Here is a 56140-nt window from a genome sequence, read left to right on the forward strand (position 1 = left end):
TTGACCAGGACGAAGACCATCCGGCCCGGGTAGCGCCTGGTGACCCGGGTGAAGGAGTTGGTCCAGGCGAGGGAGCCGGAGTACGCGTTCGTCACGTTGATCTTGATCTGGCTGATCACGACCAGGGCCACCGCCAGCGGGAGGACGATCCAGGACGGCATCATCGCGTCGAACGCGTGCTTGAACTGCTGGATCGGCTCGGGGGCCGCGGTCGGACCGACCTCGGCGATGATGTAGACCGCGAGGAACACACCGATGGCCTGCTTCAGCGCGCCCAGCACCACCCAGCCCGGGCCTGCCATCACCACGGCCGTCCACCAACTCCGCTTGTTCGCCTCGGTCTTGGGCGGCATGAAGCGCAGATAGTCGATCTGCTCGCCGATCTGCGCGATCAGCGACAGGCACACGCCCGCCCCCAGCAGCACGGAGGCGGTGTTGACCCCGCCGTCCCCGTCGGTGCCCGCGTACGCGAGGAAGCGGTCGACGGACCCCGGGTCGGTGGCGACCAGATAGACCAGCGGGCCGACCATCAGCAGCAGCCAGACCGGGGTGGTCCACACCTGGAGCTTGCTCAGCGCCGTCATGCCGTAGATCACCAGCGGGATCACCATCAGCGTGGACACCAGATAGCCCAGCCACAGCGGCAGTCCGAGGCCCAGCTTCAGGCCCTGCGCCATGATCGAGCCTTCGAGGGCGAAGAAGATGAAGGTGAAGCTGGCGAAGATGACGCTGGTGAGGACCGAGCCGAAGTAGCCGAAGCCGGAGCCGCGCGTGATCAGGTCCAGGTCGATGTTGTAGCGGGCCCCGTAGTAGGCGAGCGGGAAGCCGGTCACGAAGATGACTACGGCGGCGACGCCGATCGCGAGGAGCGCGTTGCCGGTGCCGTGGGCCAGGCCGATGCCGGCGCCGATGGAGAAGTCGGCCATGTAGGCGATGCCGCCGAGCGCGGTCGTCGCCACCACCATCGGAGTCCAGCGCCGGTAGCTGCGCGGCGCGAAACGGAGGGTGTAGTCCTCCAGGGTCTCCTTGACGGCCTGGTCTGAACCCGGCGCCGCCTGCCGCGCCGGTTCCGGATCGGTGACTTCTGCCAGTCGTGGCTCGGTACTCATGCCACGCCTCCTCGCTGCGGGTTGGGGACGACAGGCAGGCACGGTAGGCAGCGGGCGTTACCCCTAAATACTTCCCGCGTGAAGGGAATGTTTCGGAGCCATCTCACGCACCGACAGCGGCTACGGCACTCCGAGTTCGAAGAGCACATACCCCGCGTACGACCCGGACGCCAGCGCGGCCGTGCCGAGGACTACGACCAGGGACGGCCATCCCAGCCGGCTCATCGCGAGGGCGAGGGGCACCAGCAGAGGGAAGAGGGGCAGCAGATAGCGCGAGACGTTGCCGAAGATCTGCTGGGTGGTCATCACCATGAGGTACGACAGCACGGTGTACACGACGAGCACGGCCGGCGGGCGCAGCCGCAGCAGCAGCACCGTCAGCGCCGGCACCGCGAGCACGACGCAGACGCCGATGACGTCCTCGAAGGCCCTGGCGAAGAGATAGTCGAAGTGCCCGACGGGGAGGGACGTCAGCACCTTGAACGTATGGGCTCCCCAGTCGAACTTGTGGGCCCACGCACCGTCCTGCAGCTTGGAGTAACCGTTGATGTCGCCCATGCGGTAGTTGACCCAGGCGAGATAGCCGAACAGTCCCAGCGGTGCGATCGCCACGGCGGCCAGTGGACGCAGCACACCGTCCGCGCGCCGGCGCAGGGACAGCAGCGCGGCGACGCCGAGGGCGGCGATCAGCGCGGCGGCGGTGGGCCGGCAGAGTCCGGCGGCACAGGTCAGCAGCCCGGCGGTCAGCCAGCGGCGGGACATGACGGCGTGACAGGCCCACGCGGCGAGAGCCGTGTAGAGGGACTCCGAGTAGCCCGACCACTCCGTGCCTGAGCCGGGCCAGACCGCCCACAGCCCGGCCGCGACCAGCCCGGCCCGGTGGCCGCCCAGCCGTCGCGTCACGGCGTAGATGCCGAGCGCCGCGACGAACGAGGCGATCACGGACACCGTCAGGCCGGCGCCGAACAGTCCGAGCCCGGTGCACTCCGAGACCAGGCGCATCAGCGCCGGGTACAGCGGGAAGAACGCAGCCGAGTTGCCCTCGATGGTGATCAGCCCTGTCGCGCCCGGGACCGGTTCCAGGGCGGGGTCGTACCCGTGCTCGGCTATCTGCTGGTACCACCAGCCGTCCCAGCTGGCCAGGACGTCCCAGGGGTGCTCGCCGCCGCCGAAGCGGGGGTTCTTCTTGCGGAAGTCGCCCGCGGAATCCAGCAGGTACATGAAGACGGCGAAGCCGGCCAGCTTCAGCACGCCGTACGTCAGCAGCACGGGACCGTAGCGCACGACGGCCCAGCGCAACCGTCGGCGGAACTCCCTGGATCTTCGGGGGACTTCAGGAGGCTCGTGGCCGGACAGCGGTCGGCTCAGCTCGGTGGTGCTCATGAGGATCCTGTCGTACGGCGGTCGTTGTCGCGGGCGGGGAACACCCAGGCCCGGTAGAGGAGGAAGCGCAGCAGTGTCGCGGCCAGGTTGGCGGCGACGAGGGTCACCAGCTCGACCTCGCGCCCGGCCCCGGGCGCGGTGTGGTGCAGGGCGGCCAGGGAACCGCTGGTCAGGGCCAGTCCGACCAGGAACGCCGCCAGGCCCTTGAGATGGTGGCGCAGCGCGCCGCCGCGCCCCCGCACCCCGAAGGTGAGCCGCCGGTTGGCCGCGGTGTTGGCGACCGCGCTGGCGAGCAGGGCGAGCGCGTTGGCGGCCTGTGCCCCCGTCGCCGGTCTGAGCCCGAGGTAGAGCAGCAGGTAGCAGAGGGTGCTGGCGACACCGACGGCGGCGAAGCGCACCGCCTGCCGGACCAGGCCCGGCGGCAGTTCCCCGGCGAGGTCGCCGTCGCTGCGGTGCAGCGCGCTGAGCGGCAGCCTGCCGCAGGCCAGGGCCCGCCCCAGCCTCGCCATGCCCCGCAGATCGGCCAGCGCCGTGGAGACGATGCGCACCCGGCTGTCGGGGTCGTCCACCCAGTCCACCGGCACCTCGTGGATCCGCAGCCCCGCGCGCTCGGCGATGACCAGCAACTCGGTGTCGAAGAACCACCCCTGGTCCTCCACCAGCGGCAGCAACCGCTCGGCGACATCCCGCCGCACCGCCTTGAACCCGCACTGCGCGTCGGAGAACCCCACGGCGAGCGCCGAGCGCAACAGCCCGTTGTAGCAACGGGAGACGATCTCCCGCTTCGGCCCGCGCACCACCCGCGAACCACGCGCCAGACGGGTGCCGATGGCGATGTCCGAGTGCCCCGAGATCAGCGGCGCGACCAGCGGCAGCAGCGCCGCGAGGTCGGTGGACAGATCCACGTCCAGATACGCCAGCACCGGTGCGGGGGACCGCGACCAGGCGGCGTGCAGCGCACGGCCCCGCCCCTTCTCGGCCAGCCGGATCCAGTCCGTGCCGGGCAGTTCGGCGGCCAGCCGCGCGGCGATCCGCGGGGTCCCGTCGGTGCTCGCGTTGTCGGCGATGGTGATCCGGAACGAGTAAGGGAACGTCTCGCCGAGGTGCGCGTGCAGGCGCCGGACGCACGGCTCCAGATCGTTCTCCTCGTTGTACACGGGCACGACCACGTCGAGGACGGGGTCCGGGTGGTGCGCGGGCAGGGGCGCCCGGCGCGGCAACGCGGCGAGCTCTGAGGTCGGGCGGTCGATCAGGGCCGGCCGCCGTTCGGTTCTCATGGCTGCTTACCGGTCTCTTTCTGGCGCGCGGCAAACGCGGGCGCCGGTTCGGGGCATGACGAAGGCGCCCGTCTCGGTGGTGCGGTGGGGGAGTGCGGGGCGATGACGCCCCTGGCGGGATGCGCCGCTCAGGCGGCTACTCGGAACTGACTGACGCGGAGGGCTCCTGTGTCGTCTCCAGGACGGTCGGCGGGACGGACGTACTGGTCGGGGGAGGGGGCGAGTAGGGGAGTGCCGTGCCGGTGCTGCTCCCGGAGGGCGTGGCGGTCGGGGGCGGGCCGGTCGGGGTGCTGGTGGTCCCGGTCGGTGTGCTGCTGCCGGGTGAGGTCGCGGGCACCGACGTCGCCGACCCGGTCGGGGTCGGGCTCGGATCCGGGGCGCCGGTCGTGGGACCGTCGTCGTGCGTGGGCGTCGGGCTGGTCGCGGGCCGCGGCCGGGGATCGGCGGGCTGGGCCTTGGTGAGCATGCTGGGCAGCAGGGCGAGCCCGACACTGAGCCCGGCCACCGCCACGGCGGAGCCGCCCGCCTTCCACAGCATCCGCGACCGGCGGCGGGCCCGGATGCCCTGGTGCAGCCGCTGCCGCTGCGCGGGCTCGTAGGGAGTGTGCTGCTGGGTTTCGCGCATCAGGCGCGACAGGTCCCGCTCGAAGTCGTCCATCGTTTCTCCCTTCACCCCACGGGCCTGACGGCGTCGGACAGGATCTGGCGGAGCCGTGCAACTCCGCGTGACGCGTGGGACCGTGCGGTGCCCACGGGGCAGCCCAGCGCCTGGGCGACCTGGGCCTCGGGCAGGTCCTCGTAGTAGCGCAGTACCACCGCCGCCCGCTGCTTCGGCGACAGCAGCGCCAACGCGGCCTCCAGCCGCGAGCGTTCCGCCACGGTGGACGACACATCGCCCGGGTCGGCCCGGTCCGGCAGCTGCTCCACCGGGCGCTCACCCCACCAGCGCCGTCGCGCCGAGCGCGCCGCCATCCGCACCAGCACCGTGCGGACGTACGCCTCCGGGGCCTGCTCCGCGACCTTCGGCCAGGCGAACCACAGCTTCACCAGGGCCTCCTGCACCAGGTCCTCGGCCCGTTGCCGGTCGCCCCCCGTGAGCAGCCGCGCGACATGGAGCAGCGCGGACCAACGGGCGGCCACGAACTCGTCGAAGCCGTCCGCCCGAACCTGCTCCATCCTCACCGTCCCGCGTCTCAGTGGCCATCTACACCTCTGAAAAGACGCTGGACCCCGCCCCACGCTGCACCCAGATCCTGTGATCCACCTCACTCCGGCCGGGCTCGGCCGCGGAAACCGGGCCCGGGCATGGAAAAAGGGCCCGTGCACAGGCACGAGCCCTTTCGATGTTCGCCGGGGGATGGCGCCGGGGCGCCCGGGGACGGCGATGCCGCGCGGGATCACCCCCCGCCCGGGCCACCGCTGCCGAACGAACCGCTGCTGCCCTTGTTCCACCGGGGGCGCTCCTGCGACGCGCTCCTCCGGTCGCTCACATTGCCGTGGGCCTTCAGCCGGTGCGGCGTCAGCCGGCCCTGGCTTCTCGGCACCTCCTCGGGTTCCCGGCGCTCACTGACCTCGCCGACCGGGCCGCCGTCGGGCAGCCGCGGCTGCTCCTCCGGGCGCGGCGTGGGCGGCTCCCTGCGTTTGATGCGAACGCCGAGGGCGAAGGCCCCCAGCAGCAGGGCCACGACCACCACACCCGCCACGACCAGTCCGATGCCGAGGGCGCCACGGCCCGCGGCCATCTCCATCCATGCGGTACGCATGGCGCGCGAGTACCCCTGGTCCTCACCATGAACCTGGCACCTCGCACGCACCCCTTGGGAACACCGGGTTTGACGGGCGTCGACCGGGGCTACCCGCGCGGTGTGACTCCGACGACATCCCAGCAGGAGCTGTTCCGGTTCTTGGAGGACCGCTTCGCCTGCGCGCAGGCGTGTACAGAGTGCGCGCGGGCGTGCGCGCTGCGCGCGAGCCTTGTGGATCCCGACGGCACCGAGAACCAGGAACTCGTACGACGCAAGGGCATCATGTGCGCGGAGGTCTGCGACGCGACCTGCCGTGTGCTGTCCGAGCAGAACCAGGTGGACGAGGGCAGTATCCGTGCCCAGGTGGAGTGGTGCCGGACCGTGTGCCTGGAGGCCGCCCAGGCCTTCGACCGGCAGCCGGGGGCGGAGGACTCGGCGGCGGTGTGCCGTGCGTGCGCGCGGGCGTGCACGGACTTCCTCGCCACCCTGAACTGACATCGCCATTCCCTATTTCTGAAACACGTTCTACGGTGTGCGCCGACAGGACCGGCCTTGGGGAGCCTGGAGGCGCCGTGCACCTCGAATACACGCCCGAGCAGCAGCGGCTGCGCACCGAACTGCGCGCCTACTTCGCCGCACTGGTCCCGGACCACGCCTACGCCCGGCACGGCGCCCCCGCCGACCAGAAGCGGTTCTACCGCGAGACGATCCGGCGGCTCGGCGCGGACGGCTGGCTCGGCGTGGGCTGGCCCGAGGAGTACGGCGGGCGGGGCCTGACCGCCATGGAGCAGTTCATCTTCTTCGACGAGGCCGCCCAGGCCGGCGTCCCGCTGCCCCTGATGGCGCTGAACACCGTCGGCCCGACGATCATGCGCTACGGCACCGACGAGCAGAAGGCCTACTTCCTGCCGAAGATCCTCTCCGGCGAGATCGACTTCGCCATCGGCTACAGCGAGCCCGGCGCGGGCACCGACCTCGCCTCACTGCGGACCCGTGCGGTACGGGAGGACGGGGGCCCCTCCGGCTCGAGCGAAGCCGAGAGCGGGAGCGAGAGCGGGGGCGAGTACATCGTCAACGGCCAGAAGATCTGGACGACCAACGGCGACACGGCCGACTGGGTGTGGCTGGCGGTCCGCACCGACCCGGACGCCCCGCCGCACAAGGGCATCACCATGCTGCTGGTGCCGACCACCGCCCCCGGCTACTCCTGCACCCTGATCAACACCCTCGCCTCGCACGACACCACGGCCAGCTACTACGAGAACGTCCGCGTCCCCGTCTCCCACCGGGTCGGCGCCGAGAACCAGGGCTGGCGGCTGATCACCAACCAGCTCAACCACGAGCGCGTGACCCTGGCCGCCCACGGCACCATGGCGATCCGCGCCCTGCACGACGTGCGGCGCTGGTCGACGGAGACCAAGCTCGCCGACGGCCGCAGGGTCGCGGACCTGCCCTGGGTACGCCGCCTCCTGGCCCGCACCCACGCCCGGCTGGACGCCCTCAAGCTGCTCAACTGGCAGATGGTCAACTCCGTCCAGGAAGGCACCCTCACCCCGCAGGACGCCTCCGCCGTCAAGGTCTACGGCTCCGAGGCCCGACGCGACGCCTACGCCTGGCTCATGGAGATCGTCGCGGCACCGGGAGCCCTGAAGGAGGGCTCGGCGGGCGCGGTCCTGCACGGCGAACTGGAACGCGGCTACCGCTCGGCGGTCATCTTCACCTTCGGCGGCGGCAACAACGAGATCCAGCGGGAGATCATCTCGTGGATCGGGTTGGGGATGCCGCGGGTGCGGCGCTGAGGGCCTGTGACGAGGATTTTTAGTTGGCACAAAAGAGGGGTAGTTGGCACCAAGATCACCATTAACTTGTCCCCCTGCGTTAGTTGTTCGCGCGGGCCAAGCGAGTGGGCCTGATCTTCCACAACCCGGCCAGCCTGGTCAAGGCCGGTCGGCGATGCCCCGCTCGCGGGCCTTGGTGAGGCTGAGTCCGCTGAGGGCGATGTCGCCGAGCAGGCGTGCGCGGGGCGCGGCTGACACGGCACTCGCACCCGGACGGTGCCGCGCCAGCGTCAGAACTCCGGGGCGCGAGTGCGTATACGTGACCTTTCGGTCTGGTCATGCACGGACGGCCAGGGTGTGCAGCAGTTTGTCCGAGAAGGTCTGCTGCTTCTTGTCGATCAGTGGCCAGAGGTAGCCGACTCCCAGGGGCAGCGCGTCCAGGATCTGTGCGACCTCGTAGACGATGGCTTTGCCGAAGCCGACCGGTTGACCGGTTCGCTCGCCCACCAGCCGGATGTCCATCCGGCGCTTGCCGATCGACTGGCCGGTGGTGCCCATTTCGTATATCACCCAGAGCCAGCCGATCATGCTGACAACCGTGCCGATCCAGGCGCCTGCATCGAGGAAGAGCTCGCCGAGGAAATAGAACAGGAAGCTCGGTACCGCGACGACCAGGGTGTCGATGAGTTTCCCGCAGACTCGTGGGCCCCACGCCGCCAGGGCGCCCGGGATTCCGGGGTCGTCGGCGTCGGTCGGAGAACTGTTTAAACCGGGCTGCCCATCGCGCGATGCTCGGGTGGGATCCATGTGCGCTCCTTGTCGAAAGAGGGTGGAAAGAGAAGTGAGGCCCCCGTTGTGATGCCGGGCGGCCGGCCATGACCGGCCGCCCGGCCGTTCACATGTCCAGCTCCAGGACCCGTGACAGCGCCCGGGACGTGCAGGGCGCGAAGAGGCCATCGGCCTGTTCGTCCGGGCTGAGGACGTCGTCGCGGTGGTCGGGCTCGCCGGCCAGGACCCGTACGACGCACTCTCCACAGATGCCCTGCTGGCAGGAGGACGGGGCGTCGATGCCCTTCTCCAGCAGGACATCGAGCGCACTGCGGTCCTCGGGGACCTGGTACTCGGCGCCCGTGGAGGCCACCCGGACGGTGAACGCGCCCGGCTCCGCGGCGTCCGGATCCGGGGCACTGGCGGCGAACCGTTCCTTGTGGAGCGCGGCGGGCGGCCAGCCCGCCGCCTCGGCCCGGACCAGCACGTGATCCATGAAGCCGCCGGGGCCGCAGACGTAGACCGCCGTGTCCGGCGAGGGTGTTGCCAGACAGCTGTCCACGTCGAGCCGTTGGCCCGGGTCCTCGTCGTCGAAGTGGAGGGCGACCCGGGGGTTGTCCGCCAGCTCGGCGACGAAGGCCGCGTCGGCGCGGCTGCGTACGCAGTAGTGCAACGTGTAGTCGCCACCCTCGGCATCCAGGCTTCTGACCATGGCCAGCAGCGGCGTGATGCCGATGCCGCCGGCGAACAGCAGATGCCGGCGCGCGGCGGTGAGCGGGAACCGGTTGCGCGGTGCGGAGATCCGCAGCCGGTCACCCACCTCCAGTGTGTGCATCGCCCGGGACCCGCCCCGGGAGGCCGGGTCGTTCAGCACGGCCAGCCGGTAGTGACCGGTGCCGGGCGGACCGCACAAGGAGTACTGGCGGATCAGCCCGCACCGGTCCAGCAGCACGTCGATGTGCGCCCCGGCGGTGTACGCGGGGAAGTCCGTGCCGTGGGCCGGGGCGAGATCGAGCACCGCGATGTTGGCTGTGGCCGCCGCCCGGGCGACGACGACCGCGTCCGTCCAGGTCGTCGCCACCCGTCATGCCCCGGGAGCGTGCGCGGCCGGCTTCGGTGCGGACAGCCCGCCCGGGGCCGTGCCTTCCTGGAGAATCGCGTCGGAGTCGGGGGGCACGGTGAACACCCCGGAGTCGATGTGCCGCGGCGGACCGTCGTCTCGGCTCACGCCCAATGGGTCCTTCCCGGCCTCGACGTCGTCGACCATGGTGCGCAGCATCCGGCGCACCATCACCACGCCGCGGTCGGAGGTGGCCAGCGTCTCCTCCGAGTGCAGGGTGATCGGGCCCTGGGAGCCCTGGGCCTCGATGTCGCTCGGGTACTTCCGCAGGTCGTCCTCGGTCATCTCCCAGAACATCTTGCCGTTCTGCTTGATGCCGAAGACCAGCCGCTGCAGGCGGCCGGGGTCGGCGGCGCGGATGGAGAAGAACACGCGGTGGTGGGTGTCGTCGCTGGGCACGATCCAGATCAGCAGGTTGTGCCGGGCATCCGGGGTGACCTGGGTGAAGTCCGGCAGCGCGATGATATTGGGGAGCTGCTGCTCCAGACGCCACTCCAGCTCGGTCGGCTGACCGTCCGGGCCGGTCCCCTCGAACCGCTGGTGGTACTTTGCCCCGAAATCCGTCCTGTGGTAGCTGGTCACTTCCGCGACGAGGGACGGGTCGTAGAAGCTCTCCGGCAGCCCTTCGGGCGTGCCCGTCCCCGTGAGCTGCATGCCGCTGTGCGCGTAGTGCAGCCAGGTGACGTGCACGTTGTCGATCGCGTTCTCCCAGATCTGGACCCAGTTGAAGTCCTGCTCCATGCCCGTCACCTCCGCCCCGGGCACCGGCCAGCCCGCCCAGTACTGCTCTCCCTCTTCGAGAGGTTCCAGGGCGTCGTAGCGCGGCATCACCGACTTACGATCGGGCGGGCCCATGTAGACGAAGACCAGGCCGTAGCGTTCCTCGACCGGATACCAGGGCTGGCGTGCCACCTCACGGCGGCGGCCGCCGCCGGGCTCGCACGCCTGCTCCAGGCAGTGGCCCTGGACGTCGAACTTCCAGCCGTGGTAGCAGCAGCGGATGCCGTCGTCCTCGATGCGGCCGTAGAACAGGCTGCTGCCGCGGTGCGCGCACCGTTCGTAGACCACGCCGGCGCGTCCCCGTCCGTCGCGGAAGACGATCAGGTCCTCGCCCAGTACGCGGATGCGGTGCGGCTGATCGCTGGTGAGCGTTTCGGAGGTGGCTACCGGGTGCCAGTAGCGGCGCATCGCCTCGCCCATCGGGGTTCCGGGGCCGACCTCGGTCAGGCGCGCGTCGTGCGACGGGCGTTTACGGCCGTAGCCGGTACCGGTGTCCACGGTCGTCGTTTCAGTCATGATCTCTGTCTCCTCGCATGGAGATGGCTCTGCGTGTGTGTGGTGAAGGACAGACAGTCCACGAGGTGATCAAAAGGAGGCAGCGACCGGTCGCGTCACAGGCCGACCGCTGCGCGGCTCGCATCCCGGCGTCCCTCAACGGTTGTCCGGACTCTGACGGACGCCCGTCACGGGCTTCGTCAGAGCGGTTGTTCAGGGGGGTGCGTCGAGGCTGTCCGAGAAGGCCCTCGGATTTACTCGCGCAGGCTCCAGCCGCCGCAGACCGACCAGACCTGGCCGCTGACGTAGGCCGCGTCTTCCGAGAGCAGGAAGGCCACAACGGCGGCCAGGTCCTCGGGCTCACCCAGCCGCGGAGCCCGGATGGACCGCAGGGCCCACGCCTTCACGTCCTCGGAATCGCTCTGCTTGAAGGCGTCGGTCATCACCACACCGGGGGCGACACCGTTGCAGCGGATGCCCTCCTTGCCCCAGCGGCCCGCGATGTGCCGGGTCAGCGCACCGACGCCCGCCTTGGAGGCGGCGTACGCGGGACGCGAGGGGTCGCCGCCCCACGCCGCACCGGAGGACGTGTTGACGATGACGCCGCCCCCCTGAGCCAGCAAATGCGGGATGGCCTCCCGGCAGGTGAGGGCATAACCGAGCAGGTTCACGTCGTGGTTGCGCCGCCAGACCGCCGGGTCCATGCCCAGCAGGTCGGTGTCGCGGCCCATGGTGTCCCCGGACAGGTCGGCTCCGACGTTGTAGAGCCCGTCGATTCCGCCGAGTTCGCTGACGGCCTGGCTGACCAGGGCCCGGATCGAGCGTTCGTCGGCCAGGTCGAACTCAACGGCGAGCGCGGCACCCCCGGCATCGGTCACCTGCCTCGCCGTCGCCTGCGCCGCGTCCATGTTGATGTCGCCGACGATTACCGAGGCACCTTCTTCGGCGAGCCGCGTGGCCGAGGCGGCGCCGATACCGGTAGCACCCCCGGCGATGACGATCCTCTTGCCGTGCAGTCCTCTCACGTACTTCTCCCTTACTCGCAGGTGTATGGATGCGGGTTCATGCGCGCATTTGCATGCGGGCATACAAATCCGGGCAGGGGAGGTCCACTTGGGGAGCTCCCCTGCCCGGAAGGTCAGGTAGGCGTCGGATGTCAGACGAGCGTTATACGGTCCAGGCGCCCTGCGCGGCAGCGGCCTTGGCGTAGTCGGAGAAGTCCCGCGGGGGCCGCCCGAGGACCTTGCGGACGTCGTCGGTGAGTGTGCTGAGGCCGCCGGAGCGCACGTGGGCGTACAGATCGACGGACACTTGCACCCACTCCTCGGGCACTCCATGGGCACGCTGTTCGTCCGCGTACGCCTCGGCGCTCAGCGCTACGTAGCGGATGTCACGGCCGGTGGCGGCCGCGATGTCCGCGACCGCTTCGGCGAAGGTCATCAGCCGGGGCCCGGACAGTTCGTACACCTGTCCGTTGTGTCCGTTCTCGGTCAGGGCGGCGACGGCGACGGCGGCGATGTCGTCGGCATCGATGAAGGCCTCCTTGCCTTCTCCGGCCGGCAGGCGGACCTCACCGCTGAGAACGGGATCGCGCAGGAAGTCCTCGCTGAAGTTCTGGAAGAACCAGCGCAGCCGCAGCACCGTCCATTCGAGGCCCGCTCCCCTCACCGCCCGTTCCACGGCCAGCACCTGCTCCTGGTCCAGGCCCTCGCTCGCGGGAACCGAGACAAGCACCGCGCGCCGGACCCCAGCCTTCGCCGCCAGCTGGGCAAAGGCGGCGACGTCCGCGGCGGCCTGCGGGCTGCCGAGGCCGGGCGCGACCAGATACAGCGCGCTCACGCCCCGCAGTGCGGGATCCCAGGTGGTGCGGTCGGTCCAGTCGAAGGACACCTCGCCGGACCGGGAGGCAGCCCGTGTCGCGACACCCCGCTCGTTCAGCAACTGCACCACGCGGCGGCCGGTCTTGCCCGTGCCGCCCGTCACCAGAATCGTCTCGCTGTCCATGCCCTCCAGACAACCAGCAGCCCTCCGCGCCAGCCATGGCGGGCACGCTCGTGTCCATACGCATTCGTCTACGCTGACCCGCATGAATCCCCAGCCCATGGTCGGCGCGGACCCGCTCACGGACCTGCTGAACGGTGTGCGGACCTCGGGAGCGCTCTTCAACCGGTCTTCCCCACACGGCACCTGGGCAGTGCGCTTCGAGGACGGTTCACCGATGGCACTGGCAGTTCCTCTGCGCGGCACCGCCTGGGTGATTCCCGCTACCGGCGATCCGATGCCACTGGGTCCGGGCGACGTCGCGGTGCTGAGCGGCGGCACTCCGTACGTGATAGCCGACGACCCGGCCTCCGAGCCCGACGTAACGGTCCACCCAGACGGGCGTTGCACGACTCCGGAAGGGAAGGAAGCCGGGACGACTCAAGGCATAAGCAACTGGGGCGAGCCCGGGCCGGACTGCACGGTGCTGCTCAACGGCCTGTACACAGTGGAAAGCGGCATGCCGGGGCGGCTCCTCGCGGCGCTGCCGCCACTCGCGGTCGTCGAGGCCGGGCAGGGAGCTTGCCCCGTCAGCGCGGCGGCGTTCGAGGACGTCACCCGCCCGGCACCGGGCCAGCAGGCCGTGCTGGACCGGATGCTCGACTTGATGCTCATCACCGCGCTGCGGTCGTGGTTCACCCGCCCCGGCGTACGGATTCCCGCCTGGTACCGCGCGCACAGCGATCCGGCGGTCGGATCAGCCCTGCGACTGCTGCACGCCGACCTCGCCTACCCGTGGACCGTCGATTCCCTGGCAGCCAGGACGGGAGCATCCCGGGCGGCCCTGGCCCGGCGCTTCACCGAACTGGTCGGACAGCCACCGATGACCTACCTGCGCGAGCAGCGGCTCACCCTGGCGGCCGACCTGCTCCGCGAGCCCGGCATGACAATCGGCGCGGTCGCCGCTCGCGTGGGTTTCTCCACCCCCTTTGCCTTGAGCACCGCGTTCAAGAAGGTGCGGGGCATCAGCCCGAGCCAACACCGCACAGGTACTTCGCCGGCCAAGGACTGACTGCCCAGCCCACTCTGGTGCGTCTGTTCTTCCTCGACCGGCCGGATTCCCGAATCCGGGCCGGAAGTTCGAAACGGACTGCCAAGGCCACGGGTACAGCGCGGCGTGACTCTCACAAACGACCCTTTGCCCGAGCAAGATCAAACAGGGCCGTGCGGAAAGGTTTCCCTGGAAACTGGGGGAGCGGGCCTTTCTGTGGCGGCCGACGGAACCGGCCCCGCACGCTCACCCCCCGCTGTGATCGCAATCCCCGCAGCTACCTGGTTTTCCTCGGCCTCGCAGCCGCCCTGTGCTGCTACAAGCGCCTCCTTTGCCTCACCGCATAGGACACAGTCGAAGGTTCGATTTCCGCAGCGCGGAGTAACCGCTCGGAGCAGGACATTCGCAGTGTGTATGCGGCAGGGTCGTCTTCGAGGCGCTGCCGACCGTCTGGTGATACCTGACGAGCCAATTCGGCGGAGGGGAAGCCTGCTCCTATGGCGATGGGGACAGTGGAGCCGGCCCCGCGGTGCGTGGGCTCCTCAACCCGGTCCGCCCAGCATGATCTTCCACACCCGGGTCGCGACCTGCAGGTTGAGGCGGTCCTCCACGCTCGTGAGGTCATGGCCGCTGATCTCACGGATGCGCTGGAGCCGGTAGCGCAGCGTGCTGCGGTGGATCGCCAGGAATTCGGCGGTCTCGGCGTAGTTGCCACCGCAGTCGAAGTACCGGGACAGGGTCTCCACGAGCGCCGTACGGTGCCGGCCGTCGTAGTCGACGAGGGGTCCGAGCCATTCCCGAACGAACGCCTCCAGCTCCTGGTATTCGTTTCCAGGCCCCAGGATGCGGTAGAGGCCCAGATCGTCGAAGAACGTCGTGCCGTATCGCCTTCGGGACCGGCGGCGTACCTCCAGGGCGCGCAGTGCTTCCTGGTAGCGGCCGGGGATACCGTCCGGGGTGTCGCAGCGGGCGCTCACCCCGATTGTCCCGTCCGGTGTTCCGGTCTCCCGGGCGAGCGTCTCGTACAAGGCGTGGTCGTGGGGGCTGCCCTCGGCGACCAGGACCACGTGGTCGGAACGCCGACTCACCAGCGACGGCATGCCCACGGCCGAAGCCGCCCGGCCCACGGTCCGCGCGAAAGCGTCGTCCGCGGCCCGGTTCCTCCACTGCACGACGACCACGTACTGGATGCGGTGCAGGTCGTGTCCGAACGCCTCGGACCGGGCGTAGGCGCTCGCCTCGTCCGTGCCCCCCAGGAGATCGTCGACCAGTTCGCGGCGCAGTCGCAGCTCGACCTCCGCCAGATGGCGCAGGTGCGACAGTTCCACGGCGAGTGACGTGGCGGCGTGCTCCAGCGCGAACACGGTGTACTCGTCGGCGTCGTCCTTGGGATCGACCAGGGCCAGTACTCCGAGGACCTCACCGCGGGGGCGTACCAGGGAGATCAGCCGGTCGTTGATGCGCACGGGTCCGCCTCTCCGGGCGACCCCCTGGAGCATCTCCTCATGGCGTGTGGGGTCCGGTTCCGGATAGGGGTCGGGCCGGCCGGGACCGGTCCAGGACCGCAGTCGGCCGAAGCGGTCCTCCACCAGCACGGGAAATCCGGTGAGCGCATGCAGTGCGCTGGTGATGGCCTCCTCGCCGCCGCCTGAGGCCGCGACCTCGGCGAGGGCCTCGTGCACGGCCCGCTGATATCCCAGCTCGACCACGAGAGAGACCAGCCGTCGCTGGAAGGCTGTCCGTTCCCGTCGTAGTCGGTGCAACTCCAGGGCGTCTTCCTGCTGGCGGCGGTGCGCGACGGCGACCGACAGGGCTGCGGCGGTGAGGCGTACGAGCGTGGCGAGCAGGAAGTGCTGGGCCTCGGTAGGCCGCGAGCGAGACGTCACCACAAGGTAGCCATGCAGTCCACCGGGTCCCTGCAGGGCCAAGGCCCTGCCCCTGCCCCTGGATCGGCCGGGAATGGTTACGGGGACGTCCCGCCCTGTCAGCTCTCGCACCGTCCGGTCCACGGCTGAGGCATGACCCGGCCCGACCTGCGGGCTGGGGACCATATGGCCGTGCACCCTGAGGTATCCGGCCTCGGCTCTGTACGGGCCGACAGCCGACACGTGGTTCATGGCCAGGCGCAGGATCTCGCTTTCGTCCCGAGTGTCGAACAGGGCGCGAGAGACTGCCGGCCACTTGTGGGATGCCAGGGTGGAAAGGGGCGGGCGAGACCCGCGCCGCGAGATCGTGGGGTGCTGTCCCAGACGGCCCGGCGGAAGGCCGCCTTCCCGGTCGGGACGGCGTCGGTACACGCTCCGGCCCCTGAAACCGGCCATGGGATTACTCCCTTCCCTGAGCCCCCAGAGAGGTGACAGTGCCTCTTCCTCTACGCGTTCCCCGACCAACGTACCCGAGATGTCCGGAGTGTCCCGCTCGTGCTCGCGGGGGGACGGGCTCCGTTGTTCTTTGACCTGCCGGGTGCAGGCGCTGAGCTGCTCGGTTCGCGAGTCTGGGGGCGTGCCGGGGCCGCCGTGCACACGGGCAGGAAGGACTGGGCGATGAGCGAGCAGCCTCGTAGGCCCGTCGCCACGTACGAGACGTACCAGGAAGCCGAACGCGCCGTCGACCACCTCTCGGACCAGGGGTTTCCCGTGCAGCGGGTGGCCATCATCGGACAGGACGTCAGGCTCGTCGAGCAGGTCGTCGGCCGTATGGACTACGGCAGGGCCGCCCTGCACGGAGCGGCGAGCGGGGCCCTTCCCGGAGCGCTGATCGGCTGGCTCTTCGGCCTGGTCGACTGGGTGGACCCGCTCGTATCCGCCCTGCTCGTCGCCCTCTACGGCCTGATTTTCGGAGCGATCGTGGGCGCGCTGTTCGGCCTGCTGCTGTACGCCCTGCAGGGCGGCCGACGGGACTTCGCCTCCGTCCGCTCGATGCAGCCCAGCCGGTACGACGTCGTCGTGGACGAAGCGGTCGCCGACGAGGCGGTACGGCTGCTCGGCGGGTTGCGGACCGCCGGTGCCCGTGGACGTCCCGCCCCTACCTGAACGATCAGATCCGCAGTGCCGGCGCTTGCCGCCGCACGGGAGGAGTTCCTCATGGCCAAGGCAGTGGGCATCGACCTGGGCACCACGAACTCGGTGATCGCCGTGTGGGAGGGCGGCGAACCTTCCGTCGTGCCCAACACCGAGGGCAACCGTACGACACCGTCCGTGGTGGCCTTCACCGACACCGGGGAACGGCTGGTGGGCCAGCTGGCCCGGCGCCAGGCGATCCTCAATCCCAAGGGCACCATCTACTCGGCCAAGCGGTTCATCGGCCGGCACTTCGACGAGATCCCGGACGAGGCCAGGGCGGTGGCGTACGACGTCGTCGAGGGCCCGGGCGGCGTCGCCCGCTTCAAGGTGCGCGACAAGCTCCATGCGCCTGAGGAGATCAGCGCGCAGGTCCTGCGCAAGCTCGCCGACGACGCGTCCAAGCAGCTCGGGGAACGGGTCACGGAGGCGGTCATCACCGTGCCCGCCTACTTCAACGACGCCCAGCGCACCGCCACCAAGGACGCCGGGCGGATCGCGGGACTGGAGGTGCTGCGGATCATCAACGAGCCGACCGCGGCCGCCCTCGCGTACGGCATGGACAAGAAGCAGCACGAGACGGTGCTGGTCTTCGACCTCGGTGGCGGCACGTTCGATGTGAGCATCCTCGACGTGGGCGACGGCGTGGTGGAGGTGCGTTCCACGGCGGGCGACAGTCACCTGGGCGGTGACGACTTCGACCGGCGTCTGGTGGATTACCTCGCGGACGACTTCCAGAAGGAGAACGGCGTCGATCTGCGCAAGGATCCGCAGGCCCTGCAACGCCTGTTCGAGGCGGCGGAGAAGGCCAAGACCGAGCTGAGTTCGGTGACGCAGACGCAGGTCAGTCTGCCGTTCATCACCGCCGATGCCTCGGGACCCAAGCACCTCACCGACTCGGTCATGCGGTCCACGTTCGAGCAGATCACCAGCGACCTGGTGGAGCGGTGCCTGGAACCGGTCCAGCAGGCCATGGCCGACGCCAAGGTCGGCGAGAGCGACATCGACGAGGTCATCCTCGTCGGCGGTTCCACCCGCATCCCCGCCGTCCAGGCCCTCGTGCGCCGGCTGACCGGCGGCAAGGAACCCAACATGAGCGTCAATCCCGACGAGGTCGTGGCCCTGGGCGCCGCGATCCAGGCCGGGGTGCTCAAGGGCGAGGTCAAGGACGTCCTGCTGCTCGATGTCACACCCCTGTCGCTGGGTGTCGAGACACGGGGCGGCGTGATGACGAAGATCATCGAGCGGAACACCACCATCCCCGTGCGCCGCACCGAGACCTTCTCCACCGCCGAGGACAACCAGCCCGCCGTCGACATCGTCGTCCTCCAGGGCGAGCGCGAACGGGCCGCCGACAACCGGGTGCTCGGCCGCTTCCAGCTCACCGACATCCGCCCCGCGCCGCGCGGTGAACCGCAGATCGAGGTCACCTTCGACGTCGACGCCAACGGCATTCTCAACGTCAAGGCCCGAGACCAGGACACCGGCAAGGAACAGGGCATCACCATCACCGAGAGCTCCAACCTCGACCGCGGCGAAGTCGAACGCATGGTCCAGGAGGCCGAGCGCAACCAGGGCGAGGACAAGGCCCTGCGCGAGGCCGTCGACGCCCGCAACGAGCTCGACGCCGTCGCATACCAGGTCGAAAAGCGCCTCGCTGAGCTCGGCGACGCGGCACCCGCGCACGAGAAGTCACGCGCCGAGATGCTGGTGTCGGATGCCCGGGCGGCGGTCAAGGAGGAGGCGGGCGTGGAGCGGGTGCGGCCCCTGACCTCCGAACTCCAGCAGGTGCTGTCGGGGCTGGCGGCGCATCAGGTCGGCGCCACCGCGGGCGGTCCCGACCAGGACACCACCGGGGACGGTGCGACCGGTGGCGGCCCGAGTGGCGGTGGCGGTGACGACGACGTCATCGATGCCGAGTTCGACAAGGACTGAGGAACCGCCATGCCGATCCACCCCAGGGAATCCGACCCGGCCGTGCCGGACCCGGCCGACCCGGCTCCGGAGGGCGCCGCACGCCCTCCCCGAGGGGATCTTCCGCGCTCGAGCCCGCCCGCCGGGCCGGGGTCCGACACGGGCGAGGCACCCGGCCCCGACGCGGCCGGCGGCCCCGCACCGTCCGAAGACCAGCACACGGCCGAGCTCAAGGAACTCGAGGACCGCTGGCGGCGCGCGCTCGCCGACCTCGACAATCTCCGCAAGCGCCACACCAGGGAACTGGAGCGGGAGCGGACGGCCGAGCGGTCTCGTACGGCCGCCGCCTTCCTGCCCGTCCTGGACAACCTCGAACTCGCCCTGACCCACGCCGGATCCGACCCCGGCGCGATCGTGGAGGGCGTCCGGGCGGTCCGCGACCAGGGGGTGAACGTCCTCGAACTGCTCGGCTACCCACGGCACGCGGAGACCGGCGTCGCCTTCGAGCCGGCCCGGCACGAGGTGGTCGGCGTCGTCCAGGACCCCGATGCTCCGCCGGGCACGGTCGTCGAGGTGCTGCGCCCGGGCTACGGAGACGGCGAACGGCAGCTCAGGCCCGCCGCCGTGACCGTCGCGAAGCGGGAGTGACCGGTCATGGCAGGGGACTTCTACGAGGTGCTGGGCGTGTCACGGACCGCGAGCCAGGACGAGATCCAGCAGGCATACCGCAAACTCGCCCGCAAGTACCACCCCGACGTCAACAAGGACCCGGGCGCGGAGGAACGCTTCAAGGACCTCAATGAGGCGTACAGCGTCCTGTCGGACCCCAAGACACGGGCCCGTTACGACCGCTTCGGCGAGGACTTCCGGAAGGTCCCCGAGGACTGGGAGGAGCGGGTCGGTGCCGGCGCGGGACCCGGGGGCGGCTTCCGTGGTCGGAGGACCGCGGGCGCGGGCGGCCCCCATGTCCGGTACACCGGCTTCGGCGACGACTTCGGAGCGGAGGGCGTCGACATCGAGGACCTGCTCGGCTCGCTCTTCGGAGCAGGCGGCGCCCCCGGCGGGGTACCGGGGGCCGACCAGGAGGCCGAGCTGCCGCTCACCGTCGAGGAGGCGTACAGGGGCGGCCGCCGCACCGTCACGCTCGCCGGCCCCACCGGGCAGCCGCGGCGGTACGAGGTCGACGTACCGCCCGGCGTCACCGATGGGCAGCGCATCCGTCTGGCGGGCGAGGGCGGCCGGGGCAGTAGTGAAGCCGCCGCGGGCGACCTGTACCTGCGGGTGCGTATCCAGCCCCACCCCCGGTTCCGGCTGGACGGCCGCGACGTCCACGTACAGGTCCCCGTCACCCCCTGGGAGGCGGCCCTTGGTGCGACCGTGCCGGTGCCCACCCCCGGCGGCGGCACGGCCAAGGTCACGGTGCCCGCGGGCTCGTCCAGCGGCCGGCGACTGCGGCTGCGCGGCGAGGGCATGCCGAACCCGCGCGGTGCGAACGGCGACCTGTACGCCGAACTTCGCGTCATGGTGCCGCCCGCCCTCGGCGACCGGGAGCGCGAGCTGTTCGAGGAGCTCGCCGCCACCTCTTCGTACGACCCCAGGAGGACGTGATGAGCGACCGACCCTCAGGGGCGGCGACCGGCGGCCGGACCGCCCGGGCCGACGCGGGCGGGCGTCCCGTACGGACGAGCGCCGGATCCACGGCCGTGCGCTACGCGCTCGTCCCCGTACCCAGGCTGTCCCTGGACACCGTGGCCCGCCGCTCGGGCCTCCACCCCGACCTGGTCCGCCGGTTCGTCGCCCTCGGACTGGTCGACGCCGAGCGCGACGCCTCGGGGCGCCTGGTGTTCGACCCCGCGGCCCCGGCGGTCCTCGCCCGCGTCCAGCGGCTGCGCTCCGGACTCTGCCTCAACTACGCATCCATCGGTCTGGTGCTCGACCTGCTCGACCGCATCAGCCTGCTCGAAGCCGCACTGCGCGACCGCGGCAGGAGGAGTGACTCACCCCCATGGACATGAACCGTCTCACCCAGAAGTCACAGGAAGCCCTCCAGGAGGCGCAGACCGCTGCCGTCCGCATGGACCAGACCGAGGTCGACGGCGAGCACCTGCTGCTCGCGCTCCTCGACCAGGAGGATGGCCTGATCCCCCGGCTGCTGCAACAGGCGGGCAGGGAGCCCGAGGAGCTCAGTGCGGCTGTGCGTGAGGAGCTTTCCCGCCGGCCCAAGGTGACCGGCCCGGGGGCGGCACCGGGCCAGGTGTTCGTCACCCAGCGCCTGTCCCGGCTGCTGGACGCGGCCGAGCGGGAGGCCAAACGCCTCAAGGACGAGTACGTTTCCGTGGAGCACCTCCTGCTGGCCCTGGCCGAGGAGGGCTCGTCCACCGCCGCGGGACGGCTGCTCAAGGAGCACGGCATCACCCGGGACTCGTTCCTGAGCGCGCTGACCCAGATCCGCGGCAACCAGCGCGTGACCTCGGCCAACCCCGAAGTGGCGTACGAGGCCCTGGAGAAGTACGGCCGTGACCTGGTCGCCGAGGCCAGGGGCGGCAAACTCGACCCGGTCATCGGCCGGGACGCCGAGATCCGCCGCGTCACCCAGATCCTCAGCCGCAAGTCCAAGAACAACCCGGTCCTCATCGGCGATCCCGGCGTCGGCAAGACCGCCATCGTCGAGGGCCTCGCGCAGCGCATCGTCCGCGGTGATGTGCCCGAAGGACTGCGCGACAAGACCGTGTTCGCACTCGACATGGGCTCCCTGGTGGCCGGGGCAAAGTACCGGGGCGAGTTCGAGGAACGCCTCAAGGCCGTGCTGTCCGAGGTGAAGGCCGCCCAGGGGCACATCCTGCTCTTCGTCGACGAACTCCACACCGTCGTAGGCGCGGGCGCCGCCGAAGGGGCCATGGACGCGGGCAACATGCTCAAGCCGATGCTCGCCCGCGGCGAACTCCACATGATCGGTGCCACCACCCTCGACGAATACCGCAAGCACATCGAGAAGGACGCCGCCCTCGAACGCCGCTTCCAGCAGGTCGTGGTCGACGAGCCGAGCGTGGAGGACACGATCTCCATCCTGCGCGGACTGCGCGAACGCCTGGAAATCTTCCACGGCGTGAAGATCCAGGACACCGCGCTGGTATCCGCGGCCACCCTCAGCCACCGCTACATCACCGATCGGTTCCTGCCCGACAAGGCCATCGACCTCGTCGACGAAGCCTGCGCCCGGCTGCGTACCGAGATCGACTCGATGCCCGCCGAACTCGACGAGATCACCCGCCGCGTCACCCGCCTGGAGATCGAGGAGGCCGCCCTGTCAAAGGAGACCGATCCCGCCAGCAAAGCCCGCCTGGAGGAGCTGCGCAGGGAACTGGCCGACCTGCGCGGCGAGGCCGACGCCAAACACGCCCAGTGGGAGGCGGAACGCCAGGCGATCCGCCGCGTGCAGGAACTGCGCCAGGAACTGGAGCAGGTCCGCCACGAGGCGGAGGAGGCCGAACGCGCCTACGACCTCAACCGCGCCGCCGAACTCCGCTACGGCCGCCTCCAGGAGCTGGAGCGCCGACTCGCCGCAGAGGAGGAGCAACTGGCCTCCAAACAAGGGCAGAACCGGCTGCTGCGCGAGGTCGTCACCGAGGAGGAGATCGCCGAGATCGTCGCCGCCTGGACCGGTATCCCCGTCGCCCGTCTCCAGGAGGGCGAACGCGAGAAGCTGCTGCGCCTCGACGAGATCTTGCGCGAGCGCGTCATCGGCCAGGACGAGGCCGTCAAGCTCGTCGCCGACGCCATCATCCGCGCCCGCTCCGGCATCCGCGACCCTCGCCGCCCGATCGGCTCGTTCATCTTCCTCGGCCCCACCGGCGTCGGGAAGACCGAGCTGGCCAAGACCCTCGCCCGAGCCCTGTTCGACTCCGAGGAGAACATGGTCCGCCTCGACATGAGCGAGTACCAGGAGCGGCACACCGTCAGCCGGCTCATGGGAGCCCCGCCCGGATACGTCGGCTACGAGGAGGGCGGCCAGCTCACCGAGGCCGTACGCCGCAAGCCGTACTCGGTGGTGCTGTTCGACGAGATCGAGAAGGCGCACACCGACGTCTTCAACACCCTGCTGCAGATCCTCGACGACGGCCGCATCACCGACGCCCAGGGCCGCACCGTCGACTTCCGCAACAGCGTGATCATCATGACGTCCAACATCGGCTCCGAGCACCTCCTCGACGGCGCCACCGCGGAGGGTGAGATCAAGCCGGACGCCCGTGCCCTGGTGATGGGTGAGCTGCGCGGGCACTTCCGCCCGGAGTTCCTCAACCGCGTCGACGACATCGTGCTGTTCAAGCCGCTCGGTGAGCGGCAGATCGAGCGGATCGTGGAGCTGCAGTTCGACGAGCTGCGGCAGCGGGTCGCCGAACGCCGCATCACCGTCGAACTCACTGATGCGGCGAGGGAGTTGATCGCCCACCAGGGCTACGACCCGGTGTACGGCGCCCGGCCGCTGCGGCGTTACATCTCCCACGAGGTCGAGACGCTGGTCGGGCGCGCCCTGCTGCGCGGCGACGTCCAGGACGGCGCGAAGGTCCGCGTCGACGCCGAGCACGGAGAGCTTGTCGTCACCTATGACCAACCCGAGGACGTGAAGGGAGCGACGGCGGCATGAGTACCGTGCAGGCAACCAACGTCACCTGCCCGCACTGTGGGCGCACCAACCGGGTACCGGTGGCCGCCGAGGGCCGCCCCAGGTGCGCCAACTGCAAGCAGCCTCTGCCGTGGATGGCCGACGCGGGCGACGACGACTTCACGGAGGTCGTCGAGAAGGCCACCGTGCCCGTCGTCGTTGACCTGTGGGCCACCTGGTGCGGCCCCTGCCGCATGGTGAGCCCCGCGCTGGAGAAGGTCGCCGCCGATCTCGCGGGAAAGATCAAGCTGGTCAAGGTCGACATCGACAAGAACCCGCGGCTGGCGCAGCGGTTCGAGGTCCAGGCGGTACCGACGCTGTTGGTCCTCGACAGAGGACAGACCATCGCGCGGCAGGCGGGTGCCGCACCTGCCCCTGCCCTGCGGCGGTGGGTGGAGCAGTCGATCGCGGGACGCGAACCGGCCGGGAAAGGATGATCAGCCATGACCGTAGGAACCGACCCCCACCTCGCGCTCGTCCGGCCGGTCCGGCCACTGACCCCCGAAGGGTGTCAAGAGTGTCTGCTGCTCGGCTCCCCGTGGGTCCACCTCAGGCTCTGCCTGACCTGCGGCCGCGTCGGCTGCTGCGATTCCTCGCCGAACCGGCACGCGCGCCGTCACGCCGCCGCCGACGGCCATCCGATCGCGGCGTCACTGGAGCCCGGCGAGGACTGGCGGTGGTGCTTCGCCCACGAGGCGTTCGTGTGATGGCCGGCGACGAGACGCGGCCAAGTCCGGCGCCTGTGCCGGACGACGCGGAGGAGAGCGTCCCCTTCGAGACAGCTGACATCTACGGCGCCTATCCCCGCCTGTCGGATGACCAGATGGCCCGCCTGGTGCAGCATGGCCGGCGGCGCGCGGTCGACGCCGATGACGTGCTGATCCGGGAGGGGGAGCGGTGCGAGACGTTCTACGTCGTCCTCAGTGGCTCGGTCGCCATCGTCGAGGGCTACGGCACGCCCGACGAACGACTGCTGCGTGTGCATGGCTCCCGCCGCTTCATCGGCGAACTCGGGCTCCTCAACGGACAGGTGGCCTTCTACACCGCCCTGGTCAGGGACCCCGGCGAGGTCCTCGCCCTGTCCATGGACCAGCTGCGTGACCTGGTGACCAGGGACTCCGTCCTCGGCGATGTGGTGCTGCGCGCCTGCCTGGGCCGCCGTGCCCTGCTTGTCGGGCAGGGCGCCGGTTTCCGCATCATCGGCTCGCGCTACTCGCCCGACACCCGGCGGCTGCGTGAGTTCGCCGCCCGCAACCGGCTGCCGCACCGCTGGATCGATCTGGAGACCGACGAGGAGGCCGAGGAGCTGCTGCGCCGCTTCGGCGTCGGCCCGGAGGAGACACCGCTCGTCATATGGCGGGACACCACTCTGTTGCGCAACCCCAGCAACGCGGAACTGGCCCGGGTCATGGGCCTGCCCTCGCTGCCTGCTGGTAACCATCACGGGGATCTCCTGATCGTCGGCTCTGGACCCGCTGGTCTCGCTGCCGCGGTGAACGCCGCCTCGGAGGGCCTGGACACGACCGTGGCCGAGGCCATGGCCAGCGGCGGCCAGGCCGCCACGTCGTCCCGCATCGAGAATCTGCTCGGTTTCCCCTCCGGCATCTCCGGCGCCGAACTAGCCGAACGCGCTGTGCTCCAAGCCGACAAGTTCGGCGCCAGGATCAGCGTCCCGGCGGAGGCGGCTCGGCTCGAACCGCAGGACGGGCACTACGCCGTCGGGTTCGCCGACGGCAGCGAGATCACCGCCCGCGCCGTAGTCCTGGCGACCGGCGCTCGCTACCGCCGCCTCCAGGTGCCCGGCATGGAACGCCTGGAGGGAACGAGCGTCCACTACTCGGCGACCGTCTACGAGGCCCAGCAGTGCCGCACCGACCCGGTGGCCGTCGTCGGCGGAGGCAACTCCGCGGGCCAAGCCGTGCTCTTCCTGGCTGGGTACGCACCGCAGGTGTATCTGCTCGTCCGTGGACCCAGCCTCGAGGCACACATGTCCCGCTACCTGATCGATCAGGTAGATCGCCACCCGCGGGTGCGCGTGCTGCTGCACACCGAGATGACCGAGGCACTGGGCGACGAGGTGCTGGAGGCGGTCACCGTGGTCGACCACCGTACGGGCGAGAACCACCACTTGGCGGTGCGGGCCCTGTTCGTCTTCACCGGCGCCGAGCCCCACACCGAGTGGTTGTCCGGCGCGCTCGCCCTCGACGCGCGCGGTTTCGTGCTCACCGGGGCCGAGGCGCAGGCGGGCTCCGTCCCCGAACTGTGGCAGAGCCAGGGCCGCGACTGCCTGACGTTGGAGACCAGCCTGCCCGGCGTCTTCGCCGCCGGCGACGTCCGCAGCGGCTCGGTGAAACGCGTGGCCTCCGCGGTCGGCGAAGGCGCGATGAGCATCCACTTCGTGCACCGCTACCTGGGCCACACGGCCGCGCCCGGCGGCACCGACAGCTCCCCGCACACCCGTCGGAAGGAGTCCGCTTGGCTCGCATGACACCCAGCGGCGACGAGATCACGAGAAGGAGAAGGAGGCGATGGGAATGGCCACGCCCGTCAGGCGCCACCGCGGTGGCGCAGTGCAGGAAAGGCCCGTTGGCTGGGCACGCAATCCGCTGACGGAGTTCGACCAACTGCTCAGCGAGATGAGCGGACTGATCGAATCCACGGTGGGAGGCGCGGCGCCCGCAGTCGCGTGGACGCCTCTGGCGGATGTCACGGAGTCCGACGACGCCTTCCGCATCGAGATCGAACTCCCCGGCGTCAAGAGCAAGGACATCGACGTCGAAGCGAACGGCCAGGAGCTCGTGGTCACCGGAGAGATCAAGGAGAAGGAACGCAAAGGTGTCCTGCGACGGAGCACCCGCCGCACCGGAGCCTTCGAGTACCGGCTGCGGCTGCCCGGAGAGGTCGACACCGAAAAGATCAATGCGCAGATGTCGGACGGGGTGCTCACCATCACCGTCCCCAAGGCCGAGGTCGCAAAGCCCCGGCACGTCGAGATCAGCGAGACGAGTGAAAGCACCGGGAGCAGCGGCTGAGATGCGACCGCGGTTCCGGACACACGTCCGGCACCGCGGCCGGGCCATGAGGCTTGACGCCCGGGGTGACCCATGAAGGATGTCCCTTCTCGCAACCCCTCACGACGACGGAGACGCGGCGAGTTGCTCGCCACCGGCATCCTTCGGCGCCGCAGACGCCAGGCGCGCAGCCGCCGAATTCCGCTCACGGCCGTGCCGATCGCTACGGGACGCACGAGACCGCCTCCGCCCCGCGTCCGGCAGGCCGTGCACGGGACCTGCGGCTCGCCGACCGCACCGCCCGCCGTCAGGAGCGGGAGCGCGCAGGAGCCCGCCGCTACCGCCCGGGCGCCGGACCGGGCAGCACCCTGTACTCGCCGGGGATGGCCGGCACCGCGGGCACGGCAAGCCGTACGTCCGCTATGGCCGAGCAACACCTCGACGACGAGGTCGAACACATCACCGACGCGCTCCAAGAGTCCGGCCCGACGAGCGGCGACCGACCCCGAACAGGCCCTGGGCGGCCGTTCCTGGGGTCCCGGACGCTTCCTCAGTGCCCTGCGTAAGTCCGAGCGGGAGTGTCCAGGGCCAGGAGCCTTGCCAACGGCAGCTATGCGCCGACGGGCGGACGCGGCCGACGCTACAGCGCACCGGGCGACCCCCACGACCAGCGGTAACCCCCATGACCGGCGGTGACCGGCGCAGAAGGAGGCAGCGATGAAATACGACGGATTCCTCGCCCATGTACGCGAGCGAGGCGAATATAAGGACCAGAGCGAAGCCGCGAACGTCACCAATGCCGTGCTGGAGGTGCTGGCCCAACGGATCAGCCCGGGAGAGGTCAAGGACCTCGCATCCCAACTGCCTGGCCCGCTGAAAGAGGTTCTGGACCATGCCACGCCGCAGCAGGCGCAGAGCTTCGGGATCGAAGAGTTCTACCGCCGGATCGCCGAGCGCACGGGTGCCCGGCCGCGTACGGCGCAGTGGGACGGCAGCGCGGTCCTGACCACCGTTGCCGACGCTGTCACCGGCGGAGAACTGAATCAGATCATCAGCCAACTCCCCTCCAGTTACGCGGTCCTGTTCGGCAAGGCCGACCTCGCGGACTGAGCCCGTGAGGCGCCCGAAACGAAAGGCCCACGAAAATGGTCGATACAGGTTTCTCCTCGTTCGACACCATGGTGGACAAGGCCAATCGGCTCCTCAGAGACGTCGAGGAGGCTTTCGAGTGGCCCAAAGAACGGCGTAAGCAGTCGTACGCGGCACTGCGGGCCGTGCTGCACCCGCTTCGGGATCGTCTCCCGGTCGAGACGGCCGTACAGTTCGGAGCTCAACTGCCGACGCTCGTCAGAGGCGTCTACTACGACGGCTGGAGGCCTGCCGACACGCCCGTAAGGATGAGCAACGAGGAGTTCTTCGCACGGGTCCGGAGCGCATTCCCCTACGCGGTCGAAGGCGGCGACGAAAAACTGGTGCGCACCGTATTGAAAACTCTGGAGCGCCATGTGAGCGCCGGCGAATGGCAGCACCTCAAATCCCGGGTGCCGAAGTCGTTTGCCGCGCTCCTGCCGTGACCTCGGTGGAGGAGGTCATGAGTGCGGTCCAAGCGCCGGGCAGGCTGACGGCGGCCGTTTTCCGGCGTCACGGCTGCGCCTTCTGGCTCTTGCCACGGATCAGGGGGCTGCCACTCGAACATCAAGATCGTGGCGTCGTCGCTGAGTTCGTTGTGCTGATGCTCGAGGATGGCATGGATGAGCAGGCGCAGCACTTCTGGGGCGCTCTGCCCTGCTGCGGTCGACCGGATGATGTAGTCGGTGAAGCGCTCCAGGCCGAACTCTTCGCCTGCCTCGTCGCGTGATTCCACGACGCCGTCTGAGTAGAGCAGTATGCGGTCACCGGGTTCGAGGCTGACGTCGTGCACCTGACGGGCGGTCCCGGCGAGACTTGCGGGCAGACCCAAAGGAGGCTCAGGTGACCGCTCCAATGCCTTGTGGAGCAGGCGGTGACGACGGATGAGCAACGGGGGCGGGTGGCCGCAGTTGCACCAGCGCAGTACACCGGTGGGCATGTGCAACTGGGTGAAGACACCCGTGCAGAACTGCTCCGGAAGCCACTTCGCGAGCGCCTCGTCCATGGTGCTCGCGAGGTCGTTCAGGTCTGCCCCGCTGCGCCGGGCGTTACGGCAGCCTGCCATGGCGACGGAGGTGGCAAGTCCGGACGCCAGATCGTGTCCCATGCCGTCGAGAACTGCGGCGTGCAGGACGTCTTTGGTGAACGCATGGTCGAAAGCGTCGCCGCCCAGTTCGTACGCAGGCTCCAGAACCGCCGTCGACACGACGCGCCCGGTGCCGATCGACCGGGGAGGGAGAAAAGCTCTCACCATCTCCGTGGGCAGGTGCATCGACCTGGTACGCATGCGCTGCGCGATGGTGTCGCTGTAGGTGCGTTTGGACGTGATGATCAGTGCGAGGAGCAGCGCCGCTGTTCGGCAGCGCCGTAGCTTGAGCCCGTCCAAGGTGCTCATGTTCAGCTCCACGACGCCCAGCCGCTCCGCTCCGTCCGCCAGGGGCAGCCACACATTCAGCCCTCCGGAGGGGGTTTCTTCCATTCGGAGGGAGTCGGTGCGGTAGGCCCATCCAGCCAGCGAAGTGTCGAGTTCCAGTTGCGGCTCGCCTTCAGCAAACGGCACCAGCAGTCTTTGCTGGATGTCGACCAGATAGATAACGGCCCTGCCCAAGCCCATGGCCTCGGCATACCGGTTCAGGACCAAGGGCAGTTCCGCAGGTGATGCCAGTTGGGCTGCTCTGACCAGTTCCTCCAGGAGCCGCTCACCGGACCCGACGGACACGTTCCTGTCCATGCCTTCGATGATCCCTTCGAGGACGGGCCGTCACGATCTGAGCTCTCCGACTCTCGCGCTGGAGCACGTCGTTGTGGCAGCCGAGGAAGCAGAAACACGCTGACACTGTTCGGCCGTGACTGCACCGCCTGTTCCAGTCGCCGTTCAGAGCAGGAGGTCGAAGACGGCTCGAGCCTCGTCCCAGTGCTGGGTCTGGGGGTTTTTCAGGTCGGGGTGGAGGATCTTGAAGCTCTGAGCGAGGGCCAGGCTGAGTCCGCCGATGATGTCAGGGTAGGCAGCCTCGGTCTCATCATCGGGCGTGCGGTCCAGAGCGGGATGGGTGGCGAGCTGTTCCAGGATCGGCTTGAGTTCTACATCCTGGTCGATCTTCCGGAAGTGGTGAATGCTCTCCTGCAGGCCTTTCGTGATCGGTAGGTCACAGGTCCGGATGATGTCGCGCCCGTTGGCCTTGGCAGTGGCCTGGGCGACGGTCAGCAGATCGTAGAGCTTGGCGTCGACGAAGTCGCTGTAGCGCTTGAGATCGTTCTTGTCGACGTTCAGCCCTGCGGCCGCGCGAAAGAACCTCTCGAATCTGGCGATGGACATCACGGTCATGACGGCAACCTCCGGCTGCGGGAGCCGGCCGGCTCCCGGCCCCTGGGCTTCCCAGCCAGCCTGGCCGACGGGAGCGCGCGAACGCATGCGTATGTCGGGCCCAATTGGCCTCCCTGATTTGCCCTGCCAGGCCCATGCGTCCGACTGCTGGGGCGTTGGCTTGGCGTGCGGACCGACGGTAGGGCCGGAGAGCGCTCGGAAGAGGCCGGTGAGCAGCAGCCCGGACCGGTTGACACGGCCTTTCCCGCCCACCAGCCGTCCCGACGCCGGGGAGGACGTAGCGCTGTGTCTCGCAGGCGTTGTGGAATTCCCGTTAGCAGGGCTTTGCGGACTCCGGCTCCCGGGCGGCCATCGGATCGGGATGGCCGGTGGCGCGGCGTGCGGTGCGTGCCGGGATGATGCCGGAGCGGGCCCTCGCGGTGGCGGACGCGCTTGTGGACCGATGGTGGGAGCAGGCCGTGTGACCGCATGCACTTGCAGGCGGAGGCCGGCGTGTGAACGTGGCGTGGACGTTACCGCGGCGGCGTCCGTGGGCACTCGGGACCGGCGGGGCAGCCGACGAGGAGGGTCCGGTCATGCAGCTGTCGTCTCAGGGCGTTACGGTCGTGGCTCTCCTGGCGGATCCGGACGCGCCGACGGAGATCGCGCAGCGCATGGCCCGGACACTTCCCGGTCGGCTCACCGACAAATCGGGCCACGAACGACGGTTCGACGTCGAGGTGGTCAGTGAGCCCTTCACCTCGGGGACGGAGGACCCGCCCGCCTTGATGCGCAGGATCAAGGACCGCGGGAGTGCGGAGAACTGGGACATCGTCGTGGCCCTCACCGACCTTCCGCTGCACTCCCACGGGCGCAAGCTCGCTGTGCATCTGAATCACGAACACGGCTTGGCGCTTCTCTCTCTTCCTTCGCTGGGGGGCCTGCGGCTGCAGACGAGGGCCCGGCGGGCCGTCGAAGAAGCCGTGCTCGGCATGGCGAGTCCGCAGCCCGATGGCGCTGAAGGAACTTCGCGAAGTCAGCCGCTTCCGGGGCCCTCCGTCAATCGTCTCGCCCCTTTTCATCCGGGCCGGACCGACGAGAAGGAGACCGACGATCTTCGGTACGTCGTCAGCGGGCCGCGCGGTTACCTGCGGGTCCTCGCCGGTATGGTCCGCGCCAACCGGCCGTGGCGGTTGGTGCCGGGCTTGTCGAAAGCCCTGGCGGCCGCACTCGCCACGGGAGCAGTCGCCACCGTGAACTCCACCGTCTGGACCCTGGCCGCGTCCCTCAGCACCCCACGCCTCGTGATCGCCACGGTCGGATCCGTCGCGATCATGATCGGCTGGCTGATCATCGACGCCGAGCTGTGGCATCGAGCAACAGAGAGCTCGCCGGAGGCGAGGCAGAGAGCGCGGCTGTACAACGCCTCGACGGTCGTGACCGTGGGTATCGGCGTGCTCGTCTGCTACGTGGGGTTGATGGTCATCAACTTGGTGTGGGCGCTGTTCATCCTCAACGGCCAAGCTTTCACCGCCGTGACACGAACTCCACTGCACGCTGGGGAGTACTTGACGCTGTCCTGGTTCGTCGCTTCGGTCGCCACCGTGGGTGGCGCTCTGGGATCAGGCTTGGAGAGCGACGATGCGATCCGGGCAGCCGCCTACTCCAAGCGCGAACAGGAACGTCGCCACAGGCTCCAGGACGGCGACAACGACTAGCCGGGGCCCGCGTCGGATACGGCGGTGGTCGGTGGCCGTCCGGAAGGGAAGATTTCGCTGATCGGTGCCCGCGTGCTCGTTTCGCGTCGAGGCCGTCGGGGACCCGGACGGCACGCCGCCGGGACGCCGGCGCTCCGCGTCGCAAGCCGCCGGCGGCGCCGTTGCACCTGATCCGGGTGAACGACCCGCAGAGGCATGCCGGAGCCACGGACCGCGTCCCACCAACCCCCACGCGTTCAACTCCCGGGAGTGAGGCTCTTCGCGCCGTCTCCATCACCGCCATGGTGCGGTCATGCCGCGACATCAAGGGATCGCAATCATGAAAGCAGCGGTATACGAAGGCCCGCGTACGGTCGCGGTGAAGGACATACCGGACGCGAAGATCGAGCACCCCTGCGACATCATCGTCAAGATCACCGCCACCAACATCTGCGGTTCTGACCTGCACATGTACGAGGGCCGCACCTCGTTCGAGTCCGGCCGCACGCTGGGACACGAGAACATGGGCCAGGTGGTGGAAGTCGGCTCGGCCGTCCGCAAGGTCCAGGTCGGCGAGTACGTGGTACTGCCCTTCAACATCGCCTGCGGCTTCTGCAAGCAGTGCGAGCGAGGGCTGACCAACTACTGCCTGACCATGCAGCCGGAACCGGCCCTCGCCGGAGCGGCCTACGGGTTCGCCGACATGGGCCCCTACCAGGGCGGCCAGGCGGAACTGCTGCGCGTGCCCTACGGAGATTTCAACGCCTTGCGCCTGGGCGAGGACGCCGCCGAGCGACAGACCGACTATGTGATGCTCGCCGACATCTTCCCCACCGGCTATCACGCCACCGAGATGGCCAACGTCAAGCCAGGCGACCAGACGATCGTCTTCGGGGCCGGTCCCGTCGGGCTGATGGCGGCCTACTCCGCCGTGCTCAAGGGCGCCGGCCGCGTCTGGGTGGCCGATCACCAGCCCGACCGGCTGCGCAAGGCGGAGGAGATCGGGGCCATCCCGATCAACACCGCCGAGCAGGACCCAGCGGAGGTCGTCAAGGAATCCACCCTCGGTCTGGGCGCCGACAACGGCTGTGAATGCGTCGGCTACCAGGCCCACGACCACGAGGGAGACGAGGACGCCAGCCTCACGCTCAACAGCCTGATCGACTCGGTGAGGTTCACGGGCGACATCGGCGTGGTGGGCGTTTTCCTGCCCCGGGATCCCGGCGGCGAAGAGGCCCAGGGCGAGCTGGAGGCACAGGGCAAGGTGCCGATGGACTTCGGCATGATGTGGTTCAAGGGCCAGCGCATGGGGACCGGCCAGGCGCCGGTGAAGAAGTACAACCGGGCGCTGCGGGACCTGATCGCCGGTGGGAAGGCGAAGCCGAGCTTCGTTGTCTCGCACGAACTCAGCCTGGACGACGCCCCCACCGCCTATGAGCACTTCGACGCCCGTGACGAGGGCTGGACCAAGGTGGTCCTGCATCCGAACGGACACGGGAACGGCAGCAAGCGATGAGAACCCAGGGGCCGCCGCCCGTCTGTCCTCCCGGACCGTTCCGGGTGACGGGTGGCAGTCACCCGGATTCCGGCAGGGGCTGAACCAGCGGAGGTCACCGGAGTTCGCCCGACAGGACGGACTGCGGCTCCGTACGCCGGCCAGCCCGGAGGCGAAAACTGCGCCGGACATGGGTGTGAGGAAACCCTGGGACTGGTGAGGCCGCATGCTGAACCGCCGCGTATTCACCGATGCTCGATTCTCGGGCCCTGCGGGAGGCTGCCTCGCCCGGCAGCCGCAGCTCGACCAGCCCGTCGCGACCCGGCAGGGCGTTCCAACCGGGCTCACACCGTGAAGTGGCTGCGGACTTTCGCAGAGGTCGTGCGATCCGGGCTCACGATCGAGGAGGCGCGGCTGGAGCCCCTGCTCGCGCTGCGTACGGCTGCCGGAGTGGCGATCGTCATCGGGCCGGCGCTGTGGCTGGTCTCGCCTGCGTACGCCGCGTCCGCCGCCCTCGGTGCCTACTCCGCGGGTGCCGCCACCTTCCAGCGCACCTGGCGTCCGCGCAAGGTGATCGCGCTCGGCGCGGGCGCGGGTCTGGCGCTCAGCACCTTCGTGGGCTACCTGGCGGCCGGGCGACTCGTGACGTTCCTCCCGCTGCTGGCCGTATGGGCCTTCGCCGCGGGGATGGCGTGGGCCCTCGGATCGACCGCTGGGATCGTCGCAGCGACGACGGTCGGCAGCATGCTGGTGACCATCACCCTGCCCACCAGCGTCGGGCGAGCCCTGGAACACGCCGGGGTCATCGCGCTCGGAGGCGTGGCGCAGGCCGTACTGATCTTGCTGTTCCCGATTCGCCGCTGGGGGGCGCATCGTGACGCGCTGGCCGAAGCTCTGGCCGCCGTGGCTGACTACGCCCGCCGGCTGCGGCACGACCCGACCGCGCCGTTCGACCCGGAGCCGCTGATGACGGCCCGGGACGCGGCCGCCGTTACGCCATCACAGGCCCGCACCCGGCCCCCCGTCCTCCATGGCCCGCGGGGGCTCGCCGAGCGCATCCTGCCGGTCGTCGCCGCGCTCGCCGACCCGGACGTCGGCGCCCCGGTGGAGGGCCCTGGGCGGGACCGCGCACGGGAGTTGCTCGGCGCGGCCGCCGACGTCTTGGACGCGGTCGCCCGTTCGATCCGCCGCGGCACTCCCGCCGAGGTGCCGCCCGCGAGTGGGGAGGTCCTGCGCGGCGACGAGGAGGGCGAGGTGCTGGAGGGGCCCGCCCGGCAGGCCGCCGAACGGCTGGTGGAATTGCTCGCCGAGGCGTTGGAGATCGCCGGAAGCGGCGGGGCGCGCGACAAGGCGCCTGTGCCGCCCGGGCCCGCGAGCGCCCAGTTCTTGGTGCGCCCGACCATGTTCCGGCTGCTCCCGGTCGTCGTCCGGGCGGTCCGCCGGGAGCTCCGTCGGGACTCGCCCGTGTTCCGGCACGCCGTCCGCCTGGCGGCAGTGGCCACGCTCGGCTATCTGATCGCTTCCCGGCTGCCCCTGGAGCACGGCTACTGGGCGCCCATCGCCTCGGTGATGGTGATGCGGCCGGACTTCCACCGGACGTACGCGCGTGCGGTGGGCCGTCTCGCCGGGACCCTGGCGGGTGTCGCGCTTGCCACCGGGATGGTGCAGGCCCTGGGCCCGGACGCCCCTGTGTTCGGCGCACTGGCGGTGGTCTCGGCGGCCCTGTCGTACACGCTGCTCCGTACCGGCTACGCCTACTCCCAGTGCTTCACTGCCGCGTACGTCGTCTTCCTGCTCGGCATGGGCGGCCAGGCATGGGAGCAGACGGTCCCGGAGCGGGTGGTGCTCACCCTGCTCGGCGGGGCCCTGGCGATGCTGGCGTACGTGGTGTTCCCCGCATGGGAGACCCCTCGGCTGCCGGGCCGGCTGGCGGACTGGCTCGCCGCCAACGGCCGCTATGCGGCCGCAGTGCTCCGCAGCTACGCCGAACCGACCCGGGAGCATCGCGCCGACATGCGCGGGGCCTTGCTGGCGAGCAGGGAGGCACGTGCCGCCTGGCAGGCGGCCTACGACCAGGCAAGGCAGGAACCGGTCGGCCCGAGAGGTATGACGTCGCGCGAGGCGGAAGAGGCGCAGGAGGCGCTCATGGGACTTGACCGGGCGGCGATGCTCATGGAGAGCCATATCCCGCGGGCCGACAGTCGTTTCACCCCCGAGGCGGAGCGGTTCGCCGAGGCCTTGGAGGCAGACACCGCGCGGGCGGCAGTCGATGTGCGTGAGCACAGGAATCCGGACTGGGGGCGCGTGGAGGAGGCGCTCCACGCGTGGGAGGGCGCCGCCGGGGACCGGAGCACGGTGCTACGGCGCGGGGCAGAGCTGCAGAAGCGGGCCCTGGAGGACCTCGCGGCAGCAGTGAGCCGCACACCCCTGGAACGGGACGTCAGCTCAGCTCGCGAGGAGCAACGGGTGCGGGCGGCCGTGGCTGGGGAAGGTGACGACGTGGCCGGAACGTCGGCACCGCCTGGAGGACAGCGGCTGGGACATCGGCGTCTTCCTAACCCAGGCCGACCATGAGGGCAGAGCGCACTCCGTGGCGGGCGCACCGTGCCGGAGGACGCAGGTGCACTGGAGGTGTGTGATGAGAGCTGACCGCTCCCACGAGAGCCGTGATGGTCACGTGCTGGTCCTCGATGCCGGCTCTTCGAGCCTCCACATCGCTCTGTTCGCGGCGGATGGTGAACGGGTGGCGGATCGAGACGCCTCGGAGCCTCCGGGGCCTGCTGCGGCGGCGGAACTGCGGAGCTTCCTCAGCGAGGTGCCCGCTCCTGCGGCGGTTGGTCACCGCATCGTCCACAGCGGTCCGCACCTGACTGGACATACGCTGATCGACACACCCGTACGGGCTCTGCTGGCGGACGTCGCCGATCTCGCGCCGCTGCACGTGACCCCTGCCCTGCATGTGGTCGATGCCGCACGAGAACTCCTGCCCGACGTTCCTCATGTCGCCTGCTTCGACACTGTCTTTCACAAGGATCTGCCGGCACAGGCGCGCACGTACGCCGTGCCGGAGCGATGGCGAGCCGAATACGGGCTGCGCCGGTACGGCTTCCACGGGCTTTCCTACTCGTGGGCACTGCAAAGGACGGCGCAGGCGTTGGGCCGACCCGTCGACAACCTCCAGGGCGTGCTCGTGCACATGGGCGGCGGCTGCTCGGCCTGCGCCGTCCGGAACGGACACAGCGTGGACACCACCATGGGCCTCACTCCGCTGGAAGGCCTGGTGATGAGCCGGCGCAGCGGCAGCCTCGACCCCGGCGCGCTGCTGTGGCTGCAGCGGCGGCACGGTCTGAGCACGGACGAATTGGATGACACACTCCACCGGCATTCCGGTTTGCTCGGCCTCTCCGGTACCTCAGGAGACACCCGGGACCTGGTGCGCGCCCGCGCGGAGGGTGATGCCGCGGCCGCGTTGGCGCTGGCGACGTTCACACTCAGCTGCCGCAGGGGCATCGCCTCGATGGCCGCCTCGCTGGACCGGCTGGACGCGCTGGTCTTCACCGGCGAGATCGGCGAGGACCAACCCGAGGTTCGCGAGGAGATCTGCTCGGCCCTGACTGTTCTCGGTGTACGAGGCGGGCTACTCGTCCCCGAACTGGAGGATTTGATGCGTGAAGGCCTCCGCCGCATCGATCAGGCGGTGAGAAGCGTCCCGGTCCTCGTGGTCGCAACCGGCGAGATACAGCAGATCGCCGCCGAGACCCGACGGGTGCTCGGCGTTGCTGACCGGGCACGGTAGCCGTCACCAGTTGGACAAGTTTGTTGTCATGTCTGGTGCGTGGCCAGTCGTGTGGTTACCAGATAACGGACGTCGCCTTCGAGGACGACCACCTGGACGAGGCCCGGAGCCAGGGGTGAAGCGTGCTCGCCGTGGGCCCCGCGAGCGTCGTCACGAACCCCACGCCATGAGGGCGCTCGCCTGTCGCGCACACACCACGCCATGGGCGGGCGGTGAACGCGAGATGTGGGTGTCGATCCGCCCCACCACCCTCACCGGCCGCCGCATCACCACGGCCGACCGATAAGCGGCCACCGGCTCCGGAGGGCGGCGCCGCCCAACGTGCCGCCGACTCGCGAGGGGAAGCCTTATAGCTCGCCGAGCCCGAGAGCGCCGACCTTCTCGTCACTGGCAGCCAAGGCCTAAGTGGCCTGGGCGGACTAGTGTTCGGGTCGGTTGCCATGGACACCGTGGATCATTCGAAGCATCCTGTCGGCCTGGTACGGACGGGTGAGACGGAGCATCTGCCAGCAGCCGAGGCGAAGTCCCCTCGGTCCGCACGCCCTTCCGCGATGTGGCGGTAGCCGTCAACGTCGACGAACCGCCCGACGCGGGCCTGCGCTTCGCCTTCCACGCCGCCGAGTTGCGCCGGGCACAGCTGCGCGCGGTACACACCTGGCGGGTACCGTTCTCCCACGGCTTGGCCGACGCCGAGGCGCGTGCCCGGTGCACGGCGGAGGAGAGCGCGAGCTGGCTGCCGCGGCAGAGGGGGGAGTCGGCAGTACGGCCACGCTGCCGAGTACCGCGAGCACGACAAAGCCTCTGAGGAGGCCGAACGCGAGGGGTCGCCTAGGGAACATGGCCTCTCCGGTCTGTTGAATCGTTTCAATCCAGGGCGTCGCCGGGACGTTAGTCGTGTGACGTGCGACACGTCAATACGGGTGGGCCGGGAGATCTCCTCCTTGACAGTGCGGGCCCGGGCGGTCAGGCGGTTGTGCCGGTCACCCTGTCTCCCGCCTTGGTGACGTGGTAGGTCACCTTGGCGCCGCTCCAGAAGTGGAAGGTGAGTGTCACTCGGGAGCCGTCCTTCAGTGACTCGAAGAACTTGGAGGTCAGCTTGATGGAATCGCCGGTGTACGCCTGGTACGCGACGTCCCACTCCTGGAAGGGGGTCCAGTTCGCCGGGCCTGCGTTGCTTCCGTCGTCGTACCTGGCTTCCATCGTCGCCAGCATGTCGCCCTGGAACCGGGTCGGGACGGTCAGACCGCTGCTGCTTCCGGAAGCGTCGGACAGGACCGGGGTGTCGGACGTGATCACGTCGATCCGCCACGGGACGCCGCGGGAGAACCTGGCGTGCAGTGTCGCGTTGACGCCGTGGGCGCGGTCGCCGGCCAACTCGGTGAGCGCTGCGGCCGTCAGGGTGAGCCGGCTGCCGGAGACGGTGTAGTCCCGGCCTTTGACCAGATTGCGGTTGCCGTGTCTCAGGCCCTGGAAGTCGGTGCCGTTGGGATTGAGAGTCAGCGTCTGGCCTGTGATGGCGCCTGTCCTCGGAAGGAACAGCAGATCGCTGGAAGCGGTTCCGGAGCGGGTGGTCCAGCTCGACTTGATCTGGGCGAACAACTCCGGGTCGCGCCATTGCAGGGTGTTGCGGTTCAGGAACTGACCGGCATCCCAGAGCATGGTGGTGAGCCTGCGCTCGCGCGCGTAGTTCCCGAGGAACTCGAAGTACTTGCGGACCTCGCCCCGTTCGATGATGCCCGGACGGTTGTGGTCATAGCTGAGCAGGGCGTACTCGCCGATGATGACCGGGATGTCATGCGCGACGAAGGTGTTGTACGCGCGGTCGAAGGTGCCGGTGAGATCCTGCTCGGAGGTGGCGTCGAACCGGGTTGCCCCGGCGATGTTCACGCTGAACGGCCACCACCCGTAGAAGTGGATGGTCGTGGCCACCATGGGATCGCGCAGGGCGGTGAGTTCGGCCGCGAGCGCGTCGAGCCGCCCTTGGTCGGCGTTCGTGTACAGGGTGGGCAGGACGAGGAGCCGGTCGGTGTTGCGCCCGCCCGACTCGCGAACGGTCCGGTGGAAGACGCTGTTGAGCTCACCCAGCAGCCGGTAGTTCTGGTCGTCGCCGGACGTGCCGTTGAACGCCGGTTCGTTGATGCTCTCGAAGACCAGCCTCGAGCGCTCGTCGCGGAACTCCGCCGCGATCTGCCTCCAGGTGGCGGAATACCGGGCGAGGACGGCATCGTGTTCCGTGGTGAGGTTGTTGACCCACTGAAACGAGTCGTGATGCATGTTGATCATCACGTAGAGGTCCTCGTCCAGCGCCAGGTCGACGACCTCTCGCACTTTCGCCATCCAGGCCGGATCAATCGTGTAGCCCGGGGCGGAACCCTGGTGGACGCCCCAGGTGACGGGCAGCCGGATGCTCTTGAAGCCCTGCGACTTGACCTTGCGGAACAGTTCCCTGGTCACGGGCGGGTTGCCCCAGGAGGTCTCATCCGGGAAGGCGTCGTAGGTGTTGCCCAGGTTCCAGCCGGGCTGCATGGCCGCCACAGCGGCACGGGCGGTGGACGAGGCGGGCGGCGGGGGATCGGCGGCCTGCGCCGTGGCGGGCACCAGCGTGATCAGCGTGAGGGTCAGCAGCGATGCCGCCAGTCTCCTCAGAGACAGTGACGGCAGGTGGCGTCGGCGTAAGAAGCTTGCCTGTCTCCTCGACATCACGTCACCTTCCAAGTGGGGGAAAAGCCAGTGAACTTGGAGACTTTCGTGCTGTACGGCGGAGAAATTAACATGAGGATGTGAGAGAGGCCACAGGTGTGACAGTCGGGGGTGCGAGAATGGGCGACACCACGCACCCGCCGTCCAACCGGCTCTCGCTTGAGGCCGGGTGGACGGTTCGATGATCAGGAAGGGCTGCCTTGGCGGATCACGCAGCTGACGGGCCGGCGGAGCAGGATCGCAGGCAGGGTGACCCGTCGAGGCCGGTCACCATCGCGTACATCGCCGAGTCGGCCGGGGTGTCGGTCCCGACCGTGTCCAAGGTGATCAACGGCAAGTCGGGCGTCTCCGCCGACACCCGTGCCCGGGTCGAGGAACTCGTCAACAGGTACGGGTACCGCAGGCCCGCTGGAGCCAACCGGAACAACGTCGTGGAGCTGGTGTTCCGAGAGCTCAAGGAGATGTGGGCCGTAGAGGTCATCCGTGGTGTGGAGCAGGTGGCCCGACAGCATGGCGTCGGTCTCATGGTGTCCCGCTTCGGCCTGCACGACGCCGCGCCGACCTGGGACGATACCGTCTCTCGACGACCCAACTGCGTCCTGTCCGTGGCGCAGCTCTCCGATGCCGAGCGGGAGCAGCTGACAGCCAAGGGGATCCCGTTCGTCGTTTTCGACCCGACGGTGGAACTGCCGGACGACGTACCGTTCGTGGGGGCCACGAACTGGTCCGGGGGCCGGGCCGCGACCCGCCACCTCACCGATCTCGGGCACCGCCGGATCGCCATGATCAGTGGCCCGCGGGACGTGCTGTGCTGCTGTGCCAGGGTCGATGGATACCGCTCCGCGATGCGGGCTGCCGGGCTGTCGGTCGATCCGGAGCTGGTCGTACACGCGGAACTCACCCGTGAGGACGGCTGCGTGGCGGCACGTTCCCTGTTGGCCCTGCCCGAACCGCCCACGGCGGTCTTCGCCGCCAACGACCTGCAGGCACTGGGCGTGTATCAGGCGGCGCGCGAGGCCGGCCTGCGCATCCCCGACGACCTGAGCGTCGTGGGCTTCGACGATCTTCCGGTAGTGGCCTGGGTGGACCCGCCGCTGACCACCGTCCATCAGCCGCTCACCCAAATGGCGGTGGCCGCAACCGAGTTGGCCCTGACCCTCGGTCGGGGTGAGGAGGCCCCCCAGATCGGGCTGGAGCTTGCGACCACCCTGACAGTGCGGGCCAGCACGGCTCCGCTGAAGAACTGAGAGGACTCGCTCAGGATGTCCAGCACGCCCGGGACGGGCACCGCCGTGACCAACCCCGTGATTCCCGGCTTCCACCCGGATCCGAGCATCTGCAGGGTGGGCGCGGACTACTACCTCGCCTGCTCCAGCTTCGAATACTTTCCCGGCGTGCCCGTCTTCCACAGCCGTGACCTGGTGCACTGGACCCAGATCGGCAACGCGCTGGACCGGCCGAGCCAACTGCGCCTGCCACCCGACACCCCCTCATCGGGAGGCATCTACGCGCCCACACTGCGACATCGTGACGGCCGGTTCTGGCTGATCGTCACGAACGTGAGCGGTGAAGGCAATCTGCTCTTCACCGCGACCGACCCGGCCGGGCCCTGGTCCGACCCGATCCGGCTGCCCGGCGTCCACGGCATCGACCCTGATCTCGCCTGGGACGACGCAGGTGACTGCTGGTGCACCACCGCCGGAATCGGGCAGGTCCGCATCGATCCCCACACCGGGGAGGCGTTCGGACCGCGGCGCCGGCTCTGGTCCGGCACCCCGGGTGCCAAGGCCCCGGAAGCGCCGCACCTGTACCGCATCGGCGACTACTGGTACCTCCTCATCGCCGAAGGCGGCACCGAGCGCTCCCATGCCGTATCGATCGCCCGTGGCCGTGCCCCCGACGGCCCCTTCGAGCCGTGCCCGGACAACCCGATCCTGACGCACCGAGGCACGGACCGTGCCATCCAGAACACCGGCCACGCCGATCTCGTGCAGGGGCCCGACGGCTCCTGGTGGATGGTGCTGCTCGGTGTGCGACCCGGCGGCGGCACCCCCGGCTGGCACGTACTCGGTCGCGAGACGTTCCTGGTTCCCGTGGAGTGGGTCGACGGATGGCCGGTGATCGCTGAGGTGTCGCCGGTGATGCCGGCGCCTCCTTGGCCGCTCCGACCTGGGACCGCGCCTCCGGTGCGGGACGACTTCGACCTCAGCGAGCTGGCCGTGTGCTGGATTTCGCCGCGTCGCCGCCCTCAGGAGGACTGCTCCACGAAGGAGAGGCCGGGCTGGCTGACCCTGCATGCCCGAGGGGAGTCGCTCGACGATGCCGACGCGACGTTCGTCGGACGCAGACAGCAACACTTGTCCTGCCGGGTGCGGACCTTGATCGATGCGTCGGAAGGCGAAGGCGGCCTGGCCATCCGCCTCGACGAGCGGCACCACTACGAGATCGGAGTGTCGTCCCGTGAGGTACGGGTCCAGGCCCGAATCGGCCCGTCGAGCACGACAGTGGCCTCTCGGCCCGCAGGCCCCGAGCCCGTGATCCTCCGGATCCAGGTGGACGCGGTGAACGTCGTCAGCGATGCACGCACAGGCCCCGACAGCATCTCGATGGGTATCGAGGAACCTGACGGCACCTTCGTCGAACTCGCTTCGCTCGACGGCCGGTACCTGTCGACGGAAGTGGCCGGCGGCTTCACCGGCCGAGTCCTGGGAGTGTTCGCGTCGACCGGTTCCGTCCATTTCGACTGGTTCGACTACGAACCGCTGGAGCAGTGACGGGACCTCCGTCGGCGTCCCCCTCCGCCTCCGGGGCGTCTCGGTCACCACGTCGTGGCGACAGTGCGGTACGGAGCCCATACGTCACCACGGCGGGCGTAGTCGGTGGCCAGTCGCAGCCGCCAGTCAGCCCGGGTGCCGTACACCGTGGCATCGGTGACGGTCCGGATGACGAGCAGGGCCGTGTCGCCGTCCACGTCGAGGGTCGTGTCCCTCTCCTCGATCATGTGGTAGACGAACCGGCCGTCGCGCATCTGGGACAGCCACTCGGCCTTCGGCTGCACGTATCCGGTCATGTGGGTGAGGGTGAAACCGTCGTCCAGCAAGTCGTCGAGCGCCTCGGTGTCGCCCTCTCCCATCGCCTCCAGGTAGGCGCGGTGAGCATCGAGGATCTCCTCGCGGGGGCTGGGGCCCGGTGTCGGCGGCACGTGGGCTCCGGTCGTCGGGGGAGACATGCGTGCGCACCGTCAGGTGCGGTCGAGTGCCCGGACGGCTTCGAGGTCGTCGCGCACTCGTTGCGGTTCCCGGTCGAGCGGCATGTTGGCCTCGTCGCGGGCCGCGTCCAGCGCCCCGGGCGGGTCCTGGTCCAGTGCGGCGAACAGCGGGCCCAGATCGCTCGGGGCGGCGCCGTGCTCCGCGACCAGTTCGAAGGTCCGGCCGGCAGCCTCCGGAGTCGTGAGGGCCTGGACCAGCACCTGGGCGATCTGGGCGCGGGCGATGACGCCGTCGGCGGGGCTGCTGGAGCGCCTCCTGTCGCCCTGGAGGAAGACCAGGCGGTGCTCGTCGGGGCGGTTCATGTCGAACCAACCCGGCCGCACGATCGTGTAAGGCAGCCCACTGGCGCGGACGAGGCGCTCCGAGCGGCGCTTCCAGTCGAGCAGGTGGTCGTACGCGCTGCCGCGGCCGGTGACGCCGATGGACGTCATCAGAGCGACGCGAGGTGTCTGCCCGTCCAGTGCCGCCAGTACGTTGCGGACTCCGGCGTAGTCGACCGTCTCGGGTGAGGACTGGGCACCGCCGAAGGATCCGAGGGTCAGCACGATGGCGTCGGCACCGGCCACGGCCTTGTGGAGCGATTCGGGCCGGGTGACGTCCGCGACGACCGGTTCGGCCTCGTCGGGGAGTTGCCGTCTGGCCTTGGCGGCATCGCGGACCAGGGCGCGGGTGGTGTGCCCGTTCGCGATCGACTCGGCCACGACGAGCCGTCCGATGCTGCCTGTCGCGCCGACCACCAGGACGGTCATGGGTGTGCGTGTCATCGATTCCTCCATTTGTCGTGCGGCGTGTGTCCGGTTGGAGCCCGGTCAGGTGACGGTCAGTTCCCCGGCGCGCAGGGCCGCGGTGACTCCCCCGTCCATCAGCAGGTCGGCGCCCGTGATGAAGCCGGCCTGGCGGCCGAGCAGGAACGCGGCCGCGTCGGCGACCTCGTCGGGAGTGCCGAAGCGGCCCGCCGCCGACACCTCGCGCACCTGCTCGAACCACTCCCGGCGCGGCCCGGACAGCTCGTCCCGGGCCAGGGGCGTGATGATGACACCCGGGCTGAGGGCGTTGACGCGGCCACCGCGCTTGCCCCACGCCGTGGCAGCGCTCTGCACCCGCAGCGAGTTGGCGCGCTTGGACAGCGCGTAGGCGTGGACGGTGGAGCCCACCGAGTCGAGCTGGAGGAAGGGGAGTTCGAGCAGCTGCGAGGTCTCGGTGGTGGCCAGCGCGTGCTCGATCTCCGGGGCGTAGGGGCTCTCCCGGTGACCCGCCATGCTGGCGATCACCACGCCGGCGCCGCCGGGGGCGATGACGCGGGCGAAGGCGTCCAGGACCAGCGCGGTCCCCACGAGGTCGACGCGCAGGATCCGCTCGATGCTCGCCTGGGTGGGTGAAACGCCGGCGGTGTGTACCACCTGAGTCACCGGTCCCAGCTCCGCTGCCGCGTCGGCCAGCGACTCGACGGCGTCCCGGTCGGAGACGTCGGTGATCCGGGTCGTCACCTCGTACCCCTCGCCGTGCAGCCGTTCGGCGGCGGCAGCGGCCGCTTGTCCGCTGTGGTCGGCGAGCAGCACGGTGCGGCCGGCGCCGATGTGGCGGGCGATCGCGAGGCCGATGCTGCCGGAACCGATGACGACGACTACTTCGTTCGGGTTGTGGTTCATTGCTCCCACTCGTGTATCCGCGAATCTGCGACTGTCGGGGGACGCTGAAGCACCCCCGGTTGTTCAGCGGCGGCCGAACGAGTCCAGTCGGACGGTCTCCGGATCGGGCCCGCTGCGCAGTCCGGTGTCGAGGGCGTCGACGGTGGCGACCTCGCCGGCTGTCAGGGAGAAGTCGAAGACGTCGAAGTTCTCCTCGATGCGGTGGGGCTTGACGGACTTGGGGATCGCGCACAGCCCGTGCTCGATGTGCCAGCGCAGGACGATCTGGGCGGGCGTCTTGCCGTACTTCGCGGCGAGTTCGGTGACGGCCGGCTCCTCCAGCGCACTCCTGCCGCCGTTCGGGGCCTGCGGCCAGTAGCGGGTGATGCCGCCGATCGGGGACCAGGACTGGGTGATGATGCCCAACTCGTCGTGCACGTCGCGCAGTTCGCGCTGGATGAAGTAGGGGTGCAGTTCGACCTGGTTGACCGCCGGGACGACGTCGGTGCGGTCCAGCAGGGCACGCAGTTGCCCGGGGGTGTGGTTGGAGACGCCGATCGCCCGGACCCGGCCGTCGGCCAGCAGCTTCTCGGCGGCCTTGTAGGCACCCACCCACTCCTCGGTGTCGAGGGCGGCCGGCTGGTGCAGCAGATACAGGTCGAGCTGGTCGAGGCCGAGGTTCGCGACGCTGGTGTCGAAGGCGCGCAGGGCGGAGTCGTAGCCGTAGTCGCTCAGCCACAGCTTGGTGGTGACGAAGAGGTCGCCGCGGTCGAGACCGGAGCGGCGGATGCCCTCGCCGACTTCCTTCTCGTTGCGGTAGGCGGCCGCGGTGTCGATGAGGCGGTAGCCGTCGCGCAGGGCGGTCTCCACCGCCGGGACGGTCTCCTCGGGGGTGCTCTGGTAGACGCCCAGGCCGAGGGCGGGCATCTCGACGCCGTTGTTGAGCTTCAGCAAGGGGGTGGCGCTCATGTGGGTTCCTCGGGTGTGCGGGGGTGGGTCAGGGCTGGATGAGGACCTTCAGCGCGGTGCGGTCGGCCATGGCGCGATAGCCGTCCGGGATGCCGTCCGTGCCGACGGTGTGGTTGAAGACCCGGCCCGGTTCGAGCGTGCCGTCGAGGATGTCGGGGAGGAGTTCCTCGATGTAGGCGCGGGCGGGGGCGGCTCCGCCGGTGACGGTGATGTTGCCCATCATCGCGTCGAAACCCAGCGGGACGGAGGCGTACTGGGCGACACCGAGGCGACTGACGACCCCACCGTGACGGACGATCCCGAGCGCCGTGTCCATGGTCTGCTCGGCACCGACGGCCTCGACGACCGCGTGGGTGCCGTCGCCGCCGGTCAGTTCCCGCACGCGCTCGACGCCCTCCTCACCGCGTTCGGCGACGACGTCGGTGGCACCGAACTCGCGGCCGAGGTCGGTACGGTCCTGGTGCCGGCCCATGAGGATGATCTGCTCCGCCCCGAGCCGCTTCGCCGCCATGACCGCGCACAGGCCGACCGCGCCGTCACCGATGACCGTGACGGACTTGCCGGGGCTGACCCGCGAGGTGACCACGCCGTGGTGGCCGGTGCAGTACACGTCGGACAGGGTGAGCAGGGAGGGCAGCAGCGCGGAGTCCTCGGCGACGGGCAGCTTGACCAGCGTGCCGTCGGCCTGCGGGACGCGGACCGCCTCGCCCTGGCCGCCGTCGACGCCGTCCGGGCCCCACTGCCCGCCGTTGCGGCAGGAGGTGTGCAGGCCCTCGCGGCAGAAGTCGCAGGTGTTGTCCGACCAGACGAAGGGGGCGACCACCAGGTCGCCGCGCTCGAGTCCCGCCACCTCTGAGCCGACGTCCTCGACCACGCCGAGGAACTCGTGGCCCATGCGCCTGCCCTGGTCCGAGGCCTCCATCTGGGCGTACGGCCACAGATCGCTGCCGCAGACGCAGGAGCGGACGACGCGGACCACGGCGTCGGTCGAGTTCTGGATCCTGGGGTCGGGGACGTTCTCCACGCGGACGTCACCGGCGCCGTACATCACGGCTGCGCGCATGAGATCTCTCCTTTTCCACTGGCGAGTTGGGGGCGAGACGGTGTGTCGACGGCACTTCAGCAGCCGTCGTTCCGAGAGTTCAGAAGTAGCGACCGCCCTGCGGGGCGGGGAGTGCGTCCAGCTCGGCGAGGTCGGCCGGGGTCAGCACGACGTCAGCCGCACCGGCGTTGTCGAGCAGATACTTCGGGGTCTTGGTGCCGGGAATGGGCACGACGTGCTCGCCCTGTGCCATCACCCAGGCCAGCGCGATCTGTGCCGGGGTGGCCCCCGTCCGCCCGGCGAGCTGCTTCACCTTCTCGGCGATGGCGAGGTTCTGCCGCAGCGCGTCCTGCTGGAAGCGGGCCAGGCCACGACGGAAGTCGTCCTGGGGCAGATCGTCGAAGGACGAGAACCGGCCCGTCAGGAAGCCCTTGCCGAGCGGTGAGTACGGCACGAAGGCGATGCCCTGCTCCTTGCAGTACGGCAGGACCTCCTCCGACCAGTCCCGGGTCCACAGCGACAGCTCCGACTGGACCGCTGTGATCGGGTGGACGGAGTGCGCGCGCTTGATCTGCTCGACCGTGACCTCCGACAGGCCGATGTGCCGGGCCTTGCCCGCCGTCACCGCTTCGGCCAGGGCGCCGACGCTCTCCTCGATGGGCACCTCCGGGTCGACGCGGTGCAGGTAGTACAGGTCGACGTGGTCGGTGCCGAGGCGTGCCAGGCTCTCGTCGATCGAGCGGCGGATGTGATCGGGGCTGCCGTTCGGCGTCGCACGGGGCGAGCCGGCCGAGCCCTGGTGGACCATGCCGACCTTGGTGGCCAGTACCGCACGCTCGCGACGGCCGCCGGCCAGGGCGCGGCCGACCAGTTCCTCGTTGGTATGGGGCCCGTATACGTCCGCGGTGTCGAGGAACGTCATCCCCGCGTCGAGTGCCTGGTGGATCACGGCGAGGGAGGTGTCCTCGTCCCGCCGGGTGCTCATGTCGTAGCCGTACGACATGCCCATGCAGCCCAGGCCGACGACTCCGACCTCCGGTCCCTTGCTGCCGAGCGTGGTGGTGCGCATACGTGTGTCTCCGGGTGTTCAGGGTTCAGCGGGTGCTGCTGTGCGGCAGGGCGTACTCCGCCTCGCTCACCTTCTCCAGTCAGGTCGTCTCGGGGCTCCCGTGATCTCCATGCGGTGCTCCTTGTGCCGTCGCCCGGTCGATGGCCCGGCCCCTCCGACGATGTCCCTGATCGAAGTGCTTCCGCTCGGTGCGGTGGGCCGTCCGGTGCGGTGGGCGGGACGCGGGTCGTGGGGGGAACGATCTTCAGCTGCTCCCAGCCTGATGGCCCGCCGCCTCAGGTGGCAGGCCGCGCTGTGCCGGGGAGTGACGTTCCGGGGTGTGACAGGGCCCCCCAGAGCCCTCCCGCACAGGTCAGGGCGCCCGCAGACTGAACGGTATGAAGAGTGAGCAACAGAGCGGCACCGAGCTGGGACGCTTCCTGCGTGCCCGCCGGGCCCGGGTGACGCCCGAGGACGTCGGCTTGGCAGCCGGCTCCGGGGTGCGTCGCACACCCGGGCTGCGCCGCGAGGAACTGGCCACCCTGGCCGGTATCAGCATCGACTACTACACCCGTCTGGAGCGGGGCAAGGAGACCCGCCCCAGCCCGGCCGTAGTGGATGCGCTGGCCAACGCGCTCAAGCTGGGGGAGGAGGAACACGAGCACCTGCGCAGCCTCGCGACCCTCGCCGCACGCTCGGCGCCGGAACCGCCGGCCGCGCCCAGCCGCACCGTACGGCCCGGCGTGAAGCTCCTGCTGGAGAACCTGCGCCCCCTCCCGGCCTACGTCGTCAGCCGCAGCAACGACATCCTCGCCGCCAACCCCGCAGGTCTACGGCTCCTGGCCGGCATCGAGGAATGGCCGGCCAGACAGCGCAACATCGCCCGCTACGTCTTCCTGCACCCCGCCGCCCGTGACCTGTTCGGCGAGGACTGGACCGTCCAGGTCCGCGGCTGCGTCGCGCGCCTGCGCGCCCTGGCCGGTACCGACCCGGACGCCCCCGACCTGACCCAGCTCGTCGGCGAACTGCTCCTGAAGAGCCCGGACTTCACGCGCATGTGGGAGCGGTACGACGTCAGGGCTCGCGCGCAGGGCCGCAAGACCTTCCACCACCCCGAGGTCGGTGAACTCGTCCTCGGATATCAGTCCCTGCTCCTGGAAGGCACCCCGGGCCACCGGATGGTCGCCTACCATGCCGAGCCCGCCACCCCCGAGCACGATGCCGTGGCACTGCTGGACATGCTCGGCCAGGAGCCCTCCACCGCCGCCGCGCGGCACGACGGTTCGGCGGATGCTCCGTCCGCGCCGTCGGCCTGATGATCCACTGACGCCCGTACAGGAACGACGCACAGCGCCCACACGGCGTGGGACCGGCCGGCTCCTGGTCACCCCTCTGCGGTGCGTTCGATCGTCCGGTCGGCGCCCGACATGTCGAGGAGGACGAGCTTGTCGTGGTCGGGGGTGCCGGGTTCGGCGTAGTAGGCGACGAACCGGTGGCCGGGGGAGCCTTCCAGTTGCATGGACTGGTAGCCGGGGGTGAGGTCGCCCACTTCCGGGTGGTGGAAGGTCTTGCTGCCGTGGGTGTGCCACCGCAGGTCGTAGCCGTCCCACAGGGAGGCGAACTCCGGGCTCTTCTTCAGCAGTTCGTCGACCAGCTCGACCAGGTCGGGCGCTTCGGGCTCGATTCCGGCCAGGGCGCGCATGCGTCCGACGACCGCGCGGATCTGCTCGTCCCAGTCGTCGAACAGAGTCTGGGCCGCGGGGTGCAGGAAGACGTAACGCACCACGTTGCGCTTCTTCTCCGGCCAGTCCTCCATTCCGGCGAACAGCCTCAGGCCGCTCGCGTTGCACGCGAGGATGTCCATGGTCCGGCTGATCACGTACGCCGGGAAGGGACGCAGGCTCTCCAGCAGCAGCGCGGTGCCGGGCGGCACGGTCCTGGTCGGTGTGACCGGCTCCACGGGGGTACTGCCCGAGGCGCAGGCGACAAGCTCGCGCAGGTGCTCATGCTCGGCCGGGTGCAGACGCAGGGCGTGGGCGAGGGCATCGACCACGGACGGGCTCGGATTGCGCTCCTTGCCGCGCTCCAGTCGAACGTAGTAGTCGACGCTGACCCCGGCGAGGGTGGCCAGCTCCTCGCGGCGCAACCCGGGAGTGCGGCGCAGCCCGGGGCCCGTCGGCAGCCCGGCCTCTTGCGGAGTGACCTTGATGCGGCGGGCCCGCAGGAAGGTGCCGAGTTCCGTGCCGCCGGTGCTGTTCTGCCGCTCACGTGCCATGCGCTCAGTGTGGCAGCCGGGTGCTGATGAGGCCATGAGCAGGGCGGGAGCCGCGTGGGGGGCCCTGTCACACCCCCGAACAGCGCTCCCCGGCACAACGCGGCCTGCCACCTCTCGCGCCGCGCACGCAGGCTGTACTCCGGGTGGCAGCGCGCCGCGGCGGCACAGCTGCGGCGCACGCATTCGAAGCACCCCGACCCCTTTCACGGACACCGCAGAGGAGCCCTCAGTGTCATCGTCCCTCGCCTCCGCCCAGCGATCCGGCGCCGAGGCCGTGCCCAAGGGGGCCGGCCCAGCGCTGGCGGCCGCGGTACTGGGCTTCTTCGTGATGACGCTGGACACCCTGATCGTCAACGTCGCTCTGCCCGAGATCGGCGACGACTTCGCGGCCGGGATGACGGGACTCCAGTGGGTGGTGGACGGCTACACCCTGATGTTCGCCGCGCTGCTGCTGTCCGCCGGGTCCATCACCGATCGGGTCGGCGCCCGCCAGGCGTTCGGGGCGGGCCTGGTGGTCTTCGTCGCCGCCTCGGCCGCCTGCGGCTTCGCACCGAACCTGGGCGTCCTCGTCCTCGCACGACTGGTGCAGGGAATGGGTGCCGCAGTGATCGTGCCCGCCTCGCTGGCCCTGATCCGGGAGGCGTACCCGGACCGGACCCGCCGCGCCCGGGCGATCTCCGTCTGGGCGATGGGCGGCTCGGTGGGTGCCGCGGCCGGCCCGGTGGCGGGCGGCGTGCTGAGCCTCGTCGACTGGCGGATGATCTTCTTCGTGAACGTGCCGGTCGGGCTGCTGGCGCTGTTCCTGCTGGCCCGGACGCGTCGCTCGCCGCGCGGGGCGGGCACCGGGTTCGACTGGCTCGGGCAGCTCGCCGCGGTCGCGGCGATGGGAGGCCTGACGTTCGCCGCCATCGAGGCCGGTGTGGCCGGCTTCGGCGCGCCCCCGGTGATCGTCGCCTTCAGCGTGGCGGTGGTCGGAGGCGCCCTCTTCCTGGCGGCGCAGGCCCGAGGGAAGAGCCCGATGGTGCCGATGCCGCTGCTGCGCGCCCGCACGATGCTCATCTCGTCGAGCGTGGGATTCGCCCTCAACATCGGCTTCTACGGCATGGTCTTCCTGCTCAGTCTCTACCTGCAGCAGACTCGGGGCCTGTCGCCGCCGGCCACGGGCATGGCGTTCCTGCCGATGACCCTGCTGACCGCGTTCGTCAGTCCGACCACCGCCTGGTTCGCCGCCAGGTTCGGCGCCCGGATGCCGGTCATCACCGGTCAGCTAGTCATGGCCTTCGGCCTCGTGATCCTCGCCCTCGCCCCCGCGACCGCGCCCACCTGGCTGCTCGTCGTGCTGATGATCCCGGTCGGAGCCGGAGGCTCTCTCGCGGTCCCGGCGGTGACGGCGCTGTTGCTGGACCGCGTCCCGGGCGAACGGGCCGGAACCGCCAGTGGTGTCCTCAACGCGTCCCGTCAGGTCGGTGGCGCCCTCGCTGTCGCTGTCTTCGGTGCCCTGGCCGCCCAGCACGGGAGCTTCTTCCACGGCCTGCGTACCAGCCTGCTGAGCGCCGCCGTCCTCGTGCTGGCGACTGCCGCGACCAGCCTTCTGCTCAGGCCCGCCCCCACCGCGGCGACGGCGGCGCCCGCACCCACCACATCCACTGCCGCGACCGCCTTGGAGAAGGAAACACAGCCATGACCGCTCGGTGAACGGCCCCGGATCCGCCTGGTACCGCGGCACCCGAGTGCGCCGGCAGGCCGCATCGAGGCGGGCGGCGTGCCGAAAGACGCCACCCCTGAAGAACAGGCCTGGGCGACCAGGCCTGAGCAAGCAAGCAACCCCCACCTCTGGAGAGAACGTGCTCACCGTCAACGCCTACGCCGCCACGTCCGCGACCGAACCGCTCACCCCCACGACCGTCGAGCGCCGTGACGTCGGCCCGAACGACGTACTCATAGAGATCAAGTACGCTGGCATCTGCCACTCCGACATCCACTACGCCCGCAGCGACTGGGGCCCGTCCACCTACCCGGTCGTCCCCGGCCACGAGATCTCCGGGATCGTCACCGAGGTCGGCTCCCAGGTCACCAAGTACGCGGCCGGTGACCGCGTGGGCGTCGGATGCATGGTCAACTCCTGCCGCGAGTGCGAGCCGTGCCGGAAGGGCGAGGAACAGTACTGCCTGAAGGGGCACACCCTCACCTACGGCGCCGTCGACGAGGACGGGACCCTCACTCAGGGCGGCTACTCCACGCACGTCGTCGTCAATGACGACTTCGTGGTCCGTATCCCCGAGGGCATCGCCCTGGACGAGGCCGCGCCGCTGCTCTGCGCCGGCATCACCACCTTCTCGCCGCTGCACCGCTTCGGCGTCGGCCCCGGCAAGAAGGTCGCGATCGTGGGCCTGGGCGGCCTCGGGCACATGGCCGTCAAGATCGCCCACGCGATGGGTGCCGAGGTCACCGTCCTGTCGCAGTCGCTGAAGAAGATGGACGACGGCCTGCGCCTGGGCGCCGACCACTACCACGCCACCAGCGACCCCGCGACGTTCGAGCAGTTGGCGGGCACCTTCGACCTGATCGTCAACACGGTCAGTGCCAAGATCGACCTGGACGCCTACCTCGGCCTGCTGGCCGTGAACGGCACCCTGGTCAACGTCGGCGCCCCCGCCGAGCCGCTCTCGCTGAACGTGTTCTCGCTGCTCATGCAGGGCCGTTCCTTCGCTGGCTCGCTGATCGGCGGCATCCGCGAGACGCAGGAGATGCTCGACTTCTGCGGCGAACACGGACTGGGTTCCGAGGTGGAGGTCATCCCGGCAGAGAAGATCAACGAGGCGTACGAGCGAGTCCTCGCCTCGGACGTGCGGTACCGCTTCGTGATCGACACGTCGACACTGGCTCGATGACGCAGGCCTGACCCTCGGCAGCGTCCCACTGAGACCACCCCGTGCGAGGTGCCGCGCCCCGAAGCCCTCGTACGGGGTGCCCCCTGGGCCTCCACGTCGCGCAGTTGATCATCCCTGGTGCCGTCGAACCCGCACCAGGACCGGCGCGGTTTCCGTCACTTCGCCGACGACCTCGATTCCTGACCCCTTCGGGAGAAACAACGTGATCGGTCTCGAACTCGTCGTCGTCCTGGGCGTCGCCATCCTGCTGGGCGAGCGCGTCGGACACCGCCTGCGGGTCGCGCCGCCCGTGCTGTTGCTCGTCATGGGCGCGGTGCTGGGATTCGTCCCCGCCCTGCGGGAGGTCCAACTGCCGCCCGAGGTCGTCCTGCTGCTCTTCCTGCCGGTGCTGCTGTACTGGGAGAGCGTGACCACCTCGTTGCGCGAGATCCGACGGGATCTGCGCGGCATCGTGTTGCTGAGTACCGCACTGGTGATCGGAACGGCCGGGGCGGTCGCCACGGTCGCGCACGGTCTGGGGCTGGGCTGGGGACCGGCCTGGGTCCTGGGCGCGGCCGTCGCCCCGACGGACGCCACCGCGGTCGGGGTGCTCGCGAAGGCGCTGCCGCGGCGGAACGTGACGCTGCTGCGTGCCGAGAGCCTGATCAACGACGGCACGGCGCTGGTCCTCTACGGCCTCGCCGTCGGCATCACAGTCGGTGAGGAACACTTCACCTTCCCCCACGTCAGCCGGCTGTTCCTGGTCTCCTACCTGGGCGGCGCCGCCGCGGGGTTGGTGACCGCCTGGCTGGCGATCCGGGCCCGGGGGCTCCTCGACGATCCCCGGCTGGGCAACGTCGCCACCATCCTCACCCCCTTCGCCGCGTTCCTCCTGGCCGAACTCGTCCATGCTTCCGGAGTGCTGGCGGTGGTGATCGCCGGGCTCGTCATGAGCCAGGCGGGCCCGCGCCTGGTGCGGGCCGAGACGCGCCGTCAGGCCGAGGAGTTCTGGTCTCTGGCGACCTTCCTGCTCAACGGTTCCCTGTTCGTCCTGGTGGGCCTGGAAGCCCAGTCGGCCGCGCGAGACCTTGACGGCACCGATCTGACCTCCGCCGTGATCGCCGTCGCAGCGGTCTCGGCGGTGGTCGTCGGCACCCGCTTCGTCTTCCTCTTCACCGTCCCCTACCTGATCCGCCTGCTCGACCGCCGCCCACAGCAGCGGCTGCGCCGCATGACCTACCGGCATCGAGTGGTCAGCGCCATGTCCGGGTTCCGCGGCGCCGTGTCCCTGGCCGTCGCCCTGTCGGTGCCGACGGCACTGGACTCCGGCGCACCGTTCCCGGACCGCGACACCATCGTGTTCGTCACCTCCGGCGTCATCGTGACCACACTGGTGGTGCAAGGTCTCCTGCTGCCGGCCGTGGTGCGCTGGGCCCGCCTGCCCCGCGACACCTCGGTGGAGGAGGAGCGGTTCCTCGCCGAGACGACGGCGACCGAGGAGGCACTCAAGAGCCTCCCCGAAGTCGCGGCCGACTTCGGCACCGATCCCGAAGTCGTGGAACGCATGCGGCAGGAGTACGAAACGCACCTCCAGGTGCTGCGTGCCGGCGGTGGCGAGACCGACGACGAGCAGGTGCTCCGCCACGACCGGCACTACACCGCCATCCGCCTGGCACTGCTGGCCCGCAAACGCGCCGCCGTCCTCCGCCTGCGGGACGAGCGGGAGATCGACGACACCGTGCTGCGGCACGTACAGCGGCAGCTCGACCTCGAAGAGGTACGACTGTCCCGCAGGGGGCGGCCGAGTGACCAGACTGTGGTGAAGCCCGGCCAGGTCGAGGTGCACCTGACGGTCCTGGGGCAGTGACTCGCGCCTGTCCAGGATCTTCGGCAGCCGCAGGAAAGTCGCGTTGAGATGAGCACGCTCACCGGCGAGAGCACCAGACCTCTAAGTCTTGATCGGTGCGGCCGACCTGGCGGCCTGCTCGATCTTCGCGCGGTGGGCTGCGCGGGCTTCCTCGTCGATCTGCTTCTCGTTCTCGGCGCGCACCCCGGTCCGGCCGTCGAGGCCCTCGCGCAGGATGTCGGCGTGCCCGGCATGCCGGTTGGTCTCGCCGAGGACATGGACCATGATGGCGAACAGGTTCGTGTTGAGATAAGGCTCCGGCCACCACGGCACGTGGCCGGGGGCGTCGAGGGGAAGCTCGTTGATCGTCGCGTCCGAGTGCTCCCACGTGCGCCGGTAGAACCCGAGGATCTGATCGCGGGTCTCGTCCTCGCCCGCCCACAGATCGCTGCCGTCGGAGTCCTGCCACCGGGGCAGCGGTTCCGGGGAAGGGCGGTCGAAGACCTCGCCGAAGTACCTGGCCTCGACGGTGGCCACGTGTTTGACCAGGCCGAGGAGGTTGGTCCCGGTCGCTGTCAGAGGCCGGCGGGCGTCGTATTCGGACAAGCCGTCGAGTTTCCAGAGCAGGGCCTCGCGGTCCCGCCGCAGCCTCCCGTGCAGGTTGTCTTTCGCGAATTCATCGATCATGCGGCGTGAGCCTGCCATGGGCTGCTCGCGCTCTCAAGATCCCTTACGTGGTCCGCGACGACTGGCAGAGCCGAGGCCTGGCCATGGGGACCGCCCTGACCTGCCACAAGAAGCTTGCGCAGCAGTCCAGCCTCATGGCTGAGCAGTGAGGGATCCGCAGGACAGGTCTGCGTCGACGTCCGTATTGATGGCGCTGTCCGGGATCAGGACGTCACCTCCGCCTGAGCCACCAGGTCCAGGGCGACGTCGGTGATCATGTCTTCCTGGCCGCCGACCATGCGGCGTCGTCCGACCTCGGCCAGGATGCTGCGGGTGTCCAGGCCGTGACGGGCGGCCGCGGTCTCGGCGTGGCGCAGGAAGCTGGCGTAGACGCCCGCGTAGCCCAGGCTGAGGGTCTCGCGGTCCACCCGGACCTCACGGTCCTGCCGAGGGCGGACAAGGTCGTCGGCGGCGTCCATGAGGGGGAACAGGTCGCAGGCGTGGTCCCAGCCCATGAGGTCGGCGACGGCGATGAACGCCTCCAGCGGGCAGTTGCCCGCCCCCGCGCCCTGACCCGCGAGTGAGGCGTCCACCCGTCCAGGCCGAAAGCCTCGACGACCTCGCCCGCAGCTACGAGCGCGTGCACCAACTCGGCTTCGACATGGCCCTGTCCGTGGGTCAGCACACCAATGACAAGGAACTGTCCTACTACGCCCGCACCCCCTCGGGCTTCGATCCATGGATCCATTGCTGTATACAGGAGTGGATACATCATCTCGACATGAGGGGCCGTCCCATGCCGCATACCGTCGGCGCCGCCGACCTGCTGGGGTTCGCCGCCACCGCCACCGAAGCCCACGGCGTTCCGCCCGCGGACGCCCGGCTGCTCGCTGACACGCTGGTGACCGCCGAGCTGTGGGGGCATCCGTCGCACGGGATGCTGCGCCTGCCGTGGTATCTCAGCCGTATCGAAAGTGGCGCGACCGCCGCGATCGCCACCCCTGAGGTGGTGAGCGACAACGGCGCCGTCCTCGTCGTGGACGGCCACGACGGTCTCGGCCAGATCCTCACCGACCGCGCGGTCACGTGGGGCGTGGAGCGAGCCCGGCACCATGGGATCAGCGCGGTCGCGGTGCGCGACTCCGGGCACTTCGGGACGGCCGCGTACTTCACCCGCAGGGCCGCGGCGGAGAGCTGTGTGGCGCTGCTGGCCACCAACGCCAGCCCGGCGATGGCACCGTGGGGCGGGAAGGAGAAGCGGGTCGGCACCAAC

At 69.8% G+C, this 56140-nt stretch carries 49 protein-coding genes and 5 pseudogenes (2 of these 54 only partly in view); 30 read left to right on the forward strand and 24 right to left on the reverse strand.

Annotation, left to right across the window (positions count from 1 at the left end; all coding sequences use genetic code 11):
- From ACZ6I3_RS14480 to ACZ6I3_RS14505, 6 genes are all read right to left on the reverse strand, one after another.
- Positions 1–1109, reverse strand: partial view of a purine-cytosine permease family protein gene (locus tag ACZ6I3_RS14480; RefSeq protein WP_469414649.1) — the 5' portion only. It extends 565 nt beyond the left edge of the window; 1109 of the gene's 1674 nt are visible here — the first part of the coding sequence; the start codon lies at positions 1107–1109; the stop codon falls past the left edge of the window.
- Between the two features lie 120 nt (positions 1110–1229).
- Positions 1230–2492 (reverse strand): hypothetical protein, encoded by a 1263-nt coding sequence (locus tag ACZ6I3_RS14485; RefSeq protein ID WP_469414651.1) that lies wholly within the window; start codon positions 2490–2492, stop codon positions 1230–1232.
- Positions 2489–3769 (reverse strand): bifunctional glycosyltransferase family 2/GtrA family protein, encoded by a 1281-nt coding sequence (locus tag ACZ6I3_RS14490; protein WP_469414653.1) that lies wholly within the window; start codon positions 3767–3769, stop codon positions 2489–2491. Before ACZ6I3_RS14490 ends, ACZ6I3_RS14485 begins: the two co-directional genes overlap by 4 nt.
- A 136-nt stretch (positions 3770–3905) precedes the next feature.
- Positions 3906–4427, reverse strand: coding sequence for a cellulase (locus tag ACZ6I3_RS14495; protein WP_469414655.1), 522 nt, complete (start codon positions 4425–4427; stop codon positions 3906–3908).
- Between the two features lie 11 nt (positions 4428–4438).
- Positions 4439–4945: a SigE family RNA polymerase sigma factor gene (locus ACZ6I3_RS14500; protein ID WP_184595762.1), complete on the reverse strand. Its 507-nt coding sequence runs from the start codon at positions 4943–4945 to the stop codon at positions 4439–4441.
- 221 nt (positions 4946–5166) lie between these two features.
- On the reverse strand, positions 5167–5532 hold the full coding sequence (locus ACZ6I3_RS14505; protein WP_469414656.1) for a DUF6479 family protein: 366 nt from the start codon (positions 5530–5532) through the stop codon (positions 5167–5169).
- 102 nt (positions 5533–5634) lie between these two features.
- On the opposite strand from ACZ6I3_RS14505, the gene ACZ6I3_RS14510 reads away from it, so the two are divergent.
- Together ACZ6I3_RS14510 and ACZ6I3_RS14515 are read left to right on the forward strand one after the other, a co-directional pair.
- Positions 5635–6009: a four-helix bundle copper-binding protein gene (locus ACZ6I3_RS14510; RefSeq protein WP_469414658.1), complete on the forward strand. Its 375-nt coding sequence runs from the start codon at positions 5635–5637 to the stop codon at positions 6007–6009.
- Positions 6010–6086: 77 nt separating this feature from the next.
- Positions 6087–7313 (forward strand): acyl-CoA dehydrogenase family protein, encoded by a 1227-nt coding sequence (locus tag ACZ6I3_RS14515; protein ID WP_469414660.1) that lies wholly within the window; start codon positions 6087–6089, stop codon positions 7311–7313.
- 315 nt (positions 7314–7628) lie between these two features.
- Here the strand turns inward: ACZ6I3_RS14515 and ACZ6I3_RS14520 are convergent, their stop codons facing one another.
- The 5 genes from ACZ6I3_RS14520 to ACZ6I3_RS14540 all read right to left on the reverse strand — a co-directional run bounded on the left by ACZ6I3_RS14520 (position 7629) and on the right by ACZ6I3_RS14540 (position 12459).
- A complete protein-coding gene (locus ACZ6I3_RS14520) occupies positions 7629–8099 on the reverse strand; it encodes an RDD family protein (RefSeq protein ID WP_469414662.1) in 471 nt (156 codons plus the stop codon).
- An 88-nt stretch (positions 8100–8187) separates the two neighbouring features.
- A complete protein-coding gene (locus tag ACZ6I3_RS14525) occupies positions 8188–9141 on the reverse strand; it encodes a PDR/VanB family oxidoreductase (RefSeq protein WP_469414664.1) in 954 nt (317 codons plus the stop codon).
- A gap of 3 nt (positions 9142–9144) precedes the next feature.
- On the reverse strand, positions 9145–10476 hold the full coding sequence (locus tag ACZ6I3_RS14530) for a Rieske 2Fe-2S domain-containing protein (RefSeq protein WP_469414666.1): 1332 nt from the start codon (positions 10474–10476) through the stop codon (positions 9145–9147).
- Positions 10477–10709: 233 nt separating this feature from the next.
- The gene (locus ACZ6I3_RS14535; RefSeq protein ID WP_469414668.1) at positions 10710–11480 is read right to left on the reverse strand and encodes an SDR family NAD(P)-dependent oxidoreductase; all 771 of its coding nucleotides are present in this window, start codon (positions 11478–11480) and stop codon (positions 10710–10712) included.
- Positions 11481–11622: 142 nt separating this feature from the next.
- On the reverse strand, positions 11623–12459 hold the full coding sequence (locus tag ACZ6I3_RS14540) for an NmrA family NAD(P)-binding protein (RefSeq protein ID WP_469414669.1): 837 nt from the start codon (positions 12457–12459) through the stop codon (positions 11623–11625).
- Positions 12460–12541: 82 nt separating this feature from the next.
- Here ACZ6I3_RS14540 and ACZ6I3_RS14545 point away from each other — a divergent pair, with 82 nt between their 5' ends.
- Positions 12542–13507 carry an AraC family transcriptional regulator gene (locus ACZ6I3_RS14545; protein WP_469414670.1) on the forward strand — a complete coding sequence of 322 codons (966 nt, stop codon included), beginning with the start codon at positions 12542–12544 and terminating at the stop codon, positions 13505–13507.
- Positions 13508–13725: 218 nt separating this feature from the next.
- A pseudogene (locus tag ACZ6I3_RS14550) lies at positions 13726–13833 on the forward strand (IS5/IS1182 family transposase); the annotation flags it as partial.
- Positions 13834–14028: 195 nt separating this feature from the next.
- Here the strand turns inward: ACZ6I3_RS14550 and ACZ6I3_RS14555 are convergent.
- A complete protein-coding gene (locus ACZ6I3_RS14555) occupies positions 14029–15807 on the reverse strand; it encodes a PucR family transcriptional regulator (protein ID WP_469414671.1) in 1779 nt (592 codons plus the stop codon).
- 222 nt (positions 15808–16029) lie between these two features.
- On the opposite strand from ACZ6I3_RS14555, the gene ACZ6I3_RS14560 reads away from it, so the two are divergent.
- The 12 genes from ACZ6I3_RS14560 (at position 16030) to ACZ6I3_RS14615 (ending at position 27707) form a co-directional block, all read left to right on the forward strand.
- On the forward strand, positions 16030–16518 hold the full coding sequence (locus tag ACZ6I3_RS14560; protein ID WP_469414673.1) for a YflT domain-containing protein: 489 nt from the start codon (positions 16030–16032) through the stop codon (positions 16516–16518).
- A 51-nt stretch (positions 16519–16569) separates the two neighbouring features.
- Entirely contained in the window at positions 16570–18480 is a 1911-nt protein-coding gene (gene dnaK / locus ACZ6I3_RS14565; RefSeq protein WP_469414675.1) for a molecular chaperone DnaK, read from the forward strand.
- A gap of 9 nt (positions 18481–18489) precedes the next feature.
- The gene (locus ACZ6I3_RS14570; protein ID WP_469414676.1) at positions 18490–19107 is read left to right on the forward strand and encodes a nucleotide exchange factor GrpE; all 618 of its coding nucleotides are present in this window, start codon (positions 18490–18492) and stop codon (positions 19105–19107) included.
- Positions 19108–19113: 6 nt separating this feature from the next.
- Positions 19114–20067: a DnaJ C-terminal domain-containing protein gene (locus ACZ6I3_RS14575; RefSeq protein ID WP_469414678.1), complete on the forward strand. Its 954-nt coding sequence runs from the start codon at positions 19114–19116 to the stop codon at positions 20065–20067.
- The gene (locus ACZ6I3_RS14580) at positions 20067–20474 is read left to right on the forward strand and encodes a chaperone modulator CbpM (protein WP_469414679.1); all 408 of its coding nucleotides are present in this window, start codon (positions 20067–20069) and stop codon (positions 20472–20474) included. Before ACZ6I3_RS14575 ends, ACZ6I3_RS14580 begins: the two co-directional genes overlap by 1 nt.
- The gene (gene clpB / locus ACZ6I3_RS14585; RefSeq protein ID WP_469414681.1) at positions 20465–23104 is read left to right on the forward strand and encodes an ATP-dependent chaperone ClpB; all 2640 of its coding nucleotides are present in this window, start codon (positions 20465–20467) and stop codon (positions 23102–23104) included. Before ACZ6I3_RS14580 ends, clpB begins: the two co-directional genes overlap by 10 nt.
- Positions 23101–23559, forward strand: a complete 459-nt coding sequence (trxA, locus tag ACZ6I3_RS14590) for a thioredoxin (protein ID WP_469414682.1) — start codon at positions 23101–23103, stop codon at positions 23557–23559. Before clpB ends, trxA begins: the two co-directional genes overlap by 4 nt.
- A gap of 6 nt (positions 23560–23565) precedes the next feature.
- Complete coding sequence (locus ACZ6I3_RS14595) at positions 23566–23829, forward strand: UBP-type zinc finger domain-containing protein (protein WP_469414684.1); 264 nt, start codon at positions 23566–23568, stop codon at positions 23827–23829.
- Positions 23829–25610 (forward strand): FAD-dependent oxidoreductase, encoded by a 1782-nt coding sequence (locus tag ACZ6I3_RS14600; RefSeq protein ID WP_469414686.1) that lies wholly within the window; start codon positions 23829–23831, stop codon positions 25608–25610. The genes ACZ6I3_RS14595 and ACZ6I3_RS14600 overlap by 1 nt, the downstream gene beginning before the upstream one ends.
- Positions 25611–25656: 46 nt before the next feature.
- A complete protein-coding gene (locus tag ACZ6I3_RS14605; RefSeq protein WP_469414688.1) occupies positions 25657–26154 on the forward strand; it encodes an Hsp20/alpha crystallin family protein in 498 nt (165 codons plus the stop codon).
- A gap of 696 nt (positions 26155–26850) precedes the next feature.
- Positions 26851–27243: a DUF2267 domain-containing protein gene (locus tag ACZ6I3_RS14610; protein ID WP_469414690.1), complete on the forward strand. Its 393-nt coding sequence runs from the start codon at positions 26851–26853 to the stop codon at positions 27241–27243.
- Between the two features lie 68 nt (positions 27244–27311).
- Positions 27312–27707, forward strand: a complete 396-nt coding sequence (locus tag ACZ6I3_RS14615; RefSeq protein WP_469415023.1) for a DUF2267 domain-containing protein — start codon at positions 27312–27314, stop codon at positions 27705–27707.
- Positions 27708–27802: 95 nt separating this feature from the next.
- Here the strand turns inward: ACZ6I3_RS14615 and ACZ6I3_RS14620 are convergent.
- Both ACZ6I3_RS14620 and ACZ6I3_RS14625 read right to left on the reverse strand, forming a co-directional pair.
- A pseudogene (locus ACZ6I3_RS14620) lies at positions 27803–28993 on the reverse strand (PP2C family protein-serine/threonine phosphatase); the annotation flags it as partial.
- A 144-nt stretch (positions 28994–29137) separates the two neighbouring features.
- Entirely contained in the window at positions 29138–29587 is a 450-nt protein-coding gene (locus tag ACZ6I3_RS14625; RefSeq protein WP_469414691.1) for a DUF1931 family protein, read from the reverse strand.
- 575 nt (positions 29588–30162) lie between these two features.
- Here ACZ6I3_RS14625 and ACZ6I3_RS14630 point away from each other — a divergent pair.
- The 6 genes and pseudogenes from ACZ6I3_RS14630 to ACZ6I3_RS14655 all read left to right on the forward strand — a co-directional run bounded on the left by ACZ6I3_RS14630 (position 30163) and on the right by ACZ6I3_RS14655 (position 37117).
- A complete protein-coding gene (locus ACZ6I3_RS14630; RefSeq protein ID WP_469414693.1) occupies positions 30163–31284 on the forward strand; it encodes a hypothetical protein in 1122 nt (373 codons plus the stop codon).
- 319 nt (positions 31285–31603) lie between these two features.
- On the forward strand, positions 31604–32779 hold the full coding sequence (locus ACZ6I3_RS14635) for a glutathione-independent formaldehyde dehydrogenase (RefSeq protein ID WP_469414695.1): 1176 nt from the start codon (positions 31604–31606) through the stop codon (positions 32777–32779).
- 330 nt (positions 32780–33109) lie between these two features.
- A complete protein-coding gene (locus tag ACZ6I3_RS14640; RefSeq protein ID WP_469414696.1) occupies positions 33110–35332 on the forward strand; it encodes an FUSC family protein in 2223 nt (740 codons plus the stop codon).
- Positions 35333–35396: 64 nt separating this feature from the next.
- On the forward strand, positions 35397–36554 hold the full coding sequence (locus tag ACZ6I3_RS14645) for an acetate/propionate family kinase (RefSeq protein WP_469414698.1): 1158 nt from the start codon (positions 35397–35399) through the stop codon (positions 36552–36554).
- A gap of 65 nt (positions 36555–36619) precedes the next feature.
- Positions 36620–36840 (forward strand): annotated as a pseudogene (locus ACZ6I3_RS14650) (DNA-binding protein); the annotation flags it as partial.
- Between the two features lie 124 nt (positions 36841–36964).
- Complete coding sequence (locus ACZ6I3_RS14655; RefSeq protein ID WP_469415025.1) at positions 36965–37117, forward strand: hypothetical protein; 153 nt, start codon at positions 36965–36967, stop codon at positions 37115–37117.
- Positions 37118–37517: 400 nt separating this feature from the next.
- Here the strand turns inward: ACZ6I3_RS14655 and ACZ6I3_RS14660 are convergent, their stop codons facing one another.
- Positions 37518–39254, reverse strand: a complete 1737-nt coding sequence (locus tag ACZ6I3_RS14660; RefSeq protein WP_469414699.1) for a cellulase family glycosylhydrolase — start codon at positions 39252–39254, stop codon at positions 37518–37520.
- Between the two features lie 200 nt (positions 39255–39454).
- On the opposite strand from ACZ6I3_RS14660, the gene ACZ6I3_RS14665 reads away from it, so the two are divergent.
- Positions 39455–40501, forward strand: coding sequence for a LacI family DNA-binding transcriptional regulator (locus tag ACZ6I3_RS14665; protein WP_469414701.1), 1047 nt, complete (start codon positions 39455–39457; stop codon positions 40499–40501).
- 15 nt (positions 40502–40516) lie between these two features.
- A complete protein-coding gene (locus ACZ6I3_RS14670; RefSeq protein WP_469414704.1) occupies positions 40517–42028 on the forward strand; it encodes a glycoside hydrolase family 43 protein in 1512 nt (503 codons plus the stop codon).
- A gap of 44 nt (positions 42029–42072) precedes the next feature.
- On the opposite strand, the gene ACZ6I3_RS14675 is transcribed toward ACZ6I3_RS14670, so the two are convergent.
- The 6 genes from ACZ6I3_RS14675 to ACZ6I3_RS14700 all read right to left on the reverse strand — a co-directional run bounded on the left by ACZ6I3_RS14675 (position 42073) and on the right by ACZ6I3_RS14700 (position 47231).
- Complete coding sequence (locus tag ACZ6I3_RS14675) at positions 42073–42483, reverse strand: nuclear transport factor 2 family protein (protein ID WP_469414705.1); 411 nt, start codon at positions 42481–42483, stop codon at positions 42073–42075.
- Between the two features lie 12 nt (positions 42484–42495).
- A complete protein-coding gene (locus ACZ6I3_RS14680; protein WP_469414706.1) occupies positions 42496–43287 on the reverse strand; it encodes an SDR family oxidoreductase in 792 nt (263 codons plus the stop codon).
- A gap of 45 nt (positions 43288–43332) precedes the next feature.
- Positions 43333–44172, reverse strand: a complete 840-nt coding sequence (locus ACZ6I3_RS14685) for an SDR family oxidoreductase (protein WP_469414707.1) — start codon at positions 44170–44172, stop codon at positions 43333–43335.
- A 63-nt stretch (positions 44173–44235) separates the two neighbouring features.
- Positions 44236–45120, reverse strand: coding sequence for an aldo/keto reductase (locus tag ACZ6I3_RS14690; RefSeq protein ID WP_469414708.1), 885 nt, complete (start codon positions 45118–45120; stop codon positions 44236–44238).
- A gap of 28 nt (positions 45121–45148) precedes the next feature.
- Complete coding sequence (locus tag ACZ6I3_RS14695; protein ID WP_469414709.1) at positions 45149–46183, reverse strand: zinc-binding dehydrogenase; 1035 nt, start codon at positions 46181–46183, stop codon at positions 45149–45151.
- Between the two features lie 79 nt (positions 46184–46262).
- On the reverse strand, positions 46263–47231 hold the full coding sequence (locus ACZ6I3_RS14700; protein WP_469414710.1) for an aldo/keto reductase: 969 nt from the start codon (positions 47229–47231) through the stop codon (positions 46263–46265).
- Between the two features lie 377 nt (positions 47232–47608).
- Here ACZ6I3_RS14700 and ACZ6I3_RS14705 point away from each other — a divergent pair, with 377 nt between their 5' ends.
- Positions 47609–48526 (forward strand): helix-turn-helix transcriptional regulator, encoded by a 918-nt coding sequence (locus ACZ6I3_RS14705; RefSeq protein ID WP_469414712.1) that lies wholly within the window; start codon positions 47609–47611, stop codon positions 48524–48526.
- 68 nt (positions 48527–48594) lie between these two features.
- Here the strand turns inward: ACZ6I3_RS14705 and ACZ6I3_RS14710 are convergent, their stop codons facing one another.
- The gene (locus ACZ6I3_RS14710) at positions 48595–49485 is read right to left on the reverse strand and encodes a helix-turn-helix transcriptional regulator (RefSeq protein WP_469414713.1); all 891 of its coding nucleotides are present in this window, start codon (positions 49483–49485) and stop codon (positions 48595–48597) included.
- Between the two features lie 229 nt (positions 49486–49714).
- On the opposite strand from ACZ6I3_RS14710, the gene ACZ6I3_RS14715 reads away from it, so the two are divergent.
- From ACZ6I3_RS14715 to ACZ6I3_RS14725, 3 genes are all read left to right on the forward strand, one after another.
- Positions 49715–51169 (forward strand): MFS transporter, encoded by a 1455-nt coding sequence (locus ACZ6I3_RS14715; RefSeq protein WP_469414715.1) that lies wholly within the window; start codon positions 49715–49717, stop codon positions 51167–51169.
- A 160-nt stretch (positions 51170–51329) separates the two neighbouring features.
- Positions 51330–52376, forward strand: a complete 1047-nt coding sequence (locus ACZ6I3_RS14720) for an NAD(P)-dependent alcohol dehydrogenase (protein WP_469414717.1) — start codon at positions 51330–51332, stop codon at positions 52374–52376.
- 202 nt (positions 52377–52578) lie between these two features.
- Positions 52579–54222, forward strand: a complete 1644-nt coding sequence (locus tag ACZ6I3_RS14725) for a Na+/H+ antiporter (RefSeq protein WP_469414719.1) — start codon at positions 52579–52581, stop codon at positions 54220–54222.
- 81 nt (positions 54223–54303) lie between these two features.
- Here ACZ6I3_RS14725 and ACZ6I3_RS14730 read toward each other — a convergent pair whose 3' ends face one another.
- A complete protein-coding gene (locus ACZ6I3_RS14730) occupies positions 54304–54888 on the reverse strand; it encodes a DinB family protein (RefSeq protein ID WP_469414720.1) in 585 nt (194 codons plus the stop codon).
- Between the two features lie 203 nt (positions 54889–55091).
- Positions 55092–55463: pseudogene (locus ACZ6I3_RS14735) on the reverse strand (4-hydroxy-2-oxovalerate aldolase); the annotation flags it as partial.
- Positions 55464–55465: 2 nt separating this feature from the next.
- Between ACZ6I3_RS14735 and ACZ6I3_RS14740 the strand changes: the two are divergent.
- A pseudogene (locus ACZ6I3_RS14740) lies at positions 55466–55603 on the forward strand (VOC family protein); the annotation flags it as partial.
- A 60-nt stretch (positions 55604–55663) separates the two neighbouring features.
- Positions 55664–56140, forward strand: the 5' portion of a protein-coding gene (locus ACZ6I3_RS14745) for an Ldh family oxidoreductase (protein ID WP_469415027.1). It continues 594 nt past the right edge of the window; the window shows 477 of its 1071 coding nt (coding positions 1–477); its start codon is at positions 55664–55666; its stop codon lies beyond the right edge, outside the window.

This window comes from Streptomyces sp. NPDC041940 (genome assembly GCF_055589465.1).

Bases quoted from the DNA above. Each gene is read 5' to 3' on its own strand.
- ACZ6I3_RS14680 (WP_469414706.1), bottom strand. From the start codon at position 43,287: ATGACACGCACACCCATGACCGTCCTGGTGGTCGGCGCGACAGGCAGC.
- ACZ6I3_RS14615 (WP_469415023.1), top strand. From the start codon at position 27,312: ATGGTGGACAAGGCCAATCGGCTCCTCAGAGACGTCGAGGAGGCTTTC.
- clpB (WP_469414681.1), top strand. From the start codon at position 20,465: ATGGACATGAACCGTCTCACCCAGAAGTCACAGGAAGCCCTCCAGGAG.
- ACZ6I3_RS14505 (WP_469414656.1), bottom strand. From the start codon at position 5,532: ATGCGTACCGCATGGATGGAGATGGCCGCGGGCCGTGGCGCCCTCGGC.
- ACZ6I3_RS14530 (WP_469414666.1), bottom strand. From the start codon at position 10,476: ATGACTGAAACGACGACCGTGGACACCGGTACCGGCTACGGCCGTAAA.
- ACZ6I3_RS14690 (WP_469414708.1), bottom strand. From the start codon at position 45,120: ATGAGCGCCACCCCCTTGCTGAAGCTCAACAACGGCGTCGAGATGCCC.
- ACZ6I3_RS14545 (WP_469414670.1), top strand. From the start codon at position 12,542: ATGAATCCCCAGCCCATGGTCGGCGCGGACCCGCTCACGGACCTGCTG.
- ACZ6I3_RS14635 (WP_469414695.1), top strand. From the start codon at position 31,604: ATGAAAGCAGCGGTATACGAAGGCCCGCGTACGGTCGCGGTGAAGGAC.
- ACZ6I3_RS14595 (WP_469414684.1), top strand. From the start codon at position 23,566: ATGACCGTAGGAACCGACCCCCACCTCGCGCTCGTCCGGCCGGTCCGG.
- ACZ6I3_RS14500 (WP_184595762.1), bottom strand. From the start codon at position 4,945: ATGGAGCAGGTTCGGGCGGACGGCTTCGACGAGTTCGTGGCCGCCCGT.
- ACZ6I3_RS14605 (WP_469414688.1), top strand. From the start codon at position 25,657: ATGGCCACGCCCGTCAGGCGCCACCGCGGTGGCGCAGTGCAGGAAAGG.
- ACZ6I3_RS14675 (WP_469414705.1), bottom strand. From the start codon at position 42,483: ATGTCTCCCCCGACGACCGGAGCCCACGTGCCGCCGACACCGGGCCCC.
- trxA (WP_469414682.1), top strand. From the start codon at position 23,101: ATGAGTACCGTGCAGGCAACCAACGTCACCTGCCCGCACTGTGGGCGC.
- ACZ6I3_RS14490 (WP_469414653.1), bottom strand. From the start codon at position 3,769: ATGAGAACCGAACGGCGGCCGGCCCTGATCGACCGCCCGACCTCAGAG.
- ACZ6I3_RS14710 (WP_469414713.1), bottom strand. From the start codon at position 49,485: ATGGCACGTGAGCGGCAGAACAGCACCGGCGGCACGGAACTCGGCACC.
- ACZ6I3_RS14575 (WP_469414678.1), top strand. From the start codon at position 19,114: ATGGCAGGGGACTTCTACGAGGTGCTGGGCGTGTCACGGACCGCGAGC.
- ACZ6I3_RS14645 (WP_469414698.1), top strand. From the start codon at position 35,397: ATGAGAGCTGACCGCTCCCACGAGAGCCGTGATGGTCACGTGCTGGTC.
- ACZ6I3_RS14560 (WP_469414673.1), top strand. From the start codon at position 16,030: ATGAGCGAGCAGCCTCGTAGGCCCGTCGCCACGTACGAGACGTACCAG.
- ACZ6I3_RS14700 (WP_469414710.1), bottom strand. From the start codon at position 47,231: ATGCGCACCACCACGCTCGGCAGCAAGGGACCGGAGGTCGGAGTCGTC.
- ACZ6I3_RS14660 (WP_469414699.1), bottom strand. From the start codon at position 39,254: ATGTCGAGGAGACAGGCAAGCTTCTTACGCCGACGCCACCTGCCGTCA.
- dnaK (WP_469414675.1), top strand. From the start codon at position 16,570: ATGGCCAAGGCAGTGGGCATCGACCTGGGCACCACGAACTCGGTGATC.
- ACZ6I3_RS14600 (WP_469414686.1), top strand. From the start codon at position 23,829: ATGGCCGGCGACGAGACGCGGCCAAGTCCGGCGCCTGTGCCGGACGAC.
- ACZ6I3_RS14685 (WP_469414707.1), bottom strand. From the start codon at position 44,172: ATGAACCACAACCCGAACGAAGTAGTCGTCGTCATCGGTTCCGGCAGC.
- ACZ6I3_RS14495 (WP_469414655.1), bottom strand. From the start codon at position 4,427: ATGGACGACTTCGAGCGGGACCTGTCGCGCCTGATGCGCGAAACCCAG.
- ACZ6I3_RS14485 (WP_469414651.1), bottom strand. From the start codon at position 2,492: ATGAGCACCACCGAGCTGAGCCGACCGCTGTCCGGCCACGAGCCTCCT.
- ACZ6I3_RS14570 (WP_469414676.1), top strand. From the start codon at position 18,490: ATGCCGATCCACCCCAGGGAATCCGACCCGGCCGTGCCGGACCCGGCC.
- ACZ6I3_RS14610 (WP_469414690.1), top strand. From the start codon at position 26,851: ATGAAATACGACGGATTCCTCGCCCATGTACGCGAGCGAGGCGAATAT.
- ACZ6I3_RS14695 (WP_469414709.1), bottom strand. From the start codon at position 46,183: ATGCGCGCAGCCGTGATGTACGGCGCCGGTGACGTCCGCGTGGAGAAC.
- ACZ6I3_RS14555 (WP_469414671.1), bottom strand. From the start codon at position 15,807: ATGGCCGGTTTCAGGGGCCGGAGCGTGTACCGACGCCGTCCCGACCGG.
- ACZ6I3_RS14705 (WP_469414712.1), top strand. From the start codon at position 47,609: ATGAAGAGTGAGCAACAGAGCGGCACCGAGCTGGGACGCTTCCTGCGT.
- ACZ6I3_RS14520 (WP_469414662.1), bottom strand. From the start codon at position 8,099: ATGGATCCCACCCGAGCATCGCGCGATGGGCAGCCCGGTTTAAACAGT.
- ACZ6I3_RS14630 (WP_469414693.1), top strand. From the start codon at position 30,163: ATGCAGCTGTCGTCTCAGGGCGTTACGGTCGTGGCTCTCCTGGCGGAT.
- ACZ6I3_RS14580 (WP_469414679.1), top strand. From the start codon at position 20,067: ATGAGCGACCGACCCTCAGGGGCGGCGACCGGCGGCCGGACCGCCCGG.
- ACZ6I3_RS14540 (WP_469414669.1), bottom strand. From the start codon at position 12,459: ATGGACAGCGAGACGATTCTGGTGACGGGCGGCACGGGCAAGACCGGC.
- ACZ6I3_RS14730 (WP_469414720.1), bottom strand. From the start codon at position 54,888: ATGATCGATGAATTCGCGAAAGACAACCTGCACGGGAGGCTGCGGCGG.
- ACZ6I3_RS14625 (WP_469414691.1), bottom strand. From the start codon at position 29,587: ATGACCGTGATGTCCATCGCCAGATTCGAGAGGTTCTTTCGCGCGGCC.
- ACZ6I3_RS14670 (WP_469414704.1), top strand. From the start codon at position 40,517: ATGTCCAGCACGCCCGGGACGGGCACCGCCGTGACCAACCCCGTGATT.